We start from the raw sequence: 57,671 nt of genomic DNA, 5'->3' as shown, positions 1-57,671 counted from the left end.
TAATTATTATACGTTTAATTTAAAATTTTAAAGCGATGCCTAGCGGAAAGAAAAGAAAAAGACATAAAATGTCTACGCACAAGCGCAAAAAGAGACTGAAGAAGAATAGACATAAGAAGAAATAAGTCTATCTAACGAACTCTAAAGAACAAACTTAATAAGTGACCTTTTAAGTTTGTTCTTTGCGTATTTTATAAGGTCTGATCTTAAAAACACATCTTAAGTGATTAGTGAATTAGTAGTTGATGTACAGCCCAAAGAGGTATCTATCGCCGTCTTGGAGGACAAGAGCCTTGTGGAGCTCCAAAAGGAGGCCCGCAACGTCTCGTTCGCCGTTGGTGATATCTATCTAGGTAAGGTTAAGAAACTGATGCCGGGCTTAAACGCTGCGTTCATTGATGTCGGTTACAAAAAGGATGCGTTTCTTCACTATTTGGACTTAGGTCCTAACTTCAACACCCAACAGAAATATTTAAAGCAATTGCTGAGCGATCCCAAAAAGGCGCCGGTACTGTCGAAAACTCAGATTCTACCGGAGATCGAAAAGAACGGGAGTATTAGCGACGTGCTGAAAGTAGGACAAGAGGTGTTGGTTCAAATTGCTAAAGAGCCTATCTCGACGAAAGGTCCCCGATTGACTTCCGAGCTTTCTTTTGCCGGAAGATATATCGTGCTGATACCGTTCGCCGATAAAGTATCTGTCTCCACCAAAATTAAATCAAGCGAGGAACGGGCTCGTTTGCGCCAGTTAATCCAAAGTATCAAACCGAAGAATTTCAGTGTTATCGTACGGACATCCTCGGAGGGCAAACGTGTCGCAGAGCTTGATCATGAACTAAAGACATTGGTGAAACGATGGGAAGATAATATCGTGAAGGTGCCTAAACTCAAAGCTCCGGCTATCGTTTATGAAGAAACGGCACGTACCGTAGCTTTACTTCGGGATATATTCAACCCCTCTTTCCAAAATATTTATGTAAATGACAAGGAGGTCTACAATAATGTCCGCGACTATGTAAGCTTGATCGCACCGGGACGGGAAGAAATCGTACAGTTATATACGGGAGAGCTTCCTATCTTTGACAACTTTGCGGTCACCAAGCAAATCAAGTCGCTATTCGGACGAACTGTCACTTACAAGAGTGGAGCTTACTTGATTATCGAGCACACGGAAGCTATGCACGTTATCGACGTGAACAGCGGGAACCGTTCCAAAGGCAGCGATGCTCAAGAGAAGACAGCTATCGACGTAAATATAGCCGCCGCCGATGAGATCGCCCGTCAGCTCCGCTTACGAGACATGGGAGGTATCATCGTTATAGACTTTATCGATATGGCAGAGGCTGCCAACCGGCAAAAGCTATTTGAACACATGACAAAGGCAATGGCAAATGACCGGGCTAAACACAACATCCTTCCTCTTAGTAAGTTTGGCTTGATGCAGATTACCCGTCAGCGGGTACGTCCGGCAATGGACGTGGATACGTCAGAAGACTGCCCATCCTGTTTCGGAACAGGAACGGTTAAGCCTTCCATCCTGTTTACCGACAGCCTGGAAGAAAAAATAGATTGCTTAGTAAACAAACATCACGTGAAGAAATTCACCCTGCATGTACATCCGTATGTCGCAGCGTATGTGAACAAGGGGTTGTTCCCCTTGAGCATGAAGTGGAAAATGAAGTACACACATGGTTTAAAAGTTATTCCCAATCAAAGTCTCGCCTTTCTTGAATACAAATTCTTTGATGCCGACAAGAATGAGCTTGACATGAAAGAAGAAAAGGAAATAATCAACAAATAACAAGAGAAGCCCCGGGCCTATTAAAGCGGTTCCGGGGCTTTCTGTATTCTGCCAAACCGTCAAAATGTCACGATTCATGACACGTATTATTTATTTTCAAACCCAAACTTCTTTGGCACGGCATTTGTTGAATACTATGTGAATCCTTTAAACAAGGAGGATGACGGACGATGAATAATAACAATTAAAATATTTACAATCATGGGAAAGATTATTGGAATCGACTTAGGAACAACCAACTCTTGTGTTGCCGTATTGGAAGGTAACGAACCGGTTGTTATCGCGAACAGCGAAGGTAAAAGAACAACACCTTCAATCGTAGCTTTCGTAGAAGGCGGCGAGCGTAAGGTAGGTGATCCCGCAAAACGTCAGGCTATCACCAATCCTGAAAAGACTATATTCTCTATCAAACGTTTCATGGGTGAAACTTATGACCAAGTACAAAAGGAAATCAATCGCGTTCCTTATAAAGTAGTGCGTGGTGATAACAACACTCCTCGTGTAGATATCGAAGGACGTTTGTATACTCCGCAGGAAATCTCAGCGATGATCCTGCAGAAAATGAAAAAGACAGCTGAGGATTATTTGGGACAGGAAGTAACGGAAGCCGTTATCACAGTACCTGCTTACTTTAGTGACGCTCAACGTCAGGCTACGAAAGAGGCTGGTGAGATCGCAGGTTTAACCGTACGCCGTATCGTAAACGAACCGACTGCCGCTTCTTTAGCTTATGGTTTGGATAAGACGAACAAAGACATGAAGATCGCCGTATTCGACTTAGGTGGTGGTACATTCGATATCTCCATCCTTGAGTTAGGTGACGGCGTATTCGAGGTAAAATCAACAAACGGTGATACTCACCTAGGTGGTGATGACTTCGACCACGTAATCATCGACTGGTTGGCTGAAGAATTCGAACGAGAGGAAGGCGTAGACTTACGTAAAGACCCGATGGCTTTACAACGTTTAAAAGAAGCTGCCGAGAAAGCGAAGATCGAGTTGTCAAGTACGACTAGCACGGAGATCAACTTGCCGTATATCATGCCGGTAAACGGTATTCCAAAGCACTTGGTTAAGACTTTGACTCGTGCTAAATTCGAACAATTGGCTGACGGTCTGATCCAAGCATGTATCGAACCGTGCCGTCAATCCTTGAAAGACGCAGGTTTATCAACTTCTGATATCGACGAAGTGATCTTGGTAGGTGGTTCTACTCGTATCCCGGCTGTACAGGCTATCGTTGAGAAATTCTTCGGTAAAGCTCCGTCTAAGGGCGTTAACCCGGATGAAGTAGTAGCCGTAGGCGCAGCGATCCAAGGTGGTGTATTGACAGGTGAGGTTAAAGACGTATTGCTGTTGGATGTTACTCCGCTGTCTTTAGGTATTGAGACAATGGGTGGTGTAATGACTAAATTGATCGAGTCTAACACGACCATCCCGACCAAGAAGTCCGAGACATTTACGACTGCCGTAGACAATCAGCCTTCTGTTGAGATCCACATCTTGCAAGGTGAGCGTTCTTTGGCTAAAGACAACAAGTCTATCGGCCGTTTCCACCTAGATGGAATACCTGCCGCACAACGTGGTGTCCCTCAGATCGAGGTTACATTCGATATCGACGCCAATGGTATCTTGAACGTATCCGCCAAGGATAAAGGAACCGGTAAAGTACAAAGTATCCGTATCGAGGCTTCCAGCGGTTTGAGCGATGATGAGGTTAAGCGTATGAAAGAAGAGGCTGCCGCAAACGCAGAGGCCGATAAGAAAGAGAAAGAGCGTATCGATAAATTGAATCAAGCGGATAGCATGATCTTCCAGACCGAGAAACAATTGAAAGATCTTGGCGACAAGCTTCCGGCAGACAAGAAAGCTCCGATCGAAGGTGCCTTGAACAAATTGAAAGAAGCTCATAAGGCTCAGGATATCGCAGGTATCGATGCTGCTATGGCAGAATTGAACAGCGTATTCCAAGCAGCTAGCCAAGAAATGTACAACGCTCAAGGTGGCGGCGCTCAAGGCGGCCCGCAAGCAGATCCTAACTTCGGTGGTCAACAAGCTGGCGGTAACGCAGGTAGCAGCAACAACAGCAAAGACGGTAACGTTACGGACGTTGACTTTGAGGAAGTGAAGTAAGTATCGGTAAACAACGATAACTAACGATAGAGAAGTAGGGTGTAGCTCAATGAGTTACACCCTACTTTATTTTTAACACTTTCTGATGGATTTGCTTGTTTCTCGGATTTTTATTGTATATTTGTACCATATTTGTGCCGCGATAAGAAAGTCGGAAATCTGCGACAAAATATAAACGGATTGAATACAAACAAGTAAAAATCAGCATTATGCCAGCAGCAAAGTTCGAGATAAAGCGCAAATGCCAGGTGTGTGGTCAGGAGTTCATCGCCAAGACCATAGAATCGTGGTATTGCTCCAAACGCTGTTCCAACATTGCCTATAAGCGCAGGAAAGACGAAGAGAAGCGGAATCAGCGATTGGATGAAATTGTAAAGAGCATCCCGAAGCACCAAGATTACATCAAGGTGTCGGAAGCTTATGCCATGTTCGGCATCAGCAAAGATACGCTGTATCGTCTGATACATAAAGGGACTATTTCGCACATAAATCTTGGAACTAACCAAATCCGTGTCAGCAAAGAAGAACTGCTGAAACTCTATCCGCTACGAAAGAAAGCTCTGACAAAACCCAAACCCGTTGCAAAACTATATAGCTTGGAGCCTAAAGACTGTTATACTATCGGCGAAATATCCAAGAAGTTTCATTTAGAAGACAGTACGGTCTATCTACATATCCGTAAATACTCTATCCCTACCCGGCAGATAGGTAACTTCGTTTATGTGCCCAAGAAAGAAATTGATAACCTATATAAAGGGATGAAGCAATGAAGAAAGCGTTGGCCAATACACGAGTTTCAGTAAAACTCCGCAAATCGGAATACCGCGAGGAATGGTACCTGTATGTTGAAGCTTATCCGGTTTTCCAAGCAGACAAACCCACTCCCCAAAGAGTGCGTGAATATCTGAGCCGTACTATAACCACTCCCATATGGGATAAGTCGCGGAATGCCCGAACCGACAAAGACGGCAAGACCACTTATAAGCTAAAGCGTGACTTGAACGGCATCATCCAATGCAAATCTCAATTAGACCAAGAATCGTGTATCTATGCCGACAAGGTGAGGAGCCTGCGCCAAAAGGAATACGATAACGCTTCGCTTTATTCTGAAACGGATGCAGAACAGGCAGAGCAGCTAGAGCGTTCACGTTGCAACTTCATAGACTACTTCGACCATGTGCAACGGTTACGCCACGCCCATAGCTCCGATTCCATTATCATCAACTGGAAGCGTGTACATGAATTGTTGAAAATCTTTGCGAAAGGAGATACCATCCTTTTCTCACAGATTGACTTGAAGCTGATAGAATCATTCCGTATGTTCCTATTGAACGCCCCACAGGGAGGAGGCAAGAAAGGTGTTATCTCGCAAAATACGGCATCCACTTATTTCTCCATATTCAAGGCTGCATTGAAGCAGGCTTTCATTGACGGCTATTTGACGGTTGATATTGGGGCAAAGATCAAGGGTATTCAAGGTCAAGAAAGCCGTAGGGAATACTTGACCATTGAAGAACTGAACCGCTTGGCTCAAACTCCATGCGACCCGTTGTTGAAGCGTGCCGCCCTCTTTTCTGCACTTACCGGGCTTCGTCATTGTGACATTCAAAAGTTGAAGTGGTCAGAGATAGAGGTATTCAATGGTGGTTACCGTTTGAACTTTACTCAGCAAAAGACCAAAGGCGTTGAGTATATGCCTATATCCGAACAAGCATTTCAATTATGTGGTGAAAGGAAGGACGGCGAACAATTAGTTTTTGGCGGACTGCCAGACCCGTCATGGATTAACCGTCCGATAAAGAAATGGGTTGCAGAAGCCGGAATAACGAAGCACATCACCTACCATTGTTTTAGGCACTCGTATGCAACCCTGCAACTCGCCGGAGGAACAGACATTTATACTGTTAGCAAAATGCTTGGTCATACGAATGTCCGTACAACTCAAGTGTATGCAAAGGTTGTTGATGCTAAAAAGGAAGAGGCTACCAAGACGATTAAGCTTGATTTACCGTATTATTGACTATAATTTTATATTCTAAATCAAATTATTAGGTAAATACGTAAATAGTTTTATGTCACAATAAAATATATTGTTGTTTTTCGAAATAATTTTGCATCTTTGAAGGTATAAGACAATAGAGTGTAATTATATGGCAACAAATAAAAACATTAATCGTATCAAAGTAGTTCTCGTAGAAAAGAAGAAAACGAACAAGTGGCTTGCTGACCAAATAGGTAAAGATCAGGCTACAGTGAGCAAATGGTGTACTAACACAACTCAACCCACTCTTGAAACTCTAGTAGAAACTGCAAGAATACTTGAAGTTGATATTCGGGAGTTGCTCGTACCTACAGACAATCAGAAAATTATGATGACGATCTTGTAATAACTAAATCTAATAGAATATGGTCAGCAAATCAATAATAGAAAAATTACGTGAGATATATCAATCTTTGCCTAAGGTTGAACTGGTTGACAAGGGTGATGGATGGGTGAACCAGTATGATTTCTTACGTGCTGTTGGAAAAGTAGGTATCAATTATAAGAATCTGGGGTACGATCATTTCTATGAATTTTTAACAGATTCTGGATTGTTTTCATTCTGGACAGATTTCTCGGGAGAAAAACCTATAAGGTATGTAATTGAAAAAGCTAAGCCAAAATCTCACGAAGAGCAAAGAAGACCACAATACAATCGTGCAGCAACCCAATACGTAGATTCCGAGGAGGTCGTTAAAATCAAACGCAGATTGCGTCTTGAGAACAATCAGTTTATTGGTCAGTTTGCGCCTCAAAGAAATGAAGGTTGGTTTACGATAACAGATATCCGTAATACTGATTTTACAAAGATTGAAGATAAGGAACGTGGTATAAAGAATCTGTCTATCTCATTCAGAAGCAACAAGGAGTTCAACCGCTATGCATACTACAAGTTCACTTGGGTATTGCTTGAAACCGATCCTCTCAAGTTCGGTATTGACTTGCATGAGGAAATAACACCAATTTACCCCAAAGACATTGTGAGCAGTCTTTACGAGGGCATTATGCGTTACCCTGCAGGTGCTGCAAAGAAGATTGCTCGTTCGCTTGATACTCTCAAAAAGCAACTTACACAAAGCGGTAAGGAAGTATTCATCTATGAGTTGCTGCAGAATGCTAACGACTATCCTCTTCGTACAAAAATTGATGGTAAGATTCAACCTTTGCCTGTTGATGTAGAGTTCCATATTACCGAGAACTACTTAACATTCGAGCATACAGGTGAATATTTCAATCCAAAGAATATTGCAGCTATTTGTGATATAAATGATGGCGAGAAGTCTGACAATACCGAAGCCATCGGCTACAAAGGTATTGGTTTTAAGACCGTTTTCCTTGACAACGACTATGTTCTCCTCAATACTGGTAATTACACATTCAGGTTCGACAAGTCTGCTACGGATGTAATCAATACACCGTGGCAGATATTGCCAATCTGGACGGAACATAATGAGATCGATAATGAAATCAAGTCTGTATTCCGTCAGCATCCTAACGAAGAGTTCAGAGTAAAGTTCGCTCTCCAACCACGAGATAAGGAAATTCTGACCGATGAAGACAGAGATGATAACTACATCGATTTGTTTACCGATGTATTTGAATCAGAGCGCGTCATATTGTTTATCCCGAACATCAAGAAGGTTAGCATCTTTATTGATGGTCAGGATGAACCGATTGTACGTGAGAAAGACAATAAAGACTGGTGTGTATCAGATTCTCTTGTAGATGATATTCCTGAGGATATTACAGATAAGATAAACGATGTCTTGGAAAATCCAGACTCTCTTCGTTCGGATGGTTATGAGAAAATACCTGAGAAGTACATGAACTTCCGTAAGACTGCGGTAAAGTTTGCGTGCAAGAAAGCTGAAAGAAAGTTGACGCCAGTTGATGATGCCATACTTTATTGCTATCTGCCAGCAAAGCGGGCTGATTGGGGCTTCAATTTCCTAATGAATACCGATATGGTGCCCAACGGACAGCGTGATGATATTGAGGATATCGAGCTCAATCACGTTATTGCTCGTATTGCAGGTAAACAGTTCTTTTATTGGATCAAGCAGCTTATTGAAAGCAAAAAATACGACCTTGACTCTATCTTTGCACTTATCCCAGACTTTGATGAGTGCAAGAAGAGACGCGTGTATAAGACGTTTATAGAGGAGTTCCAGGAAGAATTTGAAAAGTTCATAAAAGAAGAGCCTTTTGTTCCATGCGTGGATAAGGATGGTGAACAAACCTTTGAATGCATCGACAATATTATTAACGACATGACTGGCATGACAGCGAACGGAGTCATTTCAGACGAAGACTTCATAATTCTTATGGAGTTGGGTGACTACTCCTTGCCAGTTGACGAGTTAAGACAATCGGAGGCATTCATGGATTTCTTGTACAAGCATTCTCCTTCGAGCCTTGATGTAAAGGTTGATGCTGTTGTAAAGAAATGTGAGGAAACTGATTTCCAGACATGGTTGACAGTTCCCGAAAACAATACACGATTTATTAGACATTGGTTGAGTGAGGATGAACTAAACGAGTTTGCGAAGAAAAATATATTTATTGAATACGAAGGCGATTTGTTTACAGCAGGAAGTCTCTACTATGATTTTGACACGAATTGTAATGGAATAGGATTCTTGCGTAGATTTGTACCGCATCTTTGCGAGGCATCAAGAGCAAATTTTGAGGAAGATGAAAATTGGAAATCATTTGCAGACAAGTATTTCCTGTCTTTCTCTGCTGCGTCTATGATTACAGATTACATTCTATCCAATGAGGATGCTATGGCGTTGCTTAACGTACCAAGCAATTCTGTTGCATTCTATCGTTATCTTGCAGTAAAGGAAGTTGATTTAAAGGCTAACAAGACAAAGGTTCCGTACATTACCGAGGATGGTGGTGCAAGTACCGACTATACCAATTATCACTACTTCTTCAACGAAGAAGCTCATGGCTTAATACGTGAGAAATGGTTGGGCGAGAATCTTATCAACGTACTATCGCATATCTATTTTGACAGCCTGGCTGATGACGAGAAAGATAATATAACTGCAATATTTACTAACCTTGGATTCAACGAATTTACCAAGGACTCCTTCATCACGACTGTCATAGTTGGCGATGCCGATTTCCGAGCAAAAGTAAACGCTGCCATAGAAAACAATTATGCCGCCAACAAAGCATTTGTTGAATATGTGTATGGTTGTGAAGCGCAGTTGAAGGAAAACGTTTTCAAGGATTATGTCTTGCGTTGTGTTGACATCCACAAAAATGAGGTATATCTTTGCAACGATGACGTGCGATACTTCAATCAGGATGCGTATGCTCAGAACAGCACCTATGCTGACAATATCAATCATGCTTGGTTGCAGGATAGCATGATGTATGCTCTATCGAATGATTACTTTGAAGGTCGTGAGAAGGAAGAGGTAAAGAAACTGGAATCGTTCTTGCGTCAGCAGTTTGGCGTTAAGACCTTCACAGACAAGTCGTTCTTCACAGATGTTGTAATCAAGAATAAGGCGGTTATCTATGCCGGTCTTGTTGACGAGGCAACTATGCTCACATTCTTGGAGTACCTGAAGCGTGACGCAGACAGACTCTTTGATGATACTATGAGTTTCAACGACATCAAGGATATGCCTTTACTTGCCTATGACGGAACCATAGTAAGAGCAAGGGAACTGAATATCCAGTATATCGAATACAACGAGGACGCAAAGATTCTGTGCGAGAAAGCATGGTGTCCGAAGATGTATGTTGTGCTCTCACAGAAATATACCGATGATTTCTCTCAGGATATGCGTCAGCTGTTCAAGATTGTGAAGTTTGACATCAATACCACAACTGACATTCTTGCTCAGAACGCAAACTTGCGTCAATCGGTTAATGTTATAAACAATAACGTTGATTTCTGGCGATGGGTAAAGGTAAACCAGAAGCAAATTGCATCTGTTGATAAGTTTAAGACTATTCCGTTACTTGACAATAACAACGCGCTTATCAATTGTGTATCACTTTACATTTCTGACACCTATCAGCAAGAACAAATTGAGGCGCTGGTAACTAAGTATGTAAAGGAGGCGCAGTTTGTGTCTTCGTCTTACATCGAAACCGCCAATGAGAACGAGAAGTCAGAATGGATGAAATTGTTCAGGAAACTCGGTCTTAAGTCCGATAACAAGGATATTCTTTTCTCAGACATCTTGCCTAAGCTTTCAACTATTGAAGTAGAGTCTTTGGATTCTGTTGTAGCGATGATGACCAAGCACCTTAAAGACCTGAAGGATAAATGGGCAGAAAGGAAATACCAAATTATGCAGTTGAGAGTTCGCACTCAATATGCTGGTTATAAGACTCTAGATCAGGTAATAATCGTCAATATGGATGAGGATTCTGTATCTGAGCCATTCAAGTACATCACTCTTGCCAACGAGGTTCATCCCGATATTCTAAAGGCAAATAAGGACTTGCTTCATGCTATCTCTGAAGAGTACGGTAATCGCAATCTCATTACCACAAAGCAAATGTGGATTGACGCAAAGGTTAAGGATTATCTTGCAAAGTTTACTGCCGATGAGAATAGCGTTGCAGACATTCACATTCAGTTTGTACGTGAAGTAGTCAAGATACAGAGTGAGTATGACATAAATGACACACTTCGTAAGCAGATAAAGTATCTGGTCAAGTCGAATGAAACGACATACAAGCTTGCTCATGAGCTGACACTTGGAACAGAATATTCTCCAACGTGCGACTTTGAGGCAAATGGTGTGGCTGAATTGTCGTATCTTTCAGACACTTACATCTTCGAAGGCAACAAGGATATCATCAAACAATATTTCAAGGCGGAGAACGTGCATCAGAATATGACGCGAGAGGACTTGAAGTATCTCGCAAACCGCACATTTGCTTGTTATTTCTGGTCGAAATGTTTCTCTCGTCGCTTGGTCGAATATGAATCCTGGGTAGAAGATGGATGTTTCAATAACCGCGTGTGCATACCAACAGAGAATTCTGTTCAAAAGCCGGAGTTGTTGTATACACCTCACATAGCTGGTTATGCTGTTCGTGCCAAGGTACCTCAATGGCAAGAGAAGGTTCCTTGCAAAGCTATTGTTGACTCTATTGACAATCGTGATGCTCGTGAATTATTTGAGAAGATCAACTTCTGTAAAGCTCTCTCTTTTGAAGATTGCCTTTATTACCTTGCTCGTGTTACGCATCCAAGAGAGGAAGAAACTAATTTCCGCAGTATAGTGATTAATTGGATGCTGTCTTCGCCTATTCAAGATGAGACTTTGGTTGACAACTATCGTAAAACGCCAACTGCAGAATGGCGTAATGGTAAGGGGCAGAAGAAGCATATTACGGAACTTTATGCTATCCATCCAGATGCGACACAGGAAAGGAATATCTTCCGTGGCGATGAGTTTGTTATGCAGACAAGTGCTTTCCCTTATGATACAGATTCGTTTGTCAAGGTCTGCAACATGCTGAAGATAAAATGTCTGACAAGTTCTGATTTTGTGGCAACACCTATAGGCAAACAAGATGAAACAGCTGATATGGTTGCCATACTCAGACCTCGTCTGCTTATCTTGTCGGCTATCGAGAACCCAGATCGATTCCAAGAACTCTACGAACGTTATAATACAAAGCTGTCGCAGTATCATTTTGTTGTATGTGAAAAAATAGACCTCGGTTATGACACTATACATAATGATGTGGAGCGTATCTATAACGATGACAACCACCTTTATTATGTAAGCTCATGGAAGCATAATCGTACCTTTACAAAGTTCTGTAGTAGATTGAAGCGACTGGTAGGTTTTGACGTGTATGATAATGTATGTGAAGACGTTCTTGATGATAGCGTTTCTGTAGAAGCGTGCATCGAAAAGTATTGCTCTTCACTTGCATACGATGAAAAGTTCCGCGCTTATCTCAGATCGTTGGATTTGACCATCAACGTTGAGCCAGAGGAAGAAGAACCTATCGAAACAGAAAACGATTACTATAGCAATGCTACGAATGAACCAACAGATTCTGCTACTGAAGCAACTACAGAGACATCAACAGAAAATCAGCATGTTGACGATACGAAAACTATTCGCGAGGATGACAAGCCTGGTGCACCAAATAAAGATGTAACGTCAAGACCTGTTAACGAACTTGAAGTTGGGGAAGAATCAGAGACATCACCAAAAGAACCTATTCAAACCGCATCGCAGCAGTCAACTTCTGACTCTCGTCCACAACAGCAGTCGCAACAAACTGAATCACTAGTTGGTCAAGCAACGTCATCTACAGCAGAGGAAGAGCCAGAAAATGACCTTGGTCAGTATGACACATATGAACAGGTTGATGAAGAGGATATTGAAGACTACGATGACACAGATGAAACAGACGATGTAGAAGCTGACGTTGATGAAGATGTTGACACAACGGATAATGCCAGCACAACGTCTTCTAATACTCATATGTCTAACACGTCTCACGCTTCATCAAACAAGCCTCATAAGGATTATGATCCTGACAGTAATGGGTACATGGGATCTGTTGATAAGGACAAGAATTATCAACCTGTTGGTGACAGACCTTACAAACCTCGTACACGTAAGCATCCGAAGATTTTCACCAAAAAGGAATTAGAACGCCTTCGCTCACATGGAACGCCTCTTGAACTGGAATCATTACCACCAACGAGGGAGGAAATAGACCTCTTAGCTCAATGTAACATCAAGCCAGAGCAGATTGCCGACACCAACTATCTTGCTCAGTTGCGTCTGTACCAGAACCTCAGAAATGAGATGCACGCAGAGCCTGAGGAAACAATGGAAGAGTTCGTGCGTAATGCGAGTGATGTAACTGTACACAAACTTAAAGATGGCAGATACATTCATGCTTGTAGTGCTGCTCGTGGCGTGATGTATATTTCTCCTTCTGTATGGAATAAGATGGTTGATGACAAGTGGAAGATTTGCGTTTATCTTGATGGACAAGGCAAGAACTTCCATTACATTAACAACGCCGAGGAATTCCTGAAACTCGTAGAAAAAGACGATGTTGTTATCAAGATTACCGGCAAGGAGAAGGTTGATGTAGTAAGGGCTCTTTATACAGGCATACTTGAAGATGCCAAAGGTACTGCATACACCTTGATTCGTGTGGCTGCTCGTACAAATATGGATGCCGTATTCGCTCACTATGTTGGTGCTATGGCAGAAGCGGAAGATGGTAACGATGATTACAACGATAACGACTATTGATTATGATTGACAATATCAAACTTGCAAACTATAAGTCATTCTTTGCTGACCAAGTGAAAGAGGCTATCGACGAGCAACAAAAGATCAATCGCTCGCAGATGCGGAACTTATTTAAGACAGGTGAATTATCGCTTGCTTATGTTGATTCCATTCAGCATGAGACAGGCATGATTATCCTCAAATGCCCTCGTCGTATGGCTCCACGTTTGAAAGTTCTGAAGGGCGTGTGCATAATTAAGAAAGGTGCTAAGCAAGCATTAGGTGAACACGTTACGGAGTGGATCTGCCGTTGGGATGAGTTCGTTGACAATAAGGATTTTCATTCTTCTGGTTCTGACATGACTCCAATGTACTATGTTCATACTGGTGATTCCAACTATGACTATGTTGCATGCTCTGGATTCAGTTTTAAGTTGTACGATATCTTGTCAAAGGCGTTGGTTGATGGCAAAAGTCTTTCACTTATCGTCCATAATCCATTTCCTCCTGTAGAGTATTTCCGCAACCTTGCCAGCTATATGGATGCATTCTCTTCAAACGATGAATTGAACCTTGAACCGACTATAGATTATGAGGAATGGACACCCGAGGAACTCGCATTTGATGAACAGAAGCCAACAGGCATTTCTGACACAATCATAGACACGCTCGCTAATGAACATTGTTGTATCGTACAAGGTCCTCCGGGAACTGGTAAGAGTTACACCATCGCTTCTGTGATTTCATCGTATCTTGATGCTGGCAAAACCGTCTGCGTCACCACCATGGCGAACAAGGGTCTTATCGAGTTGATAAAGCAGAAGCCTTTGCAGAAGTATGTGAAGGAAGGTCGTGTCAGCAAGACAAATCTCTCTATTGACGAACGCAAACAGGTGTCTGGTGTAAAAGCTGCCTCTGCCGACTTGCAGGTTCCTGGTGGCGAAATGCTCTGTGCGACAAACTATCAGTTGTCAAGTGTTTTTAGCGAAAAGAAGATGACTCTGTATGGTTTGCCACAATACGATTTGGTAGTCATAGAAGAAGCTTCTCAGGCTTTTCTCACGGCTATAGTTGCGTTTAAGCAGTTGGGGATTGATTGCCTAATTGTAGGTGATCCTATGCAGTTGCCACCTATCGTGAAACTTAACAATCCACAATATAATTCGTGGAATGTGGCAACACAAGTTGAAGGATTGAAGTCTATGGTGCTGGGGACATCGATAAAATCTTATCGTATAGTAACCACTTTCCGTCTCACGAGTCGATCAGCCTCCCTTACAAAATGCTTTTACGGAAATCGTTTTGTGTCTGTGAAGCAAGACTATTTAGATTTTACCAAAGCGAATAGTGTCTTATTTCCACAAGATGGCGGTGTACTTTACCATTGTACACTAGATGTCCGCAATGGAGTTTATTCAGATAAAGCAGATGCTATTATACGAGATGTGATTGAAAAGCTGGAAAAATTTTACCCTGATCGTTCTTTAGCTATCATAACACCTTTTAGAGATTCTGTAAAGGAACTGCAGAAACGTTTCTGTACGTCTGACCTTGAACTGGATATAACTATCGAAACGATAGATAGAATCCAAGGTATGACTGTTGATTATGCTATTCTATACATTCCTGGAAGGAATCCGGGTTTCGCACTAGAAGATCGACGTTTTAATGTAGCAACAAGCCGTTCGCTTAGTACGACTCTCATTATTTCAGATATGCCTCTTAACGAATTTCACACTGTATCACCTACAGTATTACAGTTTATAGATAATTGTGATAAGTTTGATGGTAAAACAAATGTATGGAGAACTAATTTGCAAGAGTCAGAATCATCAGCCCCTATAGTCCAACCTATATCTGAAGAAAAAACAGTATCAACGGTCTCCTCCACAATAGGGTTGAGAGTTGTAGGTAAAATTGACCTTTCTCAATTTGAACGGAAAAAGAAGGAATTAAGTATAACAAAGAAAAACTATTATATCATTGATACTAATGTTTTTGTGGACTATCCCGATATTATTTCTAAGATTGACAGAAAGTATCCTATCATCTTGTCTGCAAAGGTGACGGATGAGCTCGATAAGATGAAAATCAAATTAACTGAAGAACGAAGACAAAACGCGGAGAAGGCTTTACGTAATCTTAATAATGAGTCACAGCATGAGATTTTATACGAGTTCTCAGATACTTCTTTATTGCCAGATGACTTTGATAAACGTTCACCTGACAATATGATATTATCAGTCGCATTAAAGTATAAAGAACAGAATCCAATTATGCTTACATCAGACAATGGGCTACAACTTAAGTCTAAGCTATTGGGTATAACTACAATCTCGCTTAAGAAATTTCTAAAAAATAATTTACGCTAAGTATAGAAAGCGACATTGATTTCTTATTCTGTAAGCCATCTGCATCTTTCATGTGGGTGGCTTTCTGTTTCTATACATTTTTATCTTCACAACCTTATGATTCGATGATGATTCCCTTATGTCGAGAGGCATAAACGAAAAAATCTAATAATGGAATTTGTCATTATATGCACTGATAATCAGTGCATATAGTTTATGATTCTTATGACCTGCTGATGTTTCTTTATGTGATATTTGCCATCCATAAATCAGTATTGAAATTTGCCATTACTTTGCAGCAAAATCAACTAATAACGATATGGAAGACATGAACATTACATTTGAAGATTTGCCTAAGGCAATGTCATGGATGATGGACAAGCTCAATAAACTTGATTCCAAGATTGACAGTCTGAACAACATCCCACAAGTACGGCCTGTCGACCAGTGGATGAACCTGAAAGAACTGTGCGAATACCTACCCAGCCATCCGGCGGAACAGACCGTTTACGGATGGACGAGTTGCCACCAGATTCCGTTTCATAAGAGAGGGAAGCGTATCATGTTTCTCAAATCGGAGATTGACGCATGGCTTCATGACGGCAAACGGAAATCGCAGAAGGAACTGGCGGATGAAGCCGCCCAATTCATAAAGTCAAAAAGAAATACCAGGTTCTAATGGATTCAACCAATTTATGCAATGCACTCAGAATGGAATTTGAAGGGGTCTTTGAAAGCAAGATTCCTTTGGATGCTTTTCCTGCCAAAATTCAAGATATGATATTGGCTTTAGCACGGCAAGAAAATTATTCCATTGAGTACATGATGGCTTCTCTTTTGGTGGCAGTGTCAACCGCTATTGGCAACGCTGTCAATATCCGTATTCGTGGTGGATGGATTAGTAATCCTGCCCTCTATATGATATTGGTAGGTCGTCCCGGAATGGGCAAAACCCCACCTTTGGATTTCGCATTCCGCCCTATCCGAAAGCATGATGCAAAAATCATCAAGCAATTCAAATTGGATATGGAGCATTATAATAGCTTGATTGAAAACAACAAGGTCAAAAAAGACAAATCCTCTTCACTGCCGGACAAACCTGTTTTACGAAGAATCATCATATCCGATTTTACACCGGAGGCTTTAATGCGTGCGCTGGATGACAATCAGCGAGGTGTCGTGGTATATGTGGATGAAATCATGGGAATGTTTAATGCCGTGAATCAATATAGCAAAGGGCAACTCATTGAACAGTTATTGACTGCATTCAGCGGAAAGCCATTGGATATTTCAAGGTGCAGCATCCCTGTACCTATTCATATAGAGCATCCTTTTATAAATATTGTCGGCACGATGCAAACGACACGTATGCACGAACTAATAGAGAAAGGATATAAAGACAATGGGCTGATAGACAGAATAATTTTTGTTTATCCATCGTCTCAGGAAATTTCAGATTGGGGCTTGGATGAAGATTCTTCCGTATCAACTTTTGGTAAATACTCATCTATGTGGGATTCTATTATAAATAAGGTGATTAGTTTGCCATTTACAGAGAATGAAGATGACAGAGCCATACATAATGTACTGGAATTTTCTTCGGAAGCCAAAGCCTATTTTACAAACTGGCGCAATAATGCGATTCGGGCTGTTAATCAAATCCAAGATGATGGATTGGTGGATAGCAGAGTGATTAAGGCTCCCATGATTACGGCTCGTTTGGCTTTAGTCTTGCAGATTCTTCGCTGGGCTTGCAATGAAGCACACAAGGATTTTGTGGATATTGACTCAACCAAATCAGCTATTGCATTGAGTGAATACTTTGAGAACTGTTATACCAACATTCAAAGATATATGCTGAGAGAGAGCGTTGAACCACAAAAGAGAGAATTGCTTGATTGCCTTTCCGCAACTTTCACTACTGCCGATGCTATTCAAGCCGGAAAAGAAGTAGGGTTGTCGGAAAGGTCGGTGATGTACTCTTTGGTTAATCTTGCCACGAATAAGATTATCAAGAAGGTAAAGCGAGGTGAATATGAGAAACTGCAATAAACGACACCTTTTGCAGTTTGCAGTTGTTGCAGTTTGCACTTTGCGCTTACATAGGATTTCTGCAAAACTGCAATAAGTGCAAGTTGCATGGACTGCAATAACAAGACAAAGAAGTATGGCTGAATATAGATTTTCTCTTCAAAAATATAAGCGTGGTTCAAAACTTTCATGCCCGAAGTGTGGAAAGAAGCAATGCTTTGTCAAGTACATAGATAGTCAAGGAGAAATAACTTTTCCTGATTATGTAGGCAGATGCGACCATGAACAATCTTGTCAATACCATTACACTCCATCAGATTATTTTCATGATAACCCAATGGTGATGGATTACAAAAAGGATGATTTCGTTGAAGTCGACAAGCCTAAGTCTCATTTGCCATCTCCTACCTCTTTTGTTGACAATGAACTAATGGAACGTACTCTTACCAACTATGGCATGAATCCATTGTACATTTACCTATCCGGAGTATTGGGCAAAGACGAGACTTCCCGGATATTCCAACTGTATCATGTTGGTACATCAAAGAAGTGGGGCGGTTCTACCGTCTATTGGCAAATTGATTGGCAGGGTAATGTACGAACAGGAAAAATAATGTTGTATGATTCAAAAACAGGACATCGGATAAAAGAGCCAAGAAGTTATATAAGTTGGGTACATACGGAACTAAATTTCCAAAATTACCATTTGAAGCAATGTCTGTTTGGCGAACATCTGTTGTCTGATAATCCGATCAAACCAGTAGCTATTGTGGAAAGCGAAAAATCCGCTTTGGTAGCGACCCATTATATGCCGGAGTTTATATGGTTGGCTACCGGTGGAATGCACGGATGTTTCAAGCCTGATGTGATAAGTATTTTGAAAGGAAGGCCAGTTATGCTATGCCCAGACTTGGGAGCAAAAGAAGTTTGGCAAACCAAAATGCCTTTGCTTACTTCCGTATGTTCCAAAGTTGTATTGAGTGATAGTCTGGAACAATGCGCTACAGATGAACAACGAAAAAAAGGATTGGACATTGCAGATTTCCTTCTGATGAAAGATACTCCGCAAATAATACTCTCCAAAATGATACAACGTAATCCGGCTTTGCAGATGCTCATTGATGAATTGAAATTGGAGTTAGTGGATGTAGAACAGATGTAATAAAAAGATGAATAGGACAGCTCGCTGTCTTTGGGAAAGGGTTTGTAAAATCCCGTAGCTTATTAGGGCATTTTCACCGCTTTCACTCTCCTAGTGGCAGTAAAAAAGCCCATAAGCGGAGGGATACCCTCTCGACACCCGGATGCCTGTGGCACAAAAGGCGGGATTTTACAACCAAAGAATCAGTGAAAAGGAAATAAGATATGAGTAATACGCAATACGCAGTCTGCCACCTTCAACGTGGCAGTGGTAATGATTCTGGTATGTCATGCCATATAGAAAGGAAGGATGCCAAGAGGGAAAAATATGTACCCATCAATGCCGATGCAAATAGGACGCACCTCAATCGGGAACTGGTTGTATTTCCTGCCGGGGTGAAGAACCGGACGGATGCTATACAACATCGGATAGACCATGCCAGACTGCATCGCAAGGTCGGCAAGAACCAGACGAAAGCCATCCGCATTATCTTGACCGGAACACATGAACAGATGATGAAGATTGCCAAGGAAGGTAAGTTGGATAATTGGATAGATGCCAATCTAAAATGGCTGAAAAATACTTTCGGAAGCGAGAATCTTGTTTCTTGTGTATTGCACATGGACGAGAAAACTCCGCACTTGCATGCCACAATCGTACCCATTGTAACAACAGAACGACTTCGTAAAAAGCGTGAGGGTGAGAAGAAGTACGCAACAAAGTCCGGGGCACGCCTATCGGCAGATGATGTTATGCGACGTAGCAAACTGCACGAATACCAGAACAGTTATGCAGCAGCCATGAAGCCATTCGGATTGCAGCGTGGCATTGTCGGTTCTACAGCAAAACATCTGGCAAATTCAGAATACTATAAACAGCAAATAAATCGGTATGAGGAAGACATCGCCAAATTGCAGGCAGACATTGAAAAAGCACAAGAGGGGAAAAACACAATCCTTTCGTGGTTCGGCAAGGGGGATTTGGCTAAAGCGAAAAAAGAGCTTGCGAGTAGGGATGAGCAGATTGCCAAACTCAAAAATCAGATTAAAACCCTAATGTCTGAAAAGTCTCAACTGAAAGAAAAACATAGGGAAGAGATTGAACAATTAAGGAACGGCTATCAGAAAGAGATAGACAAGGCTATACGTATGGCAGAAAAAACAGGCCGACAATCCAAAGCAAAGGATTCTGTTATAGAAAAGTTGAATCTACGCATTGACCAGCTCGACCGTAAGGCTAACCCTCAGCGTTACAGTCTGTCATCCGGGGCGGAACTTATCCACCATTTCATTCCCAATTATAATAAGCCCAGTCTGCATATTTGGACACAGGTAGGTAATGAGAAATACGACTCTATAAAACATGTTGATTGGCTCAATCCGATATGGGAAAGTTTCACCAAAGACGAAGCTACCATCTATGAATTGATAAATGATGTGTTTGAGCCTCAGGAACAGGTCAATGAAGCACAAGCCAACCTACTTGGAGTGGCTTTTGAACTTGCCGCAGGTGGTCAGGCGCAAGTCCATGTCGGAACTGGTAGCGGAGGTTCATCCTCTGAACTCCCTTGGGGAGAACAGAAGACGAAAAACTCACAGCAACGCAGATAAATTGCCTTTACCAAGTTATAATCTTATCCACAATTTCCTGTTGCTCGGCACTGCTACGCCTCAAATAAATACGAGTGGTTTCAATGCTTTCATGCCCCATCAGGTCGGCAAGTAAAGAAATATCGTTGAACTTCTCCAAGAAATTCTTGGCAAAGCGATGGCGGAACGAATGAGGATAAACCACTTTCTCGTTCAAACCATATTTTGTGGCATAGTTTTTTAACTGTTGGGCAATACCTCTGGTGGTGATACGCTCGCCAAAGCGATTGAGGAATAGATAACCGCTTGTACGATTGGTGCTATTGAGCCACTCCGTAGCTTCCTTGCGGAGTGATTTAGGAATATAGATACGACGTATCTTGCCACCTTTGGTATAGATGTCAAAATAACCTATCTGCACGTGTTCCACCTTCATTTGTATTAGTTCACTGACTCGTGCACCTGTAGCAGCAAGGAAACGAACTACGAAATACCATTCTTGGTTTTCTTCCTTTTTTAGTTTGTTTTTCAGAAAAGCGTAGTCGGCATTGCTGATTACATTTTCCAGATAACTACGCTGTTGTACCTTGACGGATTTTAATCTCAAACGAGATTTATTCATATAGTCAAGATACTTGTTCATTGCCTGAATACGTAGATTTACGGTTTTAGGCTTGAATTTTTCAATGAGATAAGTCTTATAAACAAGCAGGTTGCGCTTGTTCAGTTCCTTATGTCGGGAATAATACTCTTTTACGGCATATAGATAAGCCGCAATCGTGTTCTCCGCCATATTCCCTTGACGAAGATACGTTCCAAAATTTTCAATGTTCATGTCTGATACATTATTAGTTAAACAATTCACTATCATTAATAATGTATGGTATTTACAAATTCATTGAGTTCCTATTATGAGAAGTTTCTCGCTACGGGGGAAGTGAAATGTATTGATGAGGAGATTCCGTTTGAGATTCCAAAGGGGTGGGAATGGGCAAGATTTGGGAATATAGTCAATCATTCGCCACAAGTTATCTGTGAAGATAATTTCGAAGTTGCTTTTATGCCAATGGCTTTGATTGATGCAGGTTATAGAAGTTCTTATACTTTTGAGAAACGATATTGGAGGAATGTCAAATCTGGTTTTACGAAAATGCAAAAGGGCGATATTGCTTATGCCAAAATTACTCCCTGCTTCCAAAATAGGAAATCGTTTATCCTTGGCGATGTTCCAAGCAATATTGCAACAGCAACAACAGAATTAAATGTTATCAGGATATATGCTGATACATTTGCTCGATGGTATCTTCTATATATCCTTAAATCAGACTTCTTTATCAAAGAAGCAAAATACAAGGGTACTGCAGGACAACAACGAGTTTTATCCGATTATGTAAAATCGAAACTTCTTCCGATACCACCACGTAAGGAACAAGATAGGATATGCGATAAATTACAGGAAGTCTTGCCAATCGTAGATAATTATGATAAATTTCAAAGCGAATTGAATTCTCTGAATTCAACTATTGGCGAAAGGCTAAAGAAAACAATTCTTCAAGAAGCAATACAGGGTAAACTCGTCCCTCAGATTTCGGAAGAAGGAACTGCACGAGAATTACTTGAGCAGATACGGCAGGAGAAACAAAAGCTCGTAAAAGAGGGTAAGTTAAGGAAGTCTGTCCTGTCTGATTCTGTTATCTATAAAGGTGACGATAACAAGTATTATGAGAGGATAAATGCGCAAACCGTTGAGATTGAGCTTCCTTTTGAATATCCTAACATTTGGTCTGTGCTACGTTTGAAAGACATATGCCAACTGATAGACGGTGAAAAAAGAAACGGAAAGGGCATCTGTCTGGATGCAAAATACCTACGTGGTAAATCATCTGCTACCATTGTAGAGAAAGGAAAATTTGTCTATGCCGGAGATAACATCATTCTTGTAGATGGTGAAAATTCAGGTGAAGTTTTCACTGTTCCGCAAGATGGGTATATGGGGAGTACATTCAAACAGTTATGGCTTTCTTCGGCTATATGGAAACCATATATTTTGGCTTTCATTCTGTTCTATAAAGAGGATTTGAGAAATTCAAAAAGAGGTGCGGCTATTCCGCACCTCAATAAAGAGTTATTCTACAATCTGCCTATTGGTATTCCACCTTATCAAGAACAGCAGCGTATTGCAGAACGGATAAATGAACTATCGCAGTTGCTCAAATAGTTTTTCTATTTGAGCAACAATGCGTTGTTGTTCTTTAATCGGAGGTAATGGTATTAATATTTCTTTTACTTTTGCTATACTTACACCACCTATAATGCCCGTTTTATTTAGGTTAAATAGTTCAAAGAACGATGGTGACTGTAGATAATAGTACATGTATTTCCCGATTCCAACAAATGGTGAGAAACAACATAACTTATTCCCAAAACATACATCTTGATTCAGTATTGCAATTTTTCTTCCGGCACTTCCACCTTCAATACACATCAATATTGAGTTATTGGGAGCAAGTCTAAAATCAGGTTCATATTGTTTCGGAATCGCAATGCCATTATCGTAAATAATCCGATTATTAAAATCAACATCCTTAGTTCCAATATAATAACGTCCTATAACATCTGTAAATTTTGATTTCTTTTCAGTTTCACTAATACTGTTGCCAGTGTAAATGTTTGCAATATGAGAAAGTCTTGTCCATACCCAATTCTTGGGAGTTTCAAAAGGTATCTGTTCTGTTATATCCAAGCACTTTTTACCTACCTGCTCATAATACTTGCTAATTGCTCAATCTTTGAGATAATTCGGCTTTGCTCCATCAGAGGTGGAATCGGAACTAGATAAGTTTTTACTGTAGCAGTTGCAAGCTCCTTTTGTTTTGTACTACCATCCGATTTATCTTCTATTACAGATTGTACCGTATTGCTTGTGAAATAGTAATAAAGGTATTGTGGCAGAACAAACTTTTTCATTGCTCTTATAACAGTAACATGACTATCTGTCACAGCCAATTCATACGGGTTTAAGGTACTACAATAAATTGCCATTCGTCCTAATGTTCCCAATCCTGTAGAGTTCCACATTAAATCTCCGTCCTGTAAAATACGTTCTTCACCATACGATGATAAAGTATCTGGATCTATGAATTGGGCTTTATCTATTGAGAAACCACTCCATTGATTACACTTTTGCGCTACAACAGGGTATTTCTTTATCAGAGAGTATTTAGGTGACTTCCCTCTTTGGATATAAGAACATATATCGTTAAGTCTTACCCAACTCCAGCTATCAGGTATTTCAAATGGAATCTCGTCAGTAATATTCATTTCCGTATTTCCATTCTTCTCGAAGTACTTGTTATCGTCACCTTTATAGATAACAGAATCAGTCAAAGTAGACTTCTTCAACTTGCCTTCTTTAATGAGTTGCTGCTTTTCCAATTTTATCTGTTCAAGTAACTCTTCGCCAGTTCCTTCTTCTGCTATTTGTTGTACAAGCCGACCTTGAACAGCTTCTTGTAGGATGGATTTTTTGAGATTTCCTAGAAGCTCTACATTTAATTTATCTAATGTCTCTTGAGATTTTGCATATCGATCGATAACAGGTAATATTTCTTGAAGTTTTTTATCTATTTCATATTGCTCGTTAGTAGGTGGAAGTGGAATTAGAAGATTTAATATATGCTCACGGCTAATTCCAGGGATAACACCTTGTGCATTAGAAATTATCGTTTGCAAATTAGCTTCAACTACAGATTTAACATATGATAGACTTATCGCATTGGAGAAATTTCTAATAATTTGAATTTGTCTAGCAATATGTATTTTATCTACATTACAGATGTACATTTTCCCAACTCCTGAACCTTTACAAACAATAAGTAAATCTCCTAATTTTCCTATTACCGTAGGAGTTTCAGTCCAACGATTTATTACCAAATTCCCATTCACAATATTACTTGCTCCTGTAATATAGGGAATTCCTTGATTACTCGAATTATACTTTTCAGGAATAAAGTCTTGCCCTGATAGCAGTTCTATAACATTTGACAGTTTACTCCATTCCCATCCCTTTGGAATCTCAAACGGAATCTCCTCATCAATACATTTCACTTCCCCCGTAGCGAGAAACTTCTCATAATAGGAATTATCATCACCACGGTAAATGATAGATTCGTTTTTATCTTTCTTGATTTTCTTTTCCTTGACCAGTCTAGCTTTTTCGGCTCTGATACGTTCAAGAAGTACAGATGCCGGTTCGTCATTAGGATCTTGCGGTACAAGTTTGCCCTGTATCGCCCACTGAAGTATGCTGTTTTTTAATTGCTTTCCGTTCATTTTTTAATCCTCTGCTTGTACTCTATATGAGAAATACTTTGAGTCTATTTTTACTCCATTTTTAAGTTTGGAATCCATCTCCTTATTCATTGTTGGGAGGAAAGAAAAATAATTCTGAATAGCAGACATAATACCTGCATTGCAACTCTTGTTTTTTACCCAATTTTGAGGAATGAAACTTCTATTATTCTGCTCGCAATTGTTTTTTTCTGCCGAAATAGCACTGTTTAAACAGTTTGCCGCAATATTAATTATGCTGTCAACAAGATTGTTTTCAGAAGCAACTTTTAAGCACTCACTCGGTGATGGTACATTTGTTTGATTGTTACATTTAGCAAAAACCATTGATATGGCAAAAAGAAGATGGTATGGAGCATAAGCCTTCATTGTTAGTAGTTCCTCTTCCAGTCCTAATGGGTTTTCCTGAGTCCATGCATCCATTATTTTTCTCATCCAAAACGATAGAGCATAAGCATCTTCAGGCAAATAGTCGTTCTTGAACAATGTATTGAAATACTTGTCAAAAATCTTAGTTTCACCATAAGATAAATTAGGTCTTTGCATGTACCAAGCTGTAAGATTCTTTCCTAAATATGATAACTCTATGCAGTACTGTTTGTCCTTGTCGGCTGGAATAATTTCACCTCTTTTGGTTGCAAAGAATCCATTAGAATATTTTGCTTCGTATGCCTTTTTGAGTTTCAATATCTGCTTACTGTTACTGCGTAAATCTCTTGCCTTTACAGCACTTTGCGTGTTTGTGTTAATGCTAATAGAATCAGCCCTGTCTCTTTGTGGAATTTCATAAAATCTGAATAGAACATAAGCATCATCACGCTTTCGTACATTCTCACTACAACTTAAAATAGTATTCAATGATTGACATCCATTTACAACATTCAATCCATAAAGTTTAAACTCACCATTGCCACATTCTTCAATTTTGTTACAAATGGCAGTGATTCCATTATGAAAAAAGAAGAAGTCACCACATTTATTCGGATCGTTTATGGTTTTCTTGATCTTTTTATTTACGGTATTGTTAATGCCTAAACTCTGTCGTACATTTTTCTGGAACAAAGATCCATCTTTAATGCCAGGGAGTTTTATACATTCTTTCAGAGGCATGGCTGCAACTATTACGCTTGTCGCCCCTAATTCTGTCGTCATATATTTACCAGCTTCAAGCTTGATAGTATGGTTTAAAGTTGGATTCGTTTGTTCAATAACACAACTATAAGCATCTTCCAAACCTTGTTTATCAACTACGGAGAATTGTGTACTATAATTCAATTCAGCATCATCTTCCTCTGATAATTTGGTTTGGAATGAATGTATATCATCCATAGCCGCATCCGTAAAGATAGATGTTGTTATTAATTCAAAACATACGCAGTAAGAGTCATCTTCTAATGCTGTTGCTATTTCTGATATTTTAGTCTTTAATTTAGAATTAGCATTTTCCTGTAATTGAGCTAAGTTACTAAACTGGCTCCAAGCAGATATAACTTCTCTCACAGGAGTTGCATCAACAGATTCACCAAGGTAGTATTTCCCTTGTACAATATATATTTTTTGCTCGTCTTCATCAATGTATACGGCATCAATTTGTTTATCATTGGCTCCGTCTGTGATGGCATCTTTAGCTTGTCTTTGATCCAGAAGATGTATATTCCGCATATACCACGCAACGAAACGTTGACCATCATTTGGAAAATTATTTTTATAATAATCTTGCGTAATTTCGTTTTTTATGATTTCAAGTACATTTGCCATAATTATATTCATTTATTCGTAATCTTCGCCTTGTATTCCTAATTCTCCTTTGCTCATGGCATTGGCAATATCTATTTTCAGTTCTTCGTCATAATCTTTACTGGTCAAAAAGCTATTGACGATGCGTAGCAGCAAATCTTGGTCGATGTTCGATGCTGCCACGTGATAAATGATAGATTCCAATGTACGCATACAGATACAAGCGTGCCAATAGTAATTATTTTTGTGTAAGAAGTACGCACCCAAAGTCAGTGCAATACGCTTGTTCCCATCATTGAAGAAGTGCCCGGAACAAAATCTATACATCAAATAGGTCAGTTTGTCGGCAAAGGTAGGATAGTATAAATCGTTTTGCACAAAATCCAATGTAGCACGAATACCGCCTTCATCACGCACTCCTTCAAAGCCACCATCACTGGCATCAATCATTTTGCCATAGATGTTTAGGGCTTCATCGTAATCTATGTAAATAATTCCCTTACTCATCCTCTGCTTGTTTTAAGCGTTTAAGCACATCTTTATTGTCCGCTAAGATACGGTCAAAATCAATAGACTGGTCGCCGATGAATCGTTCAAACTCTTCTGGAGTAACAGCTTGCAGATAATCTGCTATATTACCATGATACGCATCCCGAAAGCTGAAATCTCTTGAAGCCATTTTTGTTCTGGCGTCATTTAGATAAGGTTTCTGCATGGGATGTTCGGCAAGTTCATTCACAATGCGCTCTACCTCGTCAATGGTAAGTTTTCTGCCGCCATTTTCCTTGAATCGTTCACTGATAGCAGCACCCACTCCGTTTTCAAAAGAAGAGATAACCAATAGAACCTCTGAATACAACGTGTGTCGAACATTGTCTTTTGAATCCAACTTTAATACTTCTCGGTATTCTTTAGCATTCTCTTTGAATACAGCTTTGTAGATAAAATCTGTAATCTGAGAATATTTGTATGTAGGATGCCCATCCACATATTGATTGATGGCAGAAGTAAGATTTTTCCGATAGTTTTCTTCTGTGATTGCGGCAGGAAGATAATTCACATCTCTACGATTAATATATTTTGTTCCTCCACCTGTCTTTTCATTGATGGTAGTAATCACAAAATCCAAGATAAGGCTACGGACTTTTTTAGCTTTCTCACTCTCTGTAAGCAGCATACCTATATTCAAGAAAGAGCGGAAATTAAATAATCCGAGTTGCGTTGTTTTGCTCGCCTCATTAATAAGGTGAGCAAATTCTAACTTAAACTCTTTCAATTGTTTACCCTTACATAAAATATATCCATTATGTTTCAGCTCATCAGAATTTGATTGCAGGTAACGATCTATTGTAGATGTGTCAACTTGATAAAAGTCGGCAACCATTTTTTTTGTAAAGCGGTATTCTCCCTCAAAGAGCATTCCTTCTATATCAAGATGCTCTTGTACTTTACTGACCGCAAAACGATTGTTAAGTACATTCTGCCGTTCTATGTTTGAGATGGTCAAATCTTTCATATCACTTCACTATTATCAGTTACACGATTTTATGTCTATGCCGAGAATTTTTTGAATCTCAGAAAGGGTTTTGTCTATTTCATGGTCGAGTGCAGCACGTTTCTCAAAATACTGTTTGAGCAGTTCTGCCGGAGGGAGTATTTCTTCTTCCTCTTTCGGGAACTTGCACTGGTCGAAGTTGCAATCCAAATCAATCAACTGTTGGGCAGTGAACACACGGCTCTTTTCTCCCACTTCATCATTGATAATTTCTTTCCTGTCTTTCCACCATTCCTGAATAGGTAGGGTATGCTCCACCTTCATTGGTTTGGTCTTTGAGAAGTGCTTGTAGCCTTCCGGCATATCCAAGCGATAGAACCATGTCTCTTTGGTCTTGAATCCTTCTTCGCAGCCCTCTGCTTCTTCATTATTAAAGAAAAGAATGTTGGTTGCAATAGAGGTATATGGGGAGAATATCGAACCCGGTAAACGGATGATGGTATGCAGATTGAACTTGCGGAGTAAATTTTCTTTAAGTGCAAATTTTGCTCCATCCGTACCAAACAAGAAACCATCTGGGATAATCACACCGCATCTACCACTAGCTTTGAGGCGGTACATGATAAGGGCTATAAACAAATCCGCTGTTTCACTTGAACGGTACTGCACCGGAAAATTGCTTTTTACACTATCTTCTGTGCTACCACCATACGGAGGATTCATACCGATAACATCCACTTTATCGCTTTCCTTGAAATCAGTGATATTTGTTCCAAGCGAATCACAGTTAGCTATATTGGGAGCTTCAATATCATGGAGTAACAGATTTGTTATACTCAAAAGATAAGGTAGCGGTTTCCATTCTTGTCCCACGACTGCATTTTGCAGTTTTTCTCCATCTTCGGCAGAACTGACGCTCTTACTCATATAATTGAGAGCAGAGGTAAGGAAGCCGCCTGTACCACTGGTGAAGTCACCAAAGGTCTCGCCCAATTTCGGGTCAAGCATCATCACGATAAAGTCTGTCAAAGCACGTGGAGTATAGAACTCACCTGCATTGCCTGCTGATTGCAAGTCTTTCAAGATTCCCTCATAAATATCTCCAAATGTGTGGCGGTCATCAGCATCGTCAAATTCGATTTCATTTACGATGTTGACCACTTGACGCAAAAGCGTTCCATTCTTCATATACTGGTTTAAGTCAGCAAATGTTTCTTGAACAATGCTTTTGGCTCTTGGTGTATTGGCGTCTATCGGAAGATTCTTTAAAGTAGGGAACAGTTTTTCATTGACAAAAGAGAGCAATGCTTCTCCTGTTAATGCTTCACCGTCTTTTTCGTCTACTGCCCATTTACGCCAACGCAAATCTTCGGGGATGATAGACTTGTAGTTTTCATCTTTGTATTCCCAAGTTTCTTCCTGAGTGTCATAGACTTTCAAGAAAAACATCCAAGTCATTTGTTCAATTCTCTGTGCGTCACCATTGATACCAGCGTCTTGGCGCATTATATTTTGGATTCGCTTTATGATGTTGTTTACTGCCATTTTTAAGCTGATTTATAAATTTGATATTCTAGTTCTCTGATGGCTTGCTCAAAAGCAACCTTACCGCCAAATAACTTTATGATTTTTGTTGGTTTCCCTATGCTATTGAATGGCGGTATCTCCAAGATGTTCGCCTTTTCAAAGTCGAGAATACCATTCTCTGCATATTTGTCAAGAAGAGCCTCCAATACTTCACGAGCTTTACCTTCGTACTTCCCGAAGTAATTACGCTTCTTTACATTGTTTGCTCTCTCTTTCCTTGTTAATGGCGGTTGGTCAAACGCAACGTGGCATATCACATCAAAGATGTCGGCATCCTTCAATGCCGGATTAGCTTCACGTACAGCATCTATCAGAATAGCATATTCCTTCAATTCATCCATAATGGCCTGTTTGCGTTCTGCCTCCGTCCACGTTTGGATAAAATCATCCAAAGTTTGGTAATGGCGTAATAATTGCTTTTTAGCAAACGACTGAACACTTTCCGTTCTCATCGTCTTACCATCTTCTCCTAACACTGAAACGATTTCATGGGCAATGCGAATATTCTTACCGCTGATAAGATATTTCTCACGATGCTCAGATACTATTGGAGTTTCTGGAGCATCAATGATTTTGTAAGGCTTTGGCTTTTTCCCTCCTCCTTTGGGTGGTTCCGGGTTGCCATCAAATGCTGGATCTTTGAATTTTGCTGTTGCATTGCGGAAGTCTAGGATTTCCAAATGCCACTTGCCTTTGTCTTTTCTAAGTCGTGTACCACGCCCGATAATCTGCTTGAATTCCGTCATAGAGCCGATTTCTTTATCAATAACGATTAAGCCACAAGTCTTGCAGTCCACTCCCGTAGATAGTAGTTCGGAAGTGGTAACAATGACCGGATAAGGTTCGTCAACACTGATAAAGTTGTCCAACTGCTTTTTCCCTTCTTTGTCCTCTCCGACAATGCGTGTTACATAATAAGGAGATTTTTTACATAAATCACTATTCATGTTGATAAGCAGTGTTCGCATTTCGGCAGCTTCCTCAATATCAGAACAGAATACTATCGTTTTTGTCATACGACCGATGTCTTGTAACATTTGAGTAATTCTGTGTGCTACCACTTTGCGCCTTAACTTGATAGCGAGGTCACGACCTATATTCTGTCTTTGATATAGTTTCTGCTCAATCTCTTTACCTAATAAGTCTGTTTCCCCTTCTTCGGGAGTCCATCCTTGCAAATCAACATTGATAAAGTCGGCTGTAACACGATAAGGGGCCAAAAAACCATCTTGGATTCCTTGGAGTAGGGAATAGGTATATACTGGCTCTCCAAAATAATCCAAATTGTTTGCTCCTTCATCTGCTTTTGGGGTTGCAGTCATACCAATTTGAGTAGCAGAACTAAAATACTCCAATACTTTGCGCCATGCAGAATCATCCTTTGCACTTCCTCGATGGCACTCATCAACAATAATCAAATCAAAGAAGTTTGGCTGCACTTCTAGGAATGGATCTGGCTTACCTTCTTTTCCGACCAGTTGATGATATAACGCCATATATACCTCATATGATGAATCAATCTTTTCTTCACCTTCTCCAACAGAAGTTATCTTGGTCATAAACTTTTTGAAGGGCTTGAAGTCTTGAACCATCGTTTGGTCAATGAGTATATTACGGTCTGCAAGATAAAGAATCTTTTTTTTAGATCCACTCTTATGAAGCCTATGAATAATTTGAAATGCCGTAAAAGTCTTGCCTGTACCTGTAGCCATCACTACAAGTACACGCTGTTGTCCCCTTGCAATGGCTTCCACGGTACGGTCAACCGCTATGCGTTGATAGTATCTTGGTTCGTGGCTATGGGCATCATAATAAAAAGGTGTTTCTACAATATTAAGTTCATTCGGTGCATAGTTCTTGGATGCAAGATAACGATTGTACAGCTCTTCTTCTGTCGGGAAGTTCTCTAACTTAATTTCGGTTTCTTTCCCCGTGATAAAGTCATGTTCCAAAAAAGCATCGCCATTACTGGAATACGCAAATTTCAAATCAAGAATTTGGGCATAATCCATAGCTTGTTGGATGCCACCTCCAACAGCGTGTTTATTGTCTTTGGCTTCAACAACAGCGATGGGCTTACCTTTATGATATAATAGATAATCGGCTTTTTTACCTTCTGCTACCGAATGTTGGTTGCCGACAACAAGTACTCGTCCATCAGTAAAATAATACTCTTCACGCATATTTACGCTTACAGCCCATCCTTTTTGTTGGAGTGCAGGAGTAATAAACAGAGTGCGTATCTCTTGCTCTTTTAACTCTTTTTTGTTTACTTCCATGACAGTAATTCATTAATGATTTGTACTGCTGACAATCAAATCTTTCACATCAATATTAAGAGCATTGGCTATATCATTAAGAGTCTTGAGGTCTGGTTGAACAGAATTACTACACCATTTGCTCACAGTACAATTAGATTTTCCTATCTGTTCCGCAAGCCATTTTCCTGTTTTCTGTTGCTCTGCAAGCACTACTTTTAGCCTGTTAAAATTAGCCATGAGGTAAAATGTTTTAATTCAGGAGCAAAATTATATAATTAGTCTGATAGTAGAGCAACTTCCGATAATATTTCTTATCTAGAAGCTAAAAAAGGCAGTAAAAAGACATAAATGTGCGATTTTGAGGGCATTTGCAATACTCTTACCATTCTTATATGATATTCTCGTCTATTTCAATTTTGTGTCGTCCTGTAGTCGTGCGCAAATTCTTCCTAATGGTGTCAATGGTGGAGTTGGCAAACCATTCATTGAATGTATGCAAGACGAATTTTGCTGTAACATCTCCAGAGATATTGTATTGGAAGGCAATATTCCATGCAAAGTTTTTTAGTGAGATTTGCGTAACGGAAGTTCGTTTCTTGATATGTATTTCCGTGGTGGTAAGAACTTGCCTATTGGTAACAAAGTATCTAACGCATTCGCAAATTTGGAAAATCTCTGTTTCGCCAAAGTTTAGTCGTTTGAATGTGGTTAGTGTGTATTTCATTATGGCATCAAGTTTTTCATCATCTTCTTTCTTTTTTTGCTGACGGTATTGCTGTTGCTCATGTTGAAATTCATAATGGAATAACTCCATTCTTTTCGTCATGATTTCATTATCACCTGCTCTTGAAGAAATTCCTTCAAGGGTACATTCATCCTTGTTCTGTTGTTTGGGATAAAAAGAAGAGGTCAGTTCGATGGTATATGCCGATAAAGATATACACAAGTGGTATATGGATTTTAATATGACATAGCACACCACAATAACTAATGGCAGTGCGCTTAGGCTAACACCGACAATATCACTCAATGGGAATGAAATTATTGATGCCAGTAGCACTATCACTACCTCTATTATTATTGATTGTAACGTATGTTGCCTATGCTTCATGCCTATTCTTTTCTATGATTGTTTTGCAAAAGTATAATAGTTTTCCATAAAAAACGAAAGGTAAAAATAGGCAGAACGATTGTAATGAGTTCATTCTATGCTGTTTGTGAAAAGAAGAGCTAAACAAGTGAAAATATCGAGCATCAAATGAAAACATCTGCAAATATAAATTTTAGTGTTAAATAATCATAAAACTTTCTTTCGCTGTTGTAAGTGCTCTATATAACTCCATTCTTTAATCAGTTACACGAAAATAAACCATATTTGTATCATAAGTTTATAACTTATTGATTTATATAATACATTATATTTGAGAAAGTAAAATAAAAAGAAGCGGTTTTAATCGCTCCTTTACTCCACATAAGATAGAAAAACGGCTATCGGGTCCTTCGGGATCTGATAGCCGTTTTTTATTTTAGCCCTATATATTCAATAAAAAAAGCCATTGATATCCAATAATTATTAATAAGTTTGCACTCGCATAAAAACACTCATTTTAAATTACGATTAAGGGCAACGTACTAATTTTCGACTTATGCTAGCGATATCTATACAGAAATATTACATATTTGTTCTACTTTTTCTGCTAGCCATTCTACAGTCCTCTTGTCAACAGTCGGGAAATAAATATCGTATATTAGTAGTGCATTCCTATGAAAGCGATTATGTAGCTTATAAAGACTGCGATCGGTTGATCCGGGAATCCCTCGAGAAAAAGGGGATTAATCCGTCGATCCAAACATTCTATTTGAACTGCGAGCAATATGCGGCACCCGCCGAAGAAAAACGGATGTACCTGTATCTAGATTCGATCTCTACTTGGAAACCCGATCTGATATTGGTCTACGAGGATCAAGCGACTTACACGTTAATGCAATGCCATCATCCGCTAATCTCTACAGTCCCCATTGTATTTGGCGGCGTAAATTTCCCCAATAAGGCACTATTAGCGCAATATTCGAATGTTTCCGGATTCTGGGACGAGCCCGACTACGTCACGAACATCCGCTTGATAGAACATCTGTTGGGCAAGTCTACGATTTATATGTTGCACGATAGTACGTATATAGATAGGCACATTAAGGCTACGTTACATGAGCAATGTGCTCAAGCAGACATTCGGGTCGATAATAATCGCATCATGTATATACCGGTAGAGATCGCTACTTTGGACAGGGTCAATCAAAGCTTAAAACGACCGGATAGTACGACCGTCAACGTCGTGCCCGTGCAAGGAGACAAGCTATCAGCTGTTTCTTGGTACATGAGTAAACACGTCCCTTACATCTACTATCTACAGGCCAAACGGGATTACCGGGTATTGAACACCAGCCGTTTTTCCAGTAAACCCTCTTTTACGGCGATCAACGAGGATCTAGGATATACGAATAAACTTGTAGGTGGCTATATCACCTCCTTGGAAACCCAAATAGAAGAATCTACCGATAGAGCCGCGGAAATATTAAAAGGCTCCCCTAGCGAATCATTCCCACAGATAACAAAGAGCAAGAAGAATTATGTATTTGATTTCAATGAAGTCAAATATTGGAATATTGATAAAAGGCTTCTTCCGAAGGATGCTATACTTTTGAACTTTCCTTTTAAGGCCCAATATCCAAGATTATTCTGGAGCTTGATAATCGTAGTCAGCACGATGTGCTGCTTTGTCTTCGGTAGCTTCATCATCATGTATACCCAAGAATCCAAGGCAAAACGACAAGCGCAAAAAGCCCTATTACATGAAAAAGAATCATTAGCGGAAGCCTTGGAGAAAGCCAATGAGTCCGACCGGATGAAATCCGTATTCTTGGCTAACATGAGTCATGAGATACGTACCCCTCTAAATGCGATCATCGGCTTTTCAAGCCTAATCGCCGAACTGGATCTGACAGCGGAAGAGAAGGAGCAATACGCTAATATCATCACGACCAATAACGAGTTATTACTAAAGTTAGTCAATGACATATTGGATTTGGCAAGGATTGAATCCGGAGGTATCGTCTTTCATAAAGAATCCTGCAATTTAACGGATTTAGTGAAAACCCTTTATAAACAACATCTTTCCGATGTCCCCGAAGGTATCGAATTCAAGGAGAAATGCCCCGATACGCCGATCTGCTTATATTCGGATAAGGAGCGACTTTACCAAGCGCTCGAGAACATACTGAAAAATGCTATAAAATTTACTTCCGCAGGCTTTATAGAGATCGGTTACGAGTACACCAATGCACAAGACGTCCGACTTTATGTGCAGGATACAGGCATCGGGATCTCTCCCGAGGACCAAGAAGCGATATTCGAGCGTTTCAAGAAGCTGGATGATTTCGTGCAAGGGACAGGTCTTGGACTATCGATCTGCCAAGCTATCGTAAAACAATTAAACGGGCGTATCTTGCTCCAGTCCGAAAAGAATAAGGGGTGCCGCATCTCCTTGGTTTTCGAATTATAAACCAACCTCAGAAGCCAAGAAAAATAGACATTTGTCTCTTTGATATCCAATTACTTTTTATACATTTGCACTTATTATATTGAAGCTATACACATGGCGAACACTTCTTATCGTTATCTTTTTTTATTGTTGCTTCCATTGTTTTTATTGGTCGCAAATTCTTGCGAACGCTCAACCACGGAAAAACGCATCTTGATAGTACAATCTTATGAGCCGGACTTTCAAGCCTATAAAGATGTAGAAGAGACTTTTAAAAATGGATTCCAAAAGGAAGGCATTCATGCCAGTATCTTCACGTTCTATCTTAATTGCGAAGCTTATCAATCGCCAGAAGAGAAACAAAGAATATATACGGAACTCAATACGTTATCTTTATGGAAGCCTGATATCATAATCGTAAACGATGATCAAGCGACCTATTCCTTATTGGCTTGCGAACATCCTTTATTAGATAGCGTACCTATCGTTTTTACCGGAGTCAACTACCCTAACATACCCTTAATTCAAAAGTATCCTAACGTATCCGGATTTTGGGATAAGCCGGACTATCGGAAAAACGTCGAACTTATTGAGCGAATCATGGGAAAATGCGTGATTGTACGTGTCTCTGATAGTACAGCTCTTGACAAAAAGATCCTGAAAGATATGGATGAGCAAATAAAAGGGCTATGCTCCAAGGCTAGACCCGATTACCTTAAATATCCCCAGTATTCATCCCCATCCGATAAAAAGAGATCCTCTTCTTTAGTGCGGTTCCCAAAAGTACCGTTCGATTCCCTCTATATACAAACCATTCAACCCCGTACCAGTTCCAACTTGATCTGGGGGTTAGGTACAAGTACTTACAACAAGGCCTACCTTGCTACCAAAAGAGATTATACCTCGATAGCCTTAGGTAGGTTCTGCTCATTTCCCAGCTTCTCGGCGATCAACGAATCCGTAGGATATGACGGAGGCTTCATCGGGGGATATATGACCCCGGTAGAGAGCCAAACCCAAGAAGCCTTACGACGAGCTGCCAGCATACTCAAGGGCACACCGGCCAATAGCTTCCCACAAATAACGGAAAGCGCCAAAAACTATCTGTTCGATTACCCGACTTTAAATAAATGGGGTATCGATTGGAAAGAACTGCCTCAAAACAGCATCTTCTTGAACATGCCCTTTGTGGTTCGTTATCAAACATATATTATTCTATGCGGGATTCTTCTAACCCTATTTATCCTATGGACGCTTTTCTATCAAAGAGTACAATACCGTCGCGAAGCCTCTCACAAGAAACAGGCTCAAGAAAGTTTACGGAAAGAGAAAGAATTCCTCTCGTTGGCTTTAGAGAGCGGTGATATTTTCGCATTCCGATACAGCAACGGCGTATTCGAGTTCGACCATGATTTCTATAAGTCGTTGGATATGCCGATAAAGCCGATCACCTCCACGCAATTCCAAGAGTCTATCCACCCTGAAGACCGGGAAGATTTCATCCAACATAAGCACCTGCTTGATACAGGATTCCCTTCCCGTAAGATCACCCGCCGCCGATATAATTTCAACGGCAAAGGGCATATATGGTGGGAATTCAGATATGCGCAAGCGAAGAATGGACAAGACTCCACCCGCAATAATGTCGGAGTAAACGGGCTCTGCTTAAATATCCAACAAAGTAAGGAAGTAGAGGAAGATCTTATCAAAGCCCGTATAAGGGCCGAGGAAGCGGACCAAATGAAATCAGCGTTCCTCGCCAATATGAGCCATGAGATACGTACCCCGCTTAACGCCATCGTTGGATTTTCGGAACTGCTAACAAGCGATATGGAAATAAGCCCGAACGAGAGGGATGAGTTCATGCAAGTTATCAGTAAGAACAGCGACCTCTTATTGAAATTAATCAATGACATTCTCGATCTATCCCGCATCGAGTCCGGTAAGATGTCGTTTACCCTCACGAATTGTGACTTAAACGAATTACTATCCCATATCTACCGCACCCATCAATTGTTGATGCCCCAAGGCGTAGCGCTTAAAATACAACTGCCGGTCCTCCCGGCCATTATCCAAGCGGACTTACATCGATTAACCCAAGTGATTACCAACCTCATAAACAACGCCGCAAAATTCACGACGCAAGGATACATCTTGATTAAATACGATTATACGCAAGATAAACGTTGGATCCAGATCTCCGTTACCGATACGGGCAAAGGCATTCCCGCAGATAAGCAAGCCCAAGTATTCGAACGGTTCAACAAACTGGACGAGTTTGCGCAAGGGACAGGCCTCGGACTGGCGATCTGCCAAATTATCATCGAACACTTCGGAGGATATATCACCCTAGAATCCAAAGAAGGGGAAGGTAGCACATTCATCGTGACCCTCCCCTACACTCCCGGATTATCGGTATAAGATTATTTTTTCTTGAAACGCAAGAACGGCAATACAATAAATAAAGGTATGCAACAGATCATTACCCAGATAAAGAAATGTTGGTAACCGATCTGCTCCTGTATCCATCCCGATGCCATTCCCGGTAGCATCATACCTAACGCCATGAAACCGGTACTGATCGCATAATGCGAAGTCTTATATTCCCCTTCGGCGAAAAGCATCAGATACATCGTATAAGCCGTAAAGCCAAATCCGTAGCCGAATTGCTCGACAGCGACACAAGCGTTTACGACAATAATACTCTCCGGCATCATATAAGCCATATACAAATAAACCAGATTCGGCAAGGAGATAGCCAATGCCATAGGCCATAACCAAGTCTTCAAGCCCCCCCGGGATATAGCCAGACCTCCTAAAACCCCTCCGAGCAATAAGGAGATCACTCCCACCGTACCATAAGCGAACCCGACCTCACCGGTACTGAGCGCCAGCCCGCCAACCTCCCGCCCATCCAGCAGGAAAGGAGAAGCCAACTTTACCAATTGGGATTCCCCCAAACGATACGTCAGCATAAAAAGCAAAGCCGGGACAATCCCTTTCTTGCTGAAAAAACTCACGAAAGTATTGCCAAACTCCACCAAGATGGTATGAGGGGTGATATTCGTACGTTGCGCGTCACTCGCCGGACGGGGTAAGATATACTTATGCCACAAGGCCAAGGCGATAAAGGTACCGGCCAATACGAAAAACACCAGGCTCCAAGCAAAGGAAATCCGCTCGGTACTCTCCTCCAAAAGTCCCGCCAGCATAACCAGCAGACCTTGTCCGGTTAGCATCGCCACCCTGTAGAACGTATTTCGGATACCGATGAAGAACGCCTGTTGCTCCTCCGTCAAGCCCAGCATATAGAACCCATCCGCGGCGATATCGTGCGTAGCGGAACTAAACGCCATCAACCAAAAGAAAGCCAAGGTAAACCGCAGAAAGAAATCCCCGGGAAGGACAAACGCCACACCTGCCATTCCCCCGCCAATCAATAGCTGCATGCTATAAATCCACCAACGCTTCGTTTTAATCAAGTCTACGAACGGGCTCCAGATGGGCTTGATCACCCAAGGAAAATAAAGCCAACTGGTAAATAAGGCGATATCCGTATTTGAGACGCCCAGACGTTTATACATGATCACAGAAAGCGTCATGACTACCACATAGGGCAAGCCTTCGGCAAAATAAAGAGACGGGATCCAAGCCCAAGGATTACGTTTTTCCATAATAAGAAGGAATTAAACGATTAGAAGTCAATACCAAATCCATCCGCATCCTTCCACGCCGGGAACTTAGCCCGGAACTCATCCAACTCGCTCTTCTTCAAGGTACATGTCCGGGTGATTTCCTCTCGTTTTCCGGCATCAGCCAATTTCTTTCCTTTTGCGTTATAAATCATGGAATCCCCTCTGAAAAGAAAACCTTTCCCATCTACCCCCACACGGTTCACGCCACAGACATAAGCCATGTTCTCGATGGCACGTGCATGCAGCAATGCCTTCCACGCCTTCTTCCGGGCCTCGGGCCAATTGGCTACATAAATCAAAAGATCATATTCATTATTCACGTTGCGGCTCCAAACCGGGAAACGCAGGTCATAACAAACCTGCAAACAGATATTCCAGCCTTTATAGGGCACGATCAGCCGTTTGTCGCCCGCCGAGAAATGCTTGTCCTCTTCCGCCATACGGAACAAATGACGCTTATCGTAATAATACTCCTCTCCTTCCGGAGTGATGAAAAAAGCCCGGTTGTAGAACTTTCCGTTATCTTTCGCGATAAAACTTCCAGCCACGGCCAGTTTATATTTCTTAGCCCATTCCTTTATAGTCGGTACAGTCCGTCCATCCATCGTATCGGCTTGTTTCTCTACGTCCATGGAAAATCCCGTAGTAAACGTCTCCGGCAATACCGCTAAATCGGTTCTTCCACTAACACGGCGCAACAGTTCGCCATAATAACCCAAGTTCTCTTCACGGTCTTCCCAAATGATATGGGATTGTATCATGCTGATACGTAAGTCTTCAGTCATAGAATAAAGATATTAAGGTAATAAAAAGACATATTGTGACAAGGAAACAGTTTCATGGTGAAGAAACAGTAGTTTCTTCATAGCAAAACTTTTGTTTCTCCTAGGGAAAACTTTTGTTTTCCTATAGCAAAACTCTTATTTCTTCACCATGAAACCTATACCTGTACGAAATTCTCAGGATGGCAGGCGGTAACTCCCCGATACATCTCTCGTATCGTATGGATATCTTTATCCACATCACCTGTCGGATAAAAAACACCTTTCGTGCCAACCTCTTTCTTTCCATAATCAAAATAAGCCACCACGATCGGCACGTTCGCTTTCAAAGCGATAAAATAGAATCCTTTTTTCCAGTCCTTGGCCCGCTTCCGGGTACCTTCCGGTGTGACGGCCAATTGAAACCGCTCACTGGTCTTGAAACGTTCCACCATCTGATCGGTCACCGACGTACGTTTACCACGATCCACCGGAACACCTCCCAGCCAGTTAAACAGCAAATTAAAAGGGAAAAAGAACCACTCTTTCTTAATAAGGAAACCAGCGTTACACCCGATCGAGGTATAAAAAAGTTTCCCTACAATAAAATCCCAGTTACTGGTATGCGGAGCCACACATACGATACATTTCGGCAAATCCACGCCATCCACCGGGCCCAGCTTCCACCCCGCCATACGGAGTATCGCCTTACTAATTGCCTTCTTCATGCCTATTTGTCCTTGCTCAACTCTCCTATCTCGTCGGCGATAGCGTTAACCTCGTTTTGCAAGTCCTCTCTTAATTTGCGATAATAATTCCGTACGAGAGCCTTGTTATCCTTGCCGTCGGGGTGTCCGGCACGAACGATATAACTATCTTGCATATCTAGGATACGAGCCATCAAAGCATCCGCTTTCTCTTGATTTACTCCGGGTATATACAATTTGCAAACCAGCGCTTCCGTGAACAATTCACCAGCCACGTAGCTGATCTCTTTCTTTAAAATTCTTCTTTTAGCCATAATTATTTCATATTTAATTATCCACAAATATAGAACATATGTTATTAAATACCGAGGAAAGGCCAAGAAAAAACATAAAATGAATTATCTTTGCAGCGGTGAAATCATTGATTATAAACAAATCAAATATGAACGAAATGATAAAGACGCCAGAGTTTCTCTTTGAAAGCAGCTGGGAAGTCTGTAATAAAGTGGGAGGTATTTATACCGTACTATCGACTAAAGCTCATACGCTTCAACAAATTTTTAACGACAAAGTAATATTCATCGGTCCGGATGTGTGGGCAAACACAACCGCTCCCGATTTTACGGAAGACGCATCTTTGTTTGAGGATTGGAGAAAGCACGCCGAGGCAGTGGATCACTTGAAAGTTAAGGTTGGTCGCTGGAACGTACCGGGTACCCCCCCTGTTATACTGGTAGATTTCAAGTCCTACTTCAGTGAACGAGACGCCTTTTTCTATTCTATGTGGGAAAATTTCCGAGTTGACTCCATCCACGCCTACGGCGATTACGATGAGTCTTGTATCTTCGCATATGCGGTCGGTAAGGTAATAGAGAGTTTCTATCACTTCTACAAACTGGAAAACAAGAAAGTCGCCGCCCTATTCAATGAATGGATGTTGGCGATGGGAGCGCTTTACATTCAAAAGCAAATCCCTGCCATAGCGACACTTTTCACGACGCATGCCACATCGATCGGACGCTCTATCGCCGGTAACAACAAAGCGTTATACGCTTATATGGACGGTTACAACGGCGATCAGATGGCTAAGGAGCTAAACATGGAGGCCAAGCATTCCGTAGAGAAGCAGGCCGCCCATTACGTGGATTGCTTCACGACCGTAAGCGATATCACGGCCCGTGAATGTAAACAGTTATTGGATAAGGCACCGGATATCGTTACCCCGAACGGCTTTGAGCCCAACTTCGTACCCGAGGGTAAGGAATACGCTAAAAAGCGGAAGGAGGCACGTCGTACATTAATTAATGTAGCAGAGAAATTATTGGGCTGCCCCATCGACCCGAACGCTTTGCTGGTTTCCACCAGTGGCCGCTATGAATACAGAAATAAAGGTATCGATGTCTTCATCGAGGCGATGAACCGTGTACGTACGTCCGGACGCCTGCAGCGTGAGGTCGTCGCCTTTATCATGGTACCGGCTTGGGTACGTGCTGCCCGTGCGGATTTAAAAGAGGCGATCGAGCAGGACATAAAGACGACCTCTCCGCTTCAAATCCCTTTCATTACGCACTGGTTGCATAATATGCCAGAAGATAAGGTCTTGAATTATATCAACCACGCCGGCTTCACGAACGCAGCATCCGAAAAACTAAAGATCATATTCGTTCCTTGTTATTTGGACGGTAAAGGAGGTATTTTCAATAAGACCTATTATGATATGCTGATAGGGATGGACGCTACCGTATATCCTTCCTACTACGAGCCGTGGGGATATACCCCGCTGGAAAGTATCGCTTTCGGTATACCGACGATCACGACCAATCTGGCCGGTTTCGGTATGTGGGCGAAGAAAACGGTATCCGGAGATAACCTTAGCGAAGGCGTAGAGGTTATTAATCGTACGGATTTCAATTATTTTGAGGTAGCGGACGCTATCATGAACTCCATCCTGGCTCTCAGCCAAAAGGATGCTACAGACATCGAGGAAATCAAACAGCGTTGTTTCGATCTCGCTCGAAAAGCTGAATGGAGCAAGTTTATCGACTATTATCTGACCGCATTCGACATCGCCATAAAGCATGCCGAGGAAAGAAACAGCTAAATATTGCTCATAATTAATAAGATAATGCTATCTTTGCACTCGTTTTAGACAAACACTTTAAACTTCACGATAATGAAAATTAAGGCGAATAACGCAAACAGTCCTATTTGGAAGGACGTCTACTCACATTCCAAGCTTCCACAACAGTTGGAACCACTTAATGAGATCGCTACGAATCTTTGGTGGGTATGGAATCATGAAGGCGCTAAACTATTTGGCAAGATCGACAAACAACTTTGGAAATCCACAGAAGGTAACCCTGTACAGCTATTGCAAAGCCTTTCACACAAACGTATGGAAGAGATCTTAGCAGATAAGGAGTTAATGGCTGAAATCCAAAAGGTATACGCTGATTTCAAAGCTTATATCAATGTAAAACCCGACAAGACACAACCGTCTGTAGCCTACTTCAGCATGGAGTACGGTTTGACCAATGTATTAAAGATTTACTCAGGTGGTCTGGGAGTATTAGCCGGTGACTACTTGAAAGAGGCCAGCGATAGTAATATCGATTTATGTGCCGTAGGTTTCTTGTATCGTTACGGATATTTCACACAGACTTTGTCCATGGACGGTCAGCAGATCGCCAATTACGAGCCGCAAAATTTCAACGCCCTGCCGTTGACTCAGGTATTGCAGTCGAACGGAGAGCCGATGGTATTGGAAGTTCCTTATCCGGGCAGAACCGTTTACGCTCATATCTGGAAAGTTAGCGTAGGTCGTGTACCTTTGTACTTAATGGATACGGATATTCCTCAGAACAGCGAATGGGATCGTTCCATCACGCACCAATTATATGGTGGCGACTGGGAGAACCGTATGAAACAAGAGTATTTGTTGGGTATCGGTGGTATCATGATGCTGAACAAGTTAGGTATCAAGAAACAAATTTATCACTGCAACGAGGGACACGCCGCTTTGATCAACGCTCAGCGTTTGGTAGACTATATCCAGAACGACGGCCTTTCATTCAACCAAGCGTTGGAGGTAGTTCGTGCTTCCGCTCTCTATACGGTACACACTCCGGTTCCGGCAGGTCACGATTACTTTGACGAAGGTTTGTTCGGACGTTACATGGGTGAGTTCCCCGGCAAGTTAGGTATTAGCTGGCAAGACTTCATCGATATGGGACGTGAGAACCCGGGCTCTAACGAGAAATTCTCCATGAGCGTATTCGCCTTGAACACTTGCCAAGAGGCTAACGGCGTAAGCTGGTTGCACGGTAAGGTTTCTCAGCGTATGTTCGCCCCAGTTTGGAAAGGTTACTTCCCGGATGAACTGCACGTTGGTTATGTAACGAACGGTGTGCACATGCCGACTTGGGCCGCTACGGAGATGAAGAAATTCTATGCGGATAAATTAGGCACGAAGCTTTTCGAGGATCAATCAAATCGCAAATGTTGGGAAGGAATCCAGAATGTATCCGACGAGGAAATCTGGAATCTCCGTATGACCTTGAAGAATAAATTGATTGATTACATCCGTGTTCAATATAAAGATAGCTGGTTGAAGAACCAAGGTGATCCTTCTAAGGTAGTTTCCATCCTTGAGAAGATCAATCCGAATGCCTTGTTGATTGGTTTCGGTCGTCGTTTCGCTACTTATAAGCGTGCGCACTTGTTGTTCACGGACTTAGACCGTTTGGCTAAGATCGTTAACAATGAAAAGTTCCCGATTCAGTTCGTATTCACCGGTAAGGCTCACCCGGCTGATGGTGGTGGTCAAGGTTTGATCAAACACATCGTAGAGATCTCTCGCCGTCCGGAGTTCTTAGGAAAGATCATCTTCTTGGAGAACTACGATATGCGTTTGGCCCGTCGTTTGATTTCTGGTGTAGACGTATGGTTGAACACGCCGACTCGTCCGTTAGAGGCTTCCGGTACTTCCGGTGAGAAAGCCGAGATGAACGGTGTATTGAACTTCTCCGTTCTTGACGGTTGGTGGTATGAGGGTTACGTAGAAGGCGCAGGTTGGGCATTGACCGACAAGCGTACTTATGAGAACCAGCAATACCAAGACCAATTGGATGCGGCTACGATCTACCATTGCTTGGAAACTGAGATTATCCCGACTTACTACGCTAAGAACAGCAAGGGTTACTCTCCGGACTGGATCCAATATATCAAGAACTCTATCGCCAAGATCGCTCCGGATTATACGATGAAACGTATGTTGGACGATTATGAGGATCGTTTCTATCACAAATTGGCTACTCGTTCCGCTCATATTTCCGCTAACAACTACGAGATCGCTAAGCAATTAGCTGCTTGGAAAGAGGAAGTTGCGCAACATTGGGATAGCTTCCAAGTGGAATCTTTCACTTGCGACCAAGATTTGACGGTGAACGGCCCGGTTGTAGGAAAAGAATACAACTTCAATTTGGTAATCGACCGTCATGAACTACAAGGTATGTTAGGTGCTGAAATGGTTGTCATGAAGGAAGATCCGGAGAAACACACGCTGTCACCAATCAATACCGCTCAGTTCGAGTTGATGAAGGAAGAAGGCTCCAAGTTATTCTTCAAGTTAACGACCACTCCTTCCGAGGCTGGTAACCATAAGATGGGCTTCCGTGTATATCCTGTAAACAAGGAGTTGCCTCACCGTATGGACTTCGCTTATGTACGTTGGATTCAGTTATAATCGGCAACAAGTAAAACAAATAATCAAGAAAGAGGGTGCGTCATGCACCCTCTTTTTTATGCCATACCCAGCTATGCTTTACAGCGACTAAAACCTATGGTTATGAGCCGTAAAGCATAGGTTCATATAGTCCGTGAATACCCATGAATCAAAAAAAGGAAGCCGCACGACAGCAGCTTCCTTTTTCAATAGGATACGAATATTTTCAAGCTTAGAAAGCGTAGTCCAAACTTAATCCGAACACCTTGTTGGTGCGGCTATACACATTCTGCCAAGGAAGTCCCGTGCCGCAGTAGTTGTCCATCTTCTTGGTATAATCGTGGTAAGTTGTCCACATATATCCCACGTTCAAAGCCATTTTTTCGCTCAACATCACTTTAGCACCAAAGCCCAGCGAATAAGAATCGCAGGAGAAACTAACATCACTTTGGAAATTATCAGACAAACCATAATCTGTAATTTGAGCGCCACCGCTAATGGTCAATCTCTTGACAACATCCCACTCTATACCAAACAGATACTCATTCGTACCTCTTTCCAGTTCCTTCTGCTTTCCACCGGCCATTCCCGCCTTCTTGTCATCGAAGAAGTGATACTCAACAGAAGCCTTCAACATGGGCAAAAACCGATAAGAAGCTGCCACCGAAAGCATGGAAGGAATATCGTTCGGCGTATTTACACCATGCTTATAAGGGCCAACCAAATCTTCCGCACTGTCGGGATAATCCAACTTCTTGGTATTGTTTTCGATGTTCAAGTTCGTCTTAAACTCATATTTAGCTCCGAAATTGAATTTACCATATTTGACATCAACACCCAAAACCGGTGTCAACCCCCAACCTGTCTGATCGCAATCCAAAGCCAGGTTCATTAAATCCGCTCCACCAAAATTCTGTTTTAATTTTGCATCCAGATACCCGTCATAGTTTCCTGAGAAATAGTTCATCCGGCCTCCGGCAAAAGCAGAAAGCCAATCCGTGATCTTGTATGATAGGCCAAGTTGTAGGGAATAAATATACTGTTTTCCGTCCATCGCACTGTTAATAGTATACATATCCGGCGTGACGATGGGACTTTGACCGCCAGTCTTTATATATTTCGCTACACTTTCCTTGAAGATACCGGCCATAGCAGCCGATTCGAACATTGGCAGGCCATCGTCAAACGAAGCCTTACCACCTCCACCCGTAATGGCAAAGAAACCGGAGATCGTCCAATCACCTTTTTTGTAAGCCGCAAAAACACTCGGAATCACAGGAGCGGCTGCCTTTCCTTTGTAATACTTTTTATAGGGAACGTCGCTCACTGTCGGCACCTTATTCACTGGGTCGAAACCATTGTATGTACTGAAAGAGGCATCGATATCCCGGGTCTGGAAAGCACTTTGGATACTCACACCAACGCGGAAACCGTCTGTCGGCAAAAAAGAAAGACCCGCCGGGTTTGACAAAGCGCCGTCTATATCAATTGCAGCACCTCGCGAAAGTGACCTTAAAAAGGCTGCATGCTGATTCGTATTCGTCAAATATCCTCCAGCGAAAGAAACCAAAGGCATCATCATCAATGCCGCACCTAATACTACTTTTTTCTTCATGTTTTACTTTTCTTGATTACAAAACGGTCGCAAAGATAAATACTTTTTTCAAACACTGCACACTTTTAATAAAAATGTGCCGCACAAAACAGCAAATACTGTGCAAACACATAAGACTAATTAACAATAGAAGAGCCGCAAAGGTAGTAACGTGAAATCAGGTATTAGTTATAATCAAAAAGAATCATCCTAATCAGAAAAGGATATATACAGCAAGTACTAAAGAAGATATACTTACTTTACCCAAAAAGATATACTACAAGTGCCAAGTAAGTATAACTTCTATTTTTCCGAAATAAATCGTATATTTGTCTCTATAACTTAATTCTTTAAACCGTATAGATAAAATGAAAAGACTAGCATTACTCGCAGCTCTCTTACTGCCCCTATCCATGGCTTTCGCCCAACAGAACGTAGGATTCAAGACCGATAAGGTAGAACCACTCGTGATCAACCCAGACAATAGCGTCACTTTCTATGTAGAAGCCCCAAAAGCGAAGTCCGTCTCCGTAAAAGGAGACTGGGAAGCCAACGAGGGCAATGGCCAGATGACGAAAGGGAAAAACGGAATATGGAGCTATACGACTCCCCCACTGCCATCCGAAATGTACACCTATCGTTTAAACATAGATGGTATTTACAACATCGCCCCAAACAACCCATTCTCTTGCCGTGACGTAGGCACCTTGTTCAGCCTGTTCTATATCAACGGGGGAAATGGGGATTATTATCAAGTACGTGATGTGCCTCATGGTAATGTTACAACCACTTGGTATCACTCGGATATCCTCGGGAGCGAACGAAGACTTAGCGTTTATACGCCTCCTTTTTACGATAAGAACATCCAGTCTTATCCCGTTCTGTACCTGTTACACGGCAGTGGCGGCGACGAGAACGCTTGGCTGGAGCTTGGCCGTACCGCCCGTATCATGGATAACTTGATTGCCGAAGGCAAGATACAGCCAATGCTTGTCGTTATGCCAAACGGCAATCCCAGTAAACAGGCCGCTCCCGGCGAAACATCCGATAACCTGAATTACAAACCAGCCATGAGCAACAGCTTCCCCGGTTATAAGGATGGCTCGTACGAGAAAAGTTTCACCGAGATCATTCATTTCATCGATAACCGTTACCGTACGATCCCGGATAAGCGACACCGAGCCATAGCCGGACTTTCGATGGGTGGTTTCCATACATTATATATATCATTGAATTATCCGGACTATTTTAACTATATAGGACTTTTCTCCGCCGGACTCAGCGCCAATGGTGTAGACCCGAATAGCCCGATGTACACGAATCTCGACGAGAAATTAGGAAACCTCAAGAGATCCGGTTATCAATTGTTCTGGATCGGTATCGGAAAGGACGATTTCCTGTACGACGCGAACCAGCAATTCCGCCAGCGAATGGATAGCCTAGGTATGAAATACCAGTACGTAGAATCCACCCGAGGACATATCTGGGCCAATTGGCGGGCTTATCTCCTCCAATTCGCTCCTATGCTTTTCAAATAAAAGACATGAGCAGATGAATCATAATATACCGCAATACGACTTCTATAAACACAAATACGGCGATGAGCTACTTATCGACGTCGTTCCCTTGAACACGATCAAGAAGTATCTCAAGGAACAACCCGTACATATATTGACGTATTACGATATAACATTGATCACTAGCGGGGAGGGAGAATTCCTTATCGATCATCAAGCGAACCGGGTAAAGCCTCAAGATATCATCTTTACCCGGCCCGGCGAAATACGCAAATGGGACGATAAAACGATACAAGACGGATTCGCTCTTATCTTTGAGGAAGAGTTCCTGCTCTCTTTTTTCAATGATCCGGCATTTCTCCGGAACCTCTCTTATTTCCATACGGAAAGACGGTCTTCCAAGCTCAGTCTCGACAAGAAAGCCTATGCCCGCATCTCCGAGTTGATCTCGGAGATCGATAAAGAGATCAAGGACTATCAGTCGAAAGACAAACACTTGCTCCGGGCCTTGTTGTACGAGACATTAATGTTGCTCAACAGGCTATATTCTAACTCGAACGCTTTACCTCCAGACACAAACGCCCGATCTAAAAGCATCTATGTAGACCGATTTATCGAGTTAGTAAACCATTCCTTCAAGCAAGATCATTCCATCCGGAGCTATGCCGATCGGCTTTGCATCACCCCGAACTACCTGAATGAGATCGTGAAAAACGCTACGGGTATCAACGCTAAACAATACATCCTAAACAAAATACTGATCGAGAGCAAACGGCTATTGACTTATACGGACTTGCCTATATCCGCCATAACGGAAGCTCTAGGTTACGAGGATCCATCCTATTTCATCCGTCTATTTCGTTCCCAAACAAACATGACCCCGCTAAACTATCGCAGGAATACAAAACCGTAAAAAGTACTATTTCCTCCTTTATAAGTATTATACGAACTCCATTCGGTATGTCTAATTTTGCCTCTATCAATAAATAAAGCATCATGAGACAATACAAATCATGGATAGCGGCTCTCATATTAGGAAGCACGTTATCCGCTAACGCACAACAAAAGAATATGGAGAACAAAACATTAAACGAGAACATCCCGGAGATGATCATCTCCCTTGAAAAAGAGGCTCTAGCCTCGACCGACCCGATGGCATTCGTAGAGCTTTCAGACACCGACGTGATTTACTTCGATCCTTCCCTAGAGACGAAAATAGAGGGATTGGAACAACTGCGCACTTATTATAAAGGTATGCAACTTCCTCCGGCAGATCATTTCGACATGATCCGCCCGGTCGTACAAGTCGCGCAAAACATAGCGGTACTCACCTTCAACCTTGATAGCTACTTATCCGACAAGGTAATAAAATGGAACTGCACCGAGGTTTACAGACGCAACCCCGACAACCAATGGAAGATCATACAAACCCACTGGTCTTACGTGAAACCGCTAGATTAAAGTTAAAACATTTGCCGCTTTCTGAACCAAAACGGTTCGTAAAATGTATTATATAGACTATTCACTAAACACAAATTATATGATACGGAATTTACTGAAAGCGGCAAATGCGCTTACATTTAGCACGATGTTCCTGTTACTCCTCGCCGGATGCAACAAGAACACGATTATTTTTGAGGATGGAACAACCCCGAACGGCTCTTCGGGAAACGAGGACCCGGGAAACAGCACGTTGGTGACCTTCAACGCCTCCGTGGAGGGCCGGAACCTATTACGTTCCATGTCTCCCATGAATAAAGGGATACAAAGCAGGGTTTATGTCTTCGACAGCAGCGCAGGAACCAAGGGAAACCCCGAGGCGTCAGGTCTTTACATAACCTCATCTCCCGGGGTGTTAACAGGAAGTGACGGATATAAAATGTTTCTCTCCAATGGCACTTATAATTTCTACGCCGTATCCGACAATTTCTCCACGATCCCCCCGACATTCACGAGTGGCGTATCCGAACCCCTCTTCAACGGTATCGATTATCTTTGGTGGAGCGCCATACAACAGGATGTTAATAGCTCCCAAATCAATATACCGATTGTTTATGGCCATGTGGCTACCCAAGTCGTAGTAGAATTAACCGGCGGTGAAGGTATCACGATCAACCAATTGGTCTCCGCCATGATCACACCTCCCGAAACCGGGGCGACCATGGATCTGGGCACAGGTATCATCACTCCCGCCACCGCTTTCGGGAAAGCGGATAAGATGGGGATAAACGGATTAACCGCCCAATATATCATGTTGCCGATAAGACATACGGCTCCCATGACTCTCACATTGGAAATATCCGCCGACAATGAAAACAGTACCCGCACCTATACCACCCAGATCCCTCTTCCGGATGGCGAGTTGAAAGCGGGAAACTCTTATTTATTTAAAGCGGTAATCAACGGTAATTCGGTCACTTTGGCCAGTGTCAACGTAAAAGACTGGACAGATGTGGACGAGACAGGAAAGCCCCTTTATCCGACCCAGAATTAAAGCCCGGTTCCTATTTTCCGTATCAATGAATATTGGTACGGAAAATATGCCTATATTTACCCCGTCACCTCTAAAAACAATACGAATATGATTGAGATTCCCGAATCCGCCACCATTGGCAAACAGGCTAGCGAAACGCTAAAGGGTAAACGGATAGCGCATGTTATCGAGTCGAACAGTCCTCACCGTTTCACGTTCTATAATGGCGATCCGGCGGAATACTCCAATAGGCTGGTAGGACGAACGGTCCTAGGCGCCCAAGGCTATGGCGCATTCGTGGACATCCTTATGGACGCGGATACCCACCTCTTAATCGGAGACGGAACCAATATGCGTTATTATACCTCCGCGGAAAAGGCCCCGAAGAAATATCAGCTTATGATCGTATTTGAGGACGACTCGTTCCTAGCTTTCACGGTTTCGATGTATGGTTCCATCTACGCTTTCAAAGGCGAGTTTGACAATCCCTATTACCAAGGTAGCATCCATAAGCTATGTCCGTTGGACGAGAGATTCGATAAAGCCTATTTCCTTAGTCTCATCCGGAATCTCAAGAAAGATATATCCGCAAAGGCGCTGCTCGCCACCGAGCAACGTATTCCGGGCCTGGGCAACGGAGTCTGCCAAGATATCTTGTTCAATGCCCGGATCTCCCCGAAACGAAAAATATCGACTTTATCAGAAGAGGATATAGACCGCCTCTTCAACACCGTGAAATCCACGCTGGAAGAGATGACTCGCCGAGGAGGCCGGGATACGGAGAAGGATCTATACGGCGCCTTAGGCAATTACCGCACGATCCTATCGAAGAACACCTACCATGACCCTTGCCCCGTCTGTGGCGAACGGATACAGAAAGAGGCTTACCTCGGAGGCAGCATTTATTATTGCCCGCATTGCCAGCGAGAAAGATAAGTAATACGCTCAAATTGACAATATGACAATATGTAATCTGAAACCCCGGAGAATCGTTTTTTCCGGGCAAAGATACATGCTGTTACCAAATACGAGAAAAAATATCAGCAATCAATTGTATTATAACACTTTGCTTAAATATACCCTTTCATTCTAGCGAGATTAATTCATCCTATCTCATATTTATGCAGGAGAAAGGTGCTTTTCATACGGATGCATCGCCCATTTCTATAGGTTGCGTACCCAATTCCTACCGTATGTATCGCCAAACACATACGGTAGCGTTGCCTAACACTGGCTTTTGCGTTACCTAATCCCATTACTTTCGTCTCCTAATAGAGATATTCATACAAAAAAACAGGGTAAAATGGATAATTTGACCATAAAGCACTCCCTATTTCTTCTATTCGCAAAAAGGCCCTGTCATCATAATCCCGGATTTTCAAACAAAACGTCAAGGTTATCGCATTTTCGCTTACAACATCATTGAAGCCTACCGCAAAACAGATTGCCGCCCCCTGCTTTTGCGAATGTTTTACAAACATAGAGTTTTGCAGGTGAGCCGTCATTCTTGATAAGTGAGGAAAAAGAAAAAGCCCTGTAATCTTTAAATTACAGAGCTTTACTTTATTTTGCTTTCTTTGAAAGCGGTCCGGACGGGACTCGAACCCGCGACCCCATGCGTGACAGGCATGTATTCTAACCAGCTGAACTACCGAACCATTTTATAATCAATAATAATTTTGAAAAAGAGGCGGTCCGGACGGGACTCGAACCCGCGACCCCATGCGTGACAGGCATGTATTCTAACCAGCTGAACTACCGAACCTCTTTTCTTTATCGCTATCTCTCTCGATTGCGGTGCAAAGGTAAGTATTATTTTTAAACCTGCAATAGCTGGAGTAAAAAAAATCAACTTTTCGCTGAAATATTCTTTCCATAGGTCCACATAAGCGATCGTCCCTTTCTTTATTTCCCCTTCCCGATCACACCAGTTTATCACAAATACATTTCATTTTGGAACTTTTCAATCGCCATTCATAATTATGTAATGATAATTTGTTACTTTTGCGACTCAATATAAATGCTTAACAACAATGGACGTTGCCATTATTAAATATAATGCCGGAAACATCTACTCGGTAGATTACGCTTTGAAGCGGTTGGGCGTTACCCCGATCATCACGGCTGATCCGGAATTATTAAATAAAGCGGATAAGGTTATCTTTCCCGGAGTAGGTGAAGCTTTCACGACCATGGAGTATTTAAGGGAGCATAAATTGGATCAGGTGATCTTGAACCTAAAGCAACCGGTACTCGGGATATGCCTCGGCATGCAATTGATGTGCATGCGTTCGGAGGAGGGAAACGCAGATTGCTTGGGGATCTTCCCTACGGAAGTAAAACGTTTTATTCCGCAAAAGCATGAGGACAAGGTTCCTCACATGGGTTGGAATACCTTGACAAACGTTAAAAGCGGCCTATTCAATGAGCGATTGGAGAACAAATTTGTTTACTTCGTACATAGTTATTATGTACCTGTAAATGAATATACGGCGGCTACGACCGATTACATCCTTCCGTTCAGCGCCGCTTTACATAAGGACAACTTCTACGCAACACAGTTCCATCCGGAAAAAAGTGGATCGGTAGGAGAGGTTATATTGAAAAACTTTTTAAAGATATGATTGAGCTTATTCCCGCTATAGATATAATAGATGGCAAATGCGTCCGGTTGACGCAAGGAGATTACGCGACCAAGAAGGTTTACAACGAAGATCCTCTGGAGGTGGCCAAGATGTTCGAGGGTAACGGCATCCGGCGTTTGCATGTGGTAGATTTGGATGGAGCCCGTGAAGGACGCATCATCAACTACCGTATCCTTGAGCGGATAGCGACCCGGACTTCCTTGATCATTGATTTCGGAGGGGGCTTGAAACAAGAGGATGATCTGGAGATCGCCTTCGAAAGCGGCGCCCAGATGGTAACCGGGGGCAGTATCGCCGTGAAGAACCCGGAAATGTTCACCTCTTGGATCAGCAAGTTCGGTAGCGAGAAAATCATATTAGGGGCCGATGCCAAGGAAAAGAAGATCGCCATCAGTGGTTGGGAGGAAACGACCAGCCAGGAGTTGATTCCTTTTATCAAAGGATATTACGACAAGGGGATTACCAAGGTGATCTGCACGGATATCGCACGGGATGGTATGCTGCAAGGCCCGGCTATCGATTTATATAAAGAGATACGGGACGAGATCCCCTTCCTTTATATCATAGCGAGCGGTGGCGTAAGCTCGATCGAGGATATTGAGAAATTATCTGAGGCTGGGATTCCCGCTGTCATTTTCGGCAAGGCCATTTATGAAGGGAAGATCCAGTTGAAAGATTTACTTCGTTTTACTTGAAATAATAAAATAGATATATGCTAGCCAAGAGAATTGTTCCCTGTCTGGATATAAAGGATGGAAAGACCGTAAAAGGCATCAACTTCGTGAACTTTCGCGACGCTGGAGACCCCGTGGAGTTGGGTGCCCAGTACAGCCGTGAAGGGGCCGACGAATTAGTGTACTTGGATATTACCGCCTCACACGAGGGGCGAAAGACTTTCACCGAGTTGGTAAAACAAGTGGCGGCCCATATCAGCATCCCTTTTACCGTGGGTGGAGGTATCAACGAATTGAAGGACGTGGATCGTTTGCTTAGCGCTGGCGCCGATAAGGTCTCGATCAACTCGGCGGCTTTACGTAACCCGGCATTAATCGAGGAGATCGCCAAGAACTTTGGTAGTCAGGTATGCGTAGTCGCTATCGACGCTAATTTTGAGAACAATGACTGGCTATGCTATCTAAACGGAGGGCGTGTCCCGACGGATAAGTATTTGTTTCAATGGGCCTCGGAAGCGGAAAGCCGTGGCGCCGGCGAGATCCTTTTCACCAGTATGACGCACGATGGCGTAAAAGACGGATACGCGAACGACGCTCTGGCTACCTTGGCCGATACGTTGCATATCCCGGTTATCGCCTCCGGTGGAGCGGGAAAGATGGAACATTTCCGGGATACGTTTTCCAATGGGAAAGCGGACGCGGCTTTAGCGGCCAGCGTTTTCCATTTCGGCGAGATACGGATAGGCGACTTGAAGCAATACCTCAAGGACGAGGGGATCAATGTAAGGATATAACACATTATATATAAAGATGAAATTAGATTTCGAGAAAATGGGCGGATTAATACCCGCTATCGTACAAGACAACAACACTAGTAAGGTATTAATGTTGGGCTTCATGAATCAAGAAGCTTATGATGAGACAGTAAGTACGGGTAAGGTTACATTCTTTAGCCGCACGAAAAACCGTTTGTGGATGAAGGGAGAGAGTAGCGGAAATACGTTGCAGGTGGTTAGCATCACGGCGGATTGCGACAACGATACATTATTGATCAAGGCGATTCCAGCCGGACCGGTTTGTCATACGGGAGCGGATACTTGTTTCGGCGAGAAGAACGTAGAGGATATCATGTTCTTGAAATACTTGCAGAACTTCATCGAGCGTCGCCGTCAAGAAATGCCGGAAGGTTCCTATACGACTACCTTATTCCAGAAAGGCGTGAATCGCATGGCCCAGAAAGTCGGCGAAGAAGCGGTAGAGACCGTTATCGAGGCGACCAACGGAACCGAAGACGGCTTCATCTATGAGGCATCCGACTTGGTTTACCACTTAATCGTATTATTGACAAGCAAGGGACTTCGTCTGGAAGACCTCGCCCGTGAATTAAAGAAAAGACATAAAGGTTGATAAATTCTATGGAAGAAGATATTCTACTCAAATTAGAGAACGTGGAGATATGCCGTGAGGAAAACAGGGTATTACACGACGCATGCCTCACGCTTCGTAACGGAGAGTTCGTATATGTGATCGGGAAGGTAGGCTCCGGTAAAAGCAGCCTGCTCAAGTCCTTGTATTGCGAGATACCGATCTTGCGAGGCGAGGCACGTATCATGGATTACAACCTCACCAAGATGAAGCGGAAGGATATCCCTTATTTGCGTAGGAAACTAGGTATCGTCTTCCAAGATTTCCAATTGTTGACCGACCGTTCCGTCTCCAAGAATCTGGAATTCGTGCTGAAAGCCACCGGATGGAAAAAGAAAAGCGAGATCAAGGAACGGATAGACAACGTGCTCCGTCAGGTAGGCATGCAAGACAAAGGCTATAAAATGCCGCATGAGCTATCCGGCGGGGAACAACAACGTATCGTTATTGCCCGTGCCCTTCTGAACAACCCCAAGTTGATACTGGCGGATGAGCCGACCGGCAACTTGGACCCGGAGACGAGCGGACAAATCGTACAACTCTTACACGACATCTGCCAGCAGGGAACGGCGGTGATTATGACCACTCATAACTATACGATCGTGCATAATTATCCTGCCCGCATAGTAAAATGCGAGAATGCCTGTCTAAGTGATGTCAGAGAATAATTTTTTTGTAACTTTGCGGTCGCATTCGATTGAAAAAGAAAACAATTTAATATAGAACAAAAGAAGATGAAAGTTTTAAAGTTTGGCGGTACTTCTGTGGGATCTGCACAGAGAATGAAAGATGTAGCGAAACTGATCACGGGAGACCGTAAGATCGTTGTATTGTCAGCCATGTCGGGTACAACCAACTCGTTAGTCGAGATTTCCGACTACCTGTACAAAAAGAACCCAGACGGAGCGAATGAGATCATCAACAAGCTTGCCATGAAATACATGGGCCATGTTGAGGAACTATACAGCACCGAGGAATATAAACAGAAGGCCAAAGAACTGATAAAATCTCATTTCGAATATATCCGTACGTTCACGAAGGATCTGTTTACCTTATTCGAGGAAAAGGTTGTCTTGGCGCAAGGAGAGTTGATCTCTACGGGTATGATGAATCTTTATTTGAACGAATGCGGCGTGAAATCCGTATTGATCCCGGCTTTGGATTATATGCGTACGGATAAGAACGCGGAACCGGACCCTGTCTATATCAAAGAGAAATTGGAAAAATTACTCGCTGATAATAAGGATGCTGATCTATACATCACACAAGGTTATATCTGCCGCAACGCTTACGGCGAGATCGATAACCTGCAACGGGGTGGTAGCGACTATAGCGCATCCTTAATCGGCGCGGCTATCGGTGCGGAAGAGATCCAGATCTGGACAGACATCGACGGTATGCACAATAACGACCCTCGTATCGTACAGGGAACGTCTCCAGTCCGTCAATTGCATTTCGAGGAAGCTGCCGAGTTAGCTTATTTCGGAGCCAAGATCCTTCACCCGACTTGTATATTACCGGCTAAATTGAACAACATCCCGGTCCGTTTGCTAAATACAATGCAGCCGGACGCTCCGGGTACATTGATCTCAAACGCTATCGAAAAAGGTAAGATCAAAGCGGTCGCCGCCAAAGACAATATTACCTCTATCAAGATCAAGAGCGGACGTATGTTGCTAGCTACAGGTTTCTTGCGTAAGGTATTCGAGACTTTCGAGAACTACCAGACTCCGATCGATATGGTTACGACTTCCGAAGTGGGTGTCTCCGTTACGATCGATAACCGCAAGCATCTGGAAGAGATCGTTGACGATTTGAAGAAGTACGGAACCGTGACCGTAGACGAGGATATGGTTATCGTTTGCGTGGTTGGCGACCTAGAATGGGATAACATCGGCTTCGAGGCTCGTATCGTACAGGCCATGAAGGATGTCCCGGTTCGCATGATCTCCTACGGAGGAAGCAACTACAACGTCTCCTTGCTGATTAAGGCCTCGGACAAGCAGAGAGCGCTGCAAGCTCTAAGCGATCATTTATTTAACAACAAATAAAAACAAACGAGGGCGGCCTTTTACAGACTGCCCTTATTTATCTTTATATAATTTCGTATAATATGCTCAAAGGAACATTTCCTGTAGAAAAGTTCAA

General features: G+C 42.1%; 43 protein-coding genes and 2 tRNA genes (1 of these 45 only partly in view). 28 read left to right on the top strand and 17 right to left on the bottom strand.

Annotated elements, in window-relative coordinates:
- The first annotated feature begins 223 nt into the window (after positions 1 to 223).
- The 11 genes from DW033_RS05020 to mobV all read left to right on the top strand — a co-directional run bounded on the left by DW033_RS05020 (position 224) and on the right by mobV (position 20,361).
- The gene (locus DW033_RS05020; protein WP_005864710.1) at positions 224 to 1,801 is read left to right on the top strand and encodes an Rne/Rng family ribonuclease; all 1,578 of its coding nucleotides are present in this window, start codon (positions 224 to 226) and stop codon (positions 1,799 to 1,801) included.
- A 201-nt stretch (positions 1,802 to 2,002) separates the two neighbouring features.
- A complete protein-coding gene (gene dnaK, locus DW033_RS05015) occupies positions 2,003 to 3,934 on the top strand; it encodes a molecular chaperone DnaK (RefSeq protein ID WP_005864708.1) in 1,932 nt (643 codons plus the stop codon).
- 209 nt (positions 3,935 to 4,143) lie between these two features.
- On the top strand, positions 4,144 to 4,704 hold the full coding sequence (locus DW033_RS05005; RefSeq protein WP_005936676.1) for a helix-turn-helix domain-containing protein: 561 nt from the start codon (positions 4,144 to 4,146) through the stop codon (positions 4,702 to 4,704).
- Positions 4,701 to 5,954 (top strand): site-specific integrase, encoded by a 1,254-nt coding sequence (locus DW033_RS05000; RefSeq protein ID WP_005936674.1) that lies wholly within the window; start codon positions 4,701 to 4,703, stop codon positions 5,952 to 5,954. Before DW033_RS05005 ends, DW033_RS05000 begins: the two co-directional genes overlap by 4 nt.
- 130 nt (positions 5,955 to 6,084) lie before the next feature.
- A complete protein-coding gene (locus DW033_RS04995) occupies positions 6,085 to 6,321 on the top strand; it encodes a helix-turn-helix transcriptional regulator (protein ID WP_005936672.1) in 237 nt (78 codons plus the stop codon).
- 19 nt (positions 6,322 to 6,340) lie between these two features.
- Positions 6,341 to 13,249: a sacsin N-terminal ATP-binding-like domain-containing protein gene (locus DW033_RS04990; RefSeq protein WP_005936670.1), complete on the top strand. Its 6,909-nt coding sequence runs from the start codon at positions 6,341 to 6,343 to the stop codon at positions 13,247 to 13,249.
- Positions 13,250 to 13,251: 2 nt separating this feature from the next.
- Complete coding sequence (locus tag DW033_RS04985; RefSeq protein WP_122382510.1) at positions 13,252 to 15,600, top strand: PIN domain-containing protein; 2,349 nt, start codon at positions 13,252 to 13,254, stop codon at positions 15,598 to 15,600.
- A gap of 298 nt (positions 15,601 to 15,898) precedes the next feature.
- Entirely contained in the window at positions 15,899 to 16,258 is a 360-nt protein-coding gene (locus DW033_RS04980; protein ID WP_005936665.1) for a helix-turn-helix domain-containing protein, read from the top strand.
- Entirely contained in the window at positions 16,258 to 17,631 is a 1,374-nt protein-coding gene (locus tag DW033_RS04975) for a DUF3987 domain-containing protein (RefSeq protein WP_005936662.1), read from the top strand. Before DW033_RS04980 ends, DW033_RS04975 begins: the two co-directional genes overlap by 1 nt.
- A 115-nt stretch (positions 17,632 to 17,746) precedes the next feature.
- Positions 17,747 to 18,772 (top strand): DUF6371 domain-containing protein, encoded by a 1,026-nt coding sequence (locus tag DW033_RS04970; RefSeq protein ID WP_005936659.1) that lies wholly within the window; start codon positions 17,747 to 17,749, stop codon positions 18,770 to 18,772.
- 203 nt (positions 18,773 to 18,975) lie between these two features.
- Complete coding sequence (gene mobV, locus DW033_RS04965; protein WP_005936656.1) at positions 18,976 to 20,361, top strand: MobV family relaxase; 1,386 nt, start codon at positions 18,976 to 18,978, stop codon at positions 20,359 to 20,361.
- 7 nt (positions 20,362 to 20,368) lie between these two features.
- On the opposite strand, the gene DW033_RS04960 is transcribed toward mobV, so the two are convergent.
- Entirely contained in the window at positions 20,369 to 21,175 is an 807-nt protein-coding gene (locus tag DW033_RS04960; protein ID WP_005936653.1) for a tyrosine-type recombinase/integrase, read from the bottom strand.
- Positions 21,176 to 21,220: 45 nt separating this feature from the next.
- Between DW033_RS04960 and DW033_RS24850 the strand changes: the two genes are divergently transcribed.
- Positions 21,221 to 22,558 (top strand): restriction endonuclease subunit S, encoded by a 1,338-nt coding sequence (locus DW033_RS24850; RefSeq protein ID WP_122377447.1) that lies wholly within the window; start codon positions 21,221 to 21,223, stop codon positions 22,556 to 22,558.
- Here DW033_RS24850 and DW033_RS04950 read toward each other — a convergent pair.
- The 9 genes from DW033_RS04950 to DW033_RS04910 all read right to left on the bottom strand — a co-directional run bounded on the left by DW033_RS04950 (position 22,538) and on the right by DW033_RS04910 (position 32,881).
- Positions 22,538 to 23,083 (bottom strand): restriction endonuclease subunit S, encoded by a 546-nt coding sequence (locus DW033_RS04950; protein WP_199703900.1) that lies wholly within the window; start codon positions 23,081 to 23,083, stop codon positions 22,538 to 22,540. The genes DW033_RS24850 and DW033_RS04950 overlap by 21 nt on opposite strands.
- Positions 23,084 to 23,094: 11 nt before the next feature.
- Positions 23,095 to 24,672, bottom strand: a complete 1,578-nt coding sequence (locus DW033_RS04945; protein WP_122377448.1) for a restriction endonuclease subunit S — start codon at positions 24,670 to 24,672, stop codon at positions 23,095 to 23,097.
- 3 nt (positions 24,673 to 24,675) lie between these two features.
- Entirely contained in the window at positions 24,676 to 26,448 is a 1,773-nt protein-coding gene (locus DW033_RS04940; RefSeq protein ID WP_005936645.1) for an AIPR family protein, read from the bottom strand.
- Positions 26,449 to 26,460: 12 nt separating this feature from the next.
- Positions 26,461 to 26,934 carry a Fic family protein gene (locus DW033_RS04935; protein WP_005936644.1) on the bottom strand — a complete coding sequence of 158 codons (474 nt, stop codon included), beginning with the start codon at positions 26,932 to 26,934 and terminating at the stop codon, positions 26,461 to 26,463.
- Positions 26,927 to 27,943: a hypothetical protein gene (locus DW033_RS04930; protein ID WP_005936643.1), complete on the bottom strand. Its 1,017-nt coding sequence runs from the start codon at positions 27,941 to 27,943 to the stop codon at positions 26,927 to 26,929. The genes DW033_RS04935 and DW033_RS04930 overlap by 8 nt, the downstream gene beginning before the upstream one ends.
- 15 nt (positions 27,944 to 27,958) lie before the next feature.
- Entirely contained in the window at positions 27,959 to 29,467 is a 1,509-nt protein-coding gene (locus DW033_RS04925) for a class I SAM-dependent DNA methyltransferase (RefSeq protein WP_005936642.1), read from the bottom strand.
- Between the two features lie 2 nt (positions 29,468 to 29,469).
- Positions 29,470 to 31,788, bottom strand: a complete 2,319-nt coding sequence (gene hsdR / locus DW033_RS04920; protein ID WP_005936641.1) for an EcoAI/FtnUII family type I restriction enzme subunit R — start codon at positions 31,786 to 31,788, stop codon at positions 29,470 to 29,472.
- Between the two features lie 12 nt (positions 31,789 to 31,800).
- Positions 31,801 to 32,007 (bottom strand): helix-turn-helix transcriptional regulator, encoded by a 207-nt coding sequence (locus DW033_RS04915; protein WP_005936640.1) that lies wholly within the window; start codon positions 32,005 to 32,007, stop codon positions 31,801 to 31,803.
- Positions 32,008 to 32,158: 151 nt separating this feature from the next.
- Positions 32,159 to 32,881 (bottom strand): hypothetical protein, encoded by a 723-nt coding sequence (locus DW033_RS04910; RefSeq protein ID WP_005936639.1) that lies wholly within the window; start codon positions 32,879 to 32,881, stop codon positions 32,159 to 32,161.
- A gap of 535 nt (positions 32,882 to 33,416) precedes the next feature.
- Here DW033_RS04910 and DW033_RS04905 point away from each other — a divergent pair.
- Together DW033_RS04905 and DW033_RS04900 are read left to right on the top strand one after the other, a co-directional pair.
- Entirely contained in the window at positions 33,417 to 35,330 is a 1,914-nt protein-coding gene (locus DW033_RS04905) for an ATP-binding protein (protein ID WP_122382509.1), read from the top strand.
- 93 nt (positions 35,331 to 35,423) lie between these two features.
- Positions 35,424 to 37,730, top strand: coding sequence for a HAMP domain-containing sensor histidine kinase (locus tag DW033_RS04900; protein ID WP_122382508.1), 2,307 nt, complete (start codon positions 35,424 to 35,426; stop codon positions 37,728 to 37,730).
- A 2-nt stretch (positions 37,731 to 37,732) separates the two neighbouring features.
- Here the strand turns inward: DW033_RS04900 and DW033_RS04895 are convergent, their stop codons facing one another.
- The 4 genes from DW033_RS04895 to DW033_RS04880 all read right to left on the bottom strand — a co-directional run bounded on the left by DW033_RS04895 (position 37,733) and on the right by DW033_RS04880 (position 40,786).
- On the bottom strand, positions 37,733 to 38,983 hold the full coding sequence (locus DW033_RS04895; protein WP_122382507.1) for an MFS transporter: 1,251 nt from the start codon (positions 38,981 to 38,983) through the stop codon (positions 37,733 to 37,735).
- A 20-nt stretch (positions 38,984 to 39,003) separates the two neighbouring features.
- Complete coding sequence (locus tag DW033_RS04890) at positions 39,004 to 39,789, bottom strand: amidohydrolase (protein ID WP_057326933.1); 786 nt, start codon at positions 39,787 to 39,789, stop codon at positions 39,004 to 39,006.
- A gap of 155 nt (positions 39,790 to 39,944) precedes the next feature.
- A complete protein-coding gene (locus tag DW033_RS04885; RefSeq protein WP_008773478.1) occupies positions 39,945 to 40,493 on the bottom strand; it encodes a 1-acyl-sn-glycerol-3-phosphate acyltransferase in 549 nt (182 codons plus the stop codon).
- A 2-nt stretch (positions 40,494 to 40,495) separates the two neighbouring features.
- Complete coding sequence (locus DW033_RS04880) at positions 40,496 to 40,786, bottom strand: hypothetical protein (RefSeq protein WP_005854588.1); 291 nt, start codon at positions 40,784 to 40,786, stop codon at positions 40,496 to 40,498.
- 128 nt (positions 40,787 to 40,914) lie between these two features.
- Here DW033_RS04880 and DW033_RS04875 point away from each other — a divergent pair, with 128 nt between their 5' ends.
- Complete coding sequence (locus DW033_RS04875) at positions 40,915 to 42,573, top strand: glycosyltransferase (protein ID WP_122382506.1); 1,659 nt, start codon at positions 40,915 to 40,917, stop codon at positions 42,571 to 42,573.
- 72 nt (positions 42,574 to 42,645) lie between these two features.
- Positions 42,646 to 45,216, top strand: a complete 2,571-nt coding sequence (gene glgP / locus DW033_RS04870) for an alpha-glucan family phosphorylase (RefSeq protein WP_005864633.1) — start codon at positions 42,646 to 42,648, stop codon at positions 45,214 to 45,216.
- A gap of 211 nt (positions 45,217 to 45,427) precedes the next feature.
- Here glgP and DW033_RS04865 read toward each other — a convergent pair whose 3' ends face one another.
- Entirely contained in the window at positions 45,428 to 46,810 is a 1,383-nt protein-coding gene (locus DW033_RS04865) for an OmpP1/FadL family transporter (protein ID WP_122382505.1), read from the bottom strand.
- A 347-nt stretch (positions 46,811 to 47,157) separates the two neighbouring features.
- On the opposite strand from DW033_RS04865, the gene DW033_RS04860 reads away from it, so the two are divergent.
- The 5 genes from DW033_RS04860 (at position 47,158) to DW033_RS04840 (ending at position 51,715) form a co-directional block, all read left to right on the top strand.
- The gene (locus tag DW033_RS04860) at positions 47,158 to 48,327 is read left to right on the top strand and encodes an esterase (protein WP_122382504.1); all 1,170 of its coding nucleotides are present in this window, start codon (positions 47,158 to 47,160) and stop codon (positions 48,325 to 48,327) included.
- A gap of 13 nt (positions 48,328 to 48,340) precedes the next feature.
- Positions 48,341 to 49,219: a helix-turn-helix domain-containing protein gene (locus tag DW033_RS04855; protein WP_005864627.1), complete on the top strand. Its 879-nt coding sequence runs from the start codon at positions 48,341 to 48,343 to the stop codon at positions 49,217 to 49,219.
- Between the two features lie 83 nt (positions 49,220 to 49,302).
- Entirely contained in the window at positions 49,303 to 49,767 is a 465-nt protein-coding gene (locus tag DW033_RS04850; RefSeq protein ID WP_005864625.1) for a nuclear transport factor 2 family protein, read from the top strand.
- A gap of 43 nt (positions 49,768 to 49,810) precedes the next feature.
- A complete protein-coding gene (locus tag DW033_RS04845) occupies positions 49,811 to 50,800 on the top strand; it encodes a fimbrillin family protein (RefSeq protein ID WP_122382503.1) in 990 nt (329 codons plus the stop codon).
- A gap of 87 nt (positions 50,801 to 50,887) precedes the next feature.
- On the top strand, positions 50,888 to 51,715 hold the full coding sequence (locus tag DW033_RS04840) for a DNA-formamidopyrimidine glycosylase family protein (RefSeq protein WP_048927597.1): 828 nt from the start codon (positions 50,888 to 50,890) through the stop codon (positions 51,713 to 51,715).
- 648 nt (positions 51,716 to 52,363) lie between these two features.
- On the opposite strand, the gene DW033_RS04830 is transcribed toward DW033_RS04840, so the two are convergent.
- A tRNA-Asp gene (locus tag DW033_RS04830) sits at positions 52,364 to 52,437 on the bottom strand.
- A 33-nt stretch (positions 52,438 to 52,470) separates the two neighbouring features.
- Positions 52,471 to 52,544: transfer RNA gene (locus tag DW033_RS04825), tRNA-Asp, on the bottom strand.
- Between the two features lie 268 nt (positions 52,545 to 52,812).
- On the opposite strand from DW033_RS04825, the gene hisH reads away from it, so the two are divergent.
- The 7 genes from hisH to lysA all read left to right on the top strand — a co-directional run.
- The gene (gene hisH / locus DW033_RS04820; RefSeq protein WP_008780097.1) at positions 52,813 to 53,403 is read left to right on the top strand and encodes an imidazole glycerol phosphate synthase subunit HisH; all 591 of its coding nucleotides are present in this window, start codon (positions 52,813 to 52,815) and stop codon (positions 53,401 to 53,403) included.
- A complete protein-coding gene (hisA, locus tag DW033_RS04815; RefSeq protein WP_005854558.1) occupies positions 53,400 to 54,119 on the top strand; it encodes a 1-(5-phosphoribosyl)-5-[(5-phosphoribosylamino)methylideneamino]imidazole-4-carboxamide isomerase in 720 nt (239 codons plus the stop codon). Before hisH ends, hisA begins: the two co-directional genes overlap by 4 nt.
- Before the next feature lie 17 nt (positions 54,120 to 54,136).
- Entirely contained in the window at positions 54,137 to 54,892 is a 756-nt protein-coding gene (gene hisF, locus DW033_RS04810; RefSeq protein WP_005854556.1) for an imidazole glycerol phosphate synthase subunit HisF, read from the top strand.
- Positions 54,893 to 54,908: 16 nt separating this feature from the next.
- A complete protein-coding gene (gene hisIE, locus DW033_RS04805; protein ID WP_005854554.1) occupies positions 54,909 to 55,505 on the top strand; it encodes a bifunctional phosphoribosyl-AMP cyclohydrolase/phosphoribosyl-ATP diphosphatase HisIE in 597 nt (198 codons plus the stop codon).
- An 8-nt stretch (positions 55,506 to 55,513) separates the two neighbouring features.
- Positions 55,514 to 56,191, top strand: coding sequence for a cell division ATP-binding protein FtsE (locus tag DW033_RS04800; protein WP_005854551.1), 678 nt, complete (start codon positions 55,514 to 55,516; stop codon positions 56,189 to 56,191).
- Between the two features lie 66 nt (positions 56,192 to 56,257).
- A complete protein-coding gene (locus DW033_RS04795; RefSeq protein WP_048927596.1) occupies positions 56,258 to 57,574 on the top strand; it encodes an aspartate kinase in 1,317 nt (438 codons plus the stop codon).
- A 62-nt stretch (positions 57,575 to 57,636) separates the two neighbouring features.
- A protein-coding gene (lysA, locus tag DW033_RS04790; RefSeq protein WP_005864472.1) for a diaminopimelate decarboxylase crosses the window boundary here: on the top strand, positions 57,637 to 57,671 show its 5' end (the start). It continues 1,126 nt past the right edge of the window; the window shows 35 of its 1,161 coding nt (coding positions 1-35); it begins with the start codon at positions 57,637 to 57,639; the stop codon falls past the right edge of the window.

Source organism: Parabacteroides sp. AF39-10AC (assembly GCF_003635405.1).
Lineage (GTDB): Bacteria > Bacteroidota > Bacteroidia > Bacteroidales > Tannerellaceae > Parabacteroides > Parabacteroides distasonis.
The sequence above is the reverse complement of the archived record's forward strand: the minus strand, read 5'-3'. Positions and strand labels throughout refer to the sequence as shown.

Bases quoted from the DNA above. Each gene is read 5' to 3' on its own strand.
- DW033_RS04905 (WP_122382509.1), top strand. From the start codon at position 33,417: ATGCTAGCGATATCTATACAGAAATATTACATATTTGTTCTACTTTTT.
- DW033_RS04855 (WP_005864627.1), top strand. From the start codon at position 48,341: ATGAATCATAATATACCGCAATACGACTTCTATAAACACAAATACGGC.
- DW033_RS04945 (WP_122377448.1), bottom strand. From the start codon at position 24,672: ATGAACGGAAAGCAATTAAAAAACAGCATACTTCAGTGGGCGATACAG.
- DW033_RS04850 (WP_005864625.1), top strand. From the start codon at position 49,303: ATGAGACAATACAAATCATGGATAGCGGCTCTCATATTAGGAAGCACG.
- DW033_RS04990 (WP_005936670.1), top strand. From the start codon at position 6,341: ATGGTCAGCAAATCAATAATAGAAAAATTACGTGAGATATATCAATCT.
- DW033_RS04940 (WP_005936645.1), bottom strand. From the start codon at position 26,448: ATGGCAAATGTACTTGAAATCATAAAAAACGAAATTACGCAAGATTAT.
- hisF (WP_005854556.1), top strand. From the start codon at position 54,137: ATGCTAGCCAAGAGAATTGTTCCCTGTCTGGATATAAAGGATGGAAAG.
- hsdR (WP_005936641.1), bottom strand. From the start codon at position 31,788: ATGGAAGTAAACAAAAAAGAGTTAAAAGAGCAAGAGATACGCACTCTG.
- DW033_RS04975 (WP_005936662.1), top strand. From the start codon at position 16,258: ATGGATTCAACCAATTTATGCAATGCACTCAGAATGGAATTTGAAGGG.
- hisH (WP_008780097.1), top strand. From the start codon at position 52,813: ATGGACGTTGCCATTATTAAATATAATGCCGGAAACATCTACTCGGTA.
- DW033_RS04960 (WP_005936653.1), bottom strand. From the start codon at position 21,175: ATGAACATTGAAAATTTTGGAACGTATCTTCGTCAAGGGAATATGGCG.
- DW033_RS04840 (WP_048927597.1), top strand. From the start codon at position 50,888: ATGATTGAGATTCCCGAATCCGCCACCATTGGCAAACAGGCTAGCGAA.
- DW033_RS05005 (WP_005936676.1), top strand. From the start codon at position 4,144: ATGCCAGCAGCAAAGTTCGAGATAAAGCGCAAATGCCAGGTGTGTGGT.
- DW033_RS04985 (WP_122382510.1), top strand. From the start codon at position 13,252: ATGATTGACAATATCAAACTTGCAAACTATAAGTCATTCTTTGCTGAC.
- hisIE (WP_005854554.1), top strand. From the start codon at position 54,909: ATGAAATTAGATTTCGAGAAAATGGGCGGATTAATACCCGCTATCGTA.
- DW033_RS04935 (WP_005936644.1), bottom strand. From the start codon at position 26,934: ATGAGTAAGGGAATTATTTACATAGATTACGATGAAGCCCTAAACATC.
- hisA (WP_005854558.1), top strand. From the start codon at position 53,400: ATGATTGAGCTTATTCCCGCTATAGATATAATAGATGGCAAATGCGTC.
- DW033_RS04865 (WP_122382505.1), bottom strand. From the start codon at position 46,810: ATGAAGAAAAAAGTAGTATTAGGTGCGGCATTGATGATGATGCCTTTG.
- DW033_RS04915 (WP_005936640.1), bottom strand. From the start codon at position 32,007: ATGGCTAATTTTAACAGGCTAAAAGTAGTGCTTGCAGAGCAACAGAAA.
- DW033_RS04845 (WP_122382503.1), top strand. From the start codon at position 49,811: ATGTATTATATAGACTATTCACTAAACACAAATTATATGATACGGAAT.
- DW033_RS04980 (WP_005936665.1), top strand. From the start codon at position 15,899: ATGGAAGACATGAACATTACATTTGAAGATTTGCCTAAGGCAATGTCA.
- DW033_RS04925 (WP_005936642.1), bottom strand. From the start codon at position 29,467: ATGGCAGTAAACAACATCATAAAGCGAATCCAAAATATAATGCGCCAA.
- DW033_RS04800 (WP_005854551.1), top strand. From the start codon at position 55,514: ATGGAAGAAGATATTCTACTCAAATTAGAGAACGTGGAGATATGCCGT.
- DW033_RS04890 (WP_057326933.1), bottom strand. From the start codon at position 39,789: ATGACTGAAGACTTACGTATCAGCATGATACAATCCCATATCATTTGG.
- DW033_RS04995 (WP_005936672.1), top strand. From the start codon at position 6,085: ATGGCAACAAATAAAAACATTAATCGTATCAAAGTAGTTCTCGTAGAA.
- DW033_RS04970 (WP_005936659.1), top strand. From the start codon at position 17,747: ATGGCTGAATATAGATTTTCTCTTCAAAAATATAAGCGTGGTTCAAAA.
- glgP (WP_005864633.1), top strand. From the start codon at position 42,646: ATGAAAATTAAGGCGAATAACGCAAACAGTCCTATTTGGAAGGACGTC.
- DW033_RS04895 (WP_122382507.1), bottom strand. From the start codon at position 38,983: ATGGAAAAACGTAATCCTTGGGCTTGGATCCCGTCTCTTTATTTTGCC.
- DW033_RS04930 (WP_005936643.1), bottom strand. From the start codon at position 27,943: ATGAAAGATTTGACCATCTCAAACATAGAACGGCAGAATGTACTTAAC.
- DW033_RS04875 (WP_122382506.1), top strand. From the start codon at position 40,915: ATGAACGAAATGATAAAGACGCCAGAGTTTCTCTTTGAAAGCAGCTGG.
- DW033_RS04885 (WP_008773478.1), bottom strand. From the start codon at position 40,493: ATGAAGAAGGCAATTAGTAAGGCGATACTCCGTATGGCGGGGTGGAAG.
- dnaK (WP_005864708.1), top strand. From the start codon at position 2,003: ATGGGAAAGATTATTGGAATCGACTTAGGAACAACCAACTCTTGTGTT.
- DW033_RS04795 (WP_048927596.1), top strand. From the start codon at position 56,258: ATGAAAGTTTTAAAGTTTGGCGGTACTTCTGTGGGATCTGCACAGAGA.
- DW033_RS04880 (WP_005854588.1), bottom strand. From the start codon at position 40,786: ATGGCTAAAAGAAGAATTTTAAAGAAAGAGATCAGCTACGTGGCTGGT.
- DW033_RS04860 (WP_122382504.1), top strand. From the start codon at position 47,158: ATGAAAAGACTAGCATTACTCGCAGCTCTCTTACTGCCCCTATCCATG.
- DW033_RS04910 (WP_005936639.1), bottom strand. From the start codon at position 32,881: ATGAAGCATAGGCAACATACGTTACAATCAATAATAATAGAGGTAGTG.
- mobV (WP_005936656.1), top strand. From the start codon at position 18,976: ATGAGTAATACGCAATACGCAGTCTGCCACCTTCAACGTGGCAGTGGT.
- DW033_RS05000 (WP_005936674.1), top strand. From the start codon at position 4,701: ATGAAGAAAGCGTTGGCCAATACACGAGTTTCAGTAAAACTCCGCAAA.
- DW033_RS24850 (WP_122377447.1), top strand. From the start codon at position 21,221: ATGGTATTTACAAATTCATTGAGTTCCTATTATGAGAAGTTTCTCGCT.
- DW033_RS04900 (WP_122382508.1), top strand. From the start codon at position 35,424: ATGGCGAACACTTCTTATCGTTATCTTTTTTTATTGTTGCTTCCATTG.